The 55,910-nt window shown below is 69.7% G+C and carries 49 protein-coding genes; 15 read left to right on the forward strand and 34 right to left on the reverse strand.

The features are described 5' to 3' along the window. Positions 1-104: 104 nt before the first annotated feature. The gene (locus V5F74_RS11110; protein ID WP_029554916.1) at positions 105-998 is read left to right on the forward strand and encodes a LysR substrate-binding domain-containing protein; all 894 of its coding nucleotides are present in this window, start codon (positions 105-107) and stop codon (positions 996-998) included. Between the two features lie 86 nt (positions 999-1,084). On the opposite strand, the gene V5F74_RS11115 is transcribed toward V5F74_RS11110, so the two are convergent. The 6 genes from V5F74_RS11115 to V5F74_RS11140 are packed head-to-tail and all read right to left on the reverse strand — an operon-like array spanning position 1,085 to position 8,545. After that, entirely contained in the window at positions 1,085-2,881 is a 1,797-nt protein-coding gene (locus tag V5F74_RS11115) for a BatD family protein (RefSeq protein WP_394008037.1), read from the reverse strand. After that, positions 2,878-4,938 (reverse strand): VWA domain-containing protein, encoded by a 2,061-nt coding sequence (locus V5F74_RS11120; protein WP_394008039.1) that lies wholly within the window; start codon positions 4,936-4,938, stop codon positions 2,878-2,880. Before V5F74_RS11120 ends, V5F74_RS11115 begins: the two co-directional genes overlap by 4 nt. Further along, positions 4,938-5,996 carry a vWA domain-containing protein gene (locus tag V5F74_RS11125; RefSeq protein WP_051678690.1) on the reverse strand — a complete coding sequence of 353 codons (1,059 nt, stop codon included), beginning with the start codon at positions 5,994-5,996 and terminating at the stop codon, positions 4,938-4,940. Before V5F74_RS11125 ends, V5F74_RS11120 begins: the two co-directional genes overlap by 1 nt. Continuing rightward, positions 5,993-6,628, reverse strand: coding sequence for a DUF4381 domain-containing protein (locus tag V5F74_RS11130; RefSeq protein ID WP_051678689.1), 636 nt, complete (start codon positions 6,626-6,628; stop codon positions 5,993-5,995). Before V5F74_RS11130 ends, V5F74_RS11125 begins: the two co-directional genes overlap by 4 nt. Next, on the reverse strand, positions 6,625-7,611 hold the full coding sequence (locus tag V5F74_RS11135) for a DUF58 domain-containing protein (protein WP_394008041.1): 987 nt from the start codon (positions 7,609-7,611) through the stop codon (positions 6,625-6,627). Before V5F74_RS11135 ends, V5F74_RS11130 begins: the two co-directional genes overlap by 4 nt. 13 nt (positions 7,612-7,624) lie before the next feature. Continuing rightward, on the reverse strand, positions 7,625-8,545 hold the full coding sequence (locus V5F74_RS11140) for an AAA family ATPase (protein ID WP_051460815.1): 921 nt from the start codon (positions 8,543-8,545) through the stop codon (positions 7,625-7,627). A 488-nt stretch (positions 8,546-9,033) separates the two neighbouring features. On the opposite strand from V5F74_RS11140, the gene V5F74_RS11145 reads away from it, so the two are divergent. From V5F74_RS11145 to V5F74_RS11160, 4 genes are read left to right on the forward strand one after another with little or no spacing between them, the layout of a single operon-like run. Then, positions 9,034-10,287 (forward strand): sarcosine oxidase subunit beta family protein, encoded by a 1,254-nt coding sequence (locus tag V5F74_RS11145; RefSeq protein ID WP_394008043.1) that lies wholly within the window; start codon positions 9,034-9,036, stop codon positions 10,285-10,287. Between the two features lie 9 nt (positions 10,288-10,296). Further along, positions 10,297-10,584, forward strand: a complete 288-nt coding sequence (locus V5F74_RS11150; RefSeq protein ID WP_394008045.1) for a sarcosine oxidase subunit delta — start codon at positions 10,297-10,299, stop codon at positions 10,582-10,584. Then, positions 10,584-13,589: a sarcosine oxidase subunit alpha family protein gene (locus V5F74_RS11155; protein WP_394008047.1), complete on the forward strand. Its 3,006-nt coding sequence runs from the start codon at positions 10,584-10,586 to the stop codon at positions 13,587-13,589. The genes V5F74_RS11150 and V5F74_RS11155 overlap by 1 nt, the downstream gene beginning before the upstream one ends. After that, a complete protein-coding gene (locus tag V5F74_RS11160) occupies positions 13,582-14,139 on the forward strand; it encodes a sarcosine oxidase subunit gamma (RefSeq protein WP_394008049.1) in 558 nt (185 codons plus the stop codon). The genes V5F74_RS11155 and V5F74_RS11160 overlap by 8 nt, the downstream gene beginning before the upstream one ends. Position 14,140: 1 nt before the next feature. Here V5F74_RS11160 and V5F74_RS11165 read toward each other — a convergent pair whose 3' ends face one another. The 4 genes from V5F74_RS11165 to V5F74_RS11180 all read right to left on the reverse strand — a co-directional run bounded on the left by V5F74_RS11165 (position 14,141) and on the right by V5F74_RS11180 (position 17,449). Further along, on the reverse strand, positions 14,141-14,809 hold the full coding sequence (locus V5F74_RS11165; protein ID WP_394008051.1) for a hypothetical protein: 669 nt from the start codon (positions 14,807-14,809) through the stop codon (positions 14,141-14,143). 81 nt (positions 14,810-14,890) lie between these two features. Further along, on the reverse strand, positions 14,891-16,603 hold the full coding sequence (locus tag V5F74_RS11170; RefSeq protein ID WP_394008053.1) for a uracil-xanthine permease family protein: 1,713 nt from the start codon (positions 16,601-16,603) through the stop codon (positions 14,891-14,893). 225 nt (positions 16,604-16,828) lie between these two features. Further along, positions 16,829-17,143, reverse strand: coding sequence for a hypothetical protein (locus tag V5F74_RS11175; RefSeq protein ID WP_394008055.1), 315 nt, complete (start codon positions 17,141-17,143; stop codon positions 16,829-16,831). A gap of 108 nt (positions 17,144-17,251) precedes the next feature. Further along, the gene (locus V5F74_RS11180) at positions 17,252-17,449 is read right to left on the reverse strand and encodes a DUF2735 domain-containing protein (RefSeq protein ID WP_024278178.1); all 198 of its coding nucleotides are present in this window, start codon (positions 17,447-17,449) and stop codon (positions 17,252-17,254) included. Between the two features lie 539 nt (positions 17,450-17,988). On the opposite strand from V5F74_RS11180, the gene V5F74_RS11185 reads away from it, so the two are divergent. Beyond that, a complete protein-coding gene (locus V5F74_RS11185; protein ID WP_024278179.1) occupies positions 17,989-19,023 on the forward strand; it encodes a glutamine synthetase beta-grasp domain-containing protein in 1,035 nt (344 codons plus the stop codon). A 294-nt stretch (positions 19,024-19,317) separates the two neighbouring features. Then, positions 19,318-20,091: a trans-aconitate 2-methyltransferase gene (tam, locus tag V5F74_RS11190; protein ID WP_029554903.1), complete on the forward strand. Its 774-nt coding sequence runs from the start codon at positions 19,318-19,320 to the stop codon at positions 20,089-20,091. 18 nt (positions 20,092-20,109) lie between these two features. Here tam and V5F74_RS11195 read toward each other — a convergent pair whose 3' ends face one another. The 8 genes from V5F74_RS11195 to V5F74_RS11230 form a co-directional block, all read right to left on the reverse strand. Beyond that, positions 20,110-20,901: a MetQ/NlpA family ABC transporter substrate-binding protein gene (locus V5F74_RS11195; protein ID WP_394008058.1), complete on the reverse strand. Its 792-nt coding sequence runs from the start codon at positions 20,899-20,901 to the stop codon at positions 20,110-20,112. 32 nt (positions 20,902-20,933) lie between these two features. Continuing rightward, complete coding sequence (locus tag V5F74_RS11200) at positions 20,934-21,542, reverse strand: methionine ABC transporter permease (RefSeq protein ID WP_245279419.1); 609 nt, start codon at positions 21,540-21,542, stop codon at positions 20,934-20,936. A gap of 70 nt (positions 21,543-21,612) precedes the next feature. Next, the gene (locus V5F74_RS11205; protein ID WP_394008060.1) at positions 21,613-22,743 is read right to left on the reverse strand and encodes a methionine ABC transporter ATP-binding protein; all 1,131 of its coding nucleotides are present in this window, start codon (positions 22,741-22,743) and stop codon (positions 21,613-21,615) included. A gap of 292 nt (positions 22,744-23,035) precedes the next feature. Further along, entirely contained in the window at positions 23,036-23,599 is a 564-nt protein-coding gene (locus V5F74_RS11210; protein WP_394008062.1) for an LmrA/YxaF family transcription factor, read from the reverse strand. Further along, a complete protein-coding gene (locus tag V5F74_RS11215; RefSeq protein WP_029554898.1) occupies positions 23,599-24,063 on the reverse strand; it encodes a nuclear transport factor 2 family protein in 465 nt (154 codons plus the stop codon). Before V5F74_RS11215 ends, V5F74_RS11210 begins: the two co-directional genes overlap by 1 nt. 120 nt (positions 24,064-24,183) lie before the next feature. Continuing rightward, positions 24,184-27,315 (reverse strand): efflux RND transporter permease subunit, encoded by a 3,132-nt coding sequence (locus V5F74_RS11220; protein ID WP_394008064.1) that lies wholly within the window; start codon positions 27,313-27,315, stop codon positions 24,184-24,186. Continuing rightward, positions 27,315-28,559 (reverse strand): efflux RND transporter periplasmic adaptor subunit, encoded by a 1,245-nt coding sequence (locus V5F74_RS11225; protein WP_394008066.1) that lies wholly within the window; start codon positions 28,557-28,559, stop codon positions 27,315-27,317. The genes V5F74_RS11220 and V5F74_RS11225 overlap by 1 nt, the downstream gene beginning before the upstream one ends. A 101-nt stretch (positions 28,560-28,660) precedes the next feature. Beyond that, a complete protein-coding gene (locus V5F74_RS11230) occupies positions 28,661-29,311 on the reverse strand; it encodes a TetR/AcrR family transcriptional regulator (protein WP_394008068.1) in 651 nt (216 codons plus the stop codon). Between the two features lie 196 nt (positions 29,312-29,507). On the opposite strand from V5F74_RS11230, the gene V5F74_RS11235 reads away from it, so the two are divergent. Together V5F74_RS11235 and V5F74_RS11240 are read left to right on the forward strand one after the other, a co-directional pair. Beyond that, complete coding sequence (locus V5F74_RS11235) at positions 29,508-29,990, forward strand: DUF3574 domain-containing protein (protein ID WP_394008070.1); 483 nt, start codon at positions 29,508-29,510, stop codon at positions 29,988-29,990. Between the two features lie 282 nt (positions 29,991-30,272). Beyond that, the gene (locus tag V5F74_RS11240; protein WP_394008072.1) at positions 30,273-30,986 is read left to right on the forward strand and encodes a sulfate transporter family protein; all 714 of its coding nucleotides are present in this window, start codon (positions 30,273-30,275) and stop codon (positions 30,984-30,986) included. A gap of 168 nt (positions 30,987-31,154) precedes the next feature. Here V5F74_RS11240 and V5F74_RS11245 read toward each other — a convergent pair whose 3' ends face one another. Genes V5F74_RS11245 through V5F74_RS11255 form a run of 3 tightly spaced genes read right to left on the reverse strand, consistent with a single transcriptional unit; the run spans position 31,155 to position 34,663 of the window. After that, the gene (locus V5F74_RS11245; RefSeq protein WP_394008073.1) at positions 31,155-32,501 is read right to left on the reverse strand and encodes an ABC1 kinase family protein; all 1,347 of its coding nucleotides are present in this window, start codon (positions 32,499-32,501) and stop codon (positions 31,155-31,157) included. A gap of 31 nt (positions 32,502-32,532) precedes the next feature. Next, positions 32,533-33,030, reverse strand: coding sequence for a DUF6790 family protein (locus V5F74_RS11250; RefSeq protein WP_394008075.1), 498 nt, complete (start codon positions 33,028-33,030; stop codon positions 32,533-32,535). Positions 33,031-33,067: 37 nt separating this feature from the next. Further along, on the reverse strand, positions 33,068-34,663 hold the full coding sequence (locus V5F74_RS11255) for a serine hydrolase (protein ID WP_394008077.1): 1,596 nt from the start codon (positions 34,661-34,663) through the stop codon (positions 33,068-33,070). Positions 34,664-34,806: 143 nt separating this feature from the next. Here V5F74_RS11255 and V5F74_RS11260 point away from each other — a divergent pair, with 143 nt between their 5' ends. Next, positions 34,807-35,661, forward strand: coding sequence for a hypothetical protein (locus tag V5F74_RS11260; RefSeq protein WP_394008079.1), 855 nt, complete (start codon positions 34,807-34,809; stop codon positions 35,659-35,661). 196 nt (positions 35,662-35,857) lie between these two features. Here the strand turns inward: V5F74_RS11260 and V5F74_RS11265 are convergent, their stop codons facing one another. Then, a complete protein-coding gene (locus tag V5F74_RS11265; protein WP_250166322.1) occupies positions 35,858-38,170 on the reverse strand; it encodes a sensor histidine kinase in 2,313 nt (770 codons plus the stop codon). A 404-nt stretch (positions 38,171-38,574) separates the two neighbouring features. On the opposite strand from V5F74_RS11265, the gene aroB reads away from it, so the two are divergent. Beyond that, a complete protein-coding gene (gene aroB, locus V5F74_RS11270; RefSeq protein ID WP_394008082.1) occupies positions 38,575-40,365 on the forward strand; it encodes a 3-dehydroquinate synthase in 1,791 nt (596 codons plus the stop codon). 184 nt (positions 40,366-40,549) lie between these two features. Here aroB and V5F74_RS11275 read toward each other — a convergent pair whose 3' ends face one another. From V5F74_RS11275 to trxA, 3 genes are all read right to left on the reverse strand, one after another. Beyond that, positions 40,550-41,773, reverse strand: a complete 1,224-nt coding sequence (locus tag V5F74_RS11275; RefSeq protein WP_394008083.1) for an NAD(P)/FAD-dependent oxidoreductase — start codon at positions 41,771-41,773, stop codon at positions 40,550-40,552. A 56-nt stretch (positions 41,774-41,829) separates the two neighbouring features. Further along, the gene (locus V5F74_RS11280) at positions 41,830-42,168 is read right to left on the reverse strand and encodes a Rieske 2Fe-2S domain-containing protein (RefSeq protein ID WP_374249940.1); all 339 of its coding nucleotides are present in this window, start codon (positions 42,166-42,168) and stop codon (positions 41,830-41,832) included. 94 nt (positions 42,169-42,262) lie between these two features. Next, positions 42,263-42,736, reverse strand: coding sequence for a thioredoxin (gene trxA / locus V5F74_RS11285; protein WP_394008086.1), 474 nt, complete (start codon positions 42,734-42,736; stop codon positions 42,263-42,265). 183 nt (positions 42,737-42,919) lie between these two features. Here trxA and V5F74_RS11290 point away from each other — a divergent pair, with 183 nt between their 5' ends. After that, positions 42,920-43,219, forward strand: a complete 300-nt coding sequence (locus V5F74_RS11290; protein ID WP_394008088.1) for a putative quinol monooxygenase — start codon at positions 42,920-42,922, stop codon at positions 43,217-43,219. Positions 43,220-43,295: 76 nt separating this feature from the next. Here V5F74_RS11290 and V5F74_RS11295 read toward each other — a convergent pair whose 3' ends face one another. Then, positions 43,296-44,201, reverse strand: a complete 906-nt coding sequence (locus tag V5F74_RS11295) for an AEC family transporter (RefSeq protein ID WP_394008090.1) — start codon at positions 44,199-44,201, stop codon at positions 43,296-43,298. Positions 44,202-44,318: 117 nt separating this feature from the next. Next, positions 44,319-45,497 carry an amidase gene (locus V5F74_RS11300; protein WP_394008091.1) on the reverse strand — a complete coding sequence of 393 codons (1,179 nt, stop codon included), beginning with the start codon at positions 45,495-45,497 and terminating at the stop codon, positions 44,319-44,321. Between the two features lie 182 nt (positions 45,498-45,679). Here V5F74_RS11300 and V5F74_RS11305 point away from each other — a divergent pair, with 182 nt between their 5' ends. Continuing rightward, positions 45,680-46,573 (forward strand): LysR family transcriptional regulator, encoded by an 894-nt coding sequence (locus V5F74_RS11305; RefSeq protein WP_024278203.1) that lies wholly within the window; start codon positions 45,680-45,682, stop codon positions 46,571-46,573. A gap of 189 nt (positions 46,574-46,762) precedes the next feature. Here V5F74_RS11305 and V5F74_RS11310 read toward each other — a convergent pair whose 3' ends face one another. The 7 genes from V5F74_RS11310 to V5F74_RS11340 form a co-directional block, all read right to left on the reverse strand. Beyond that, entirely contained in the window at positions 46,763-47,812 is a 1,050-nt protein-coding gene (locus V5F74_RS11310; RefSeq protein WP_394008093.1) for a phenylacetaldoxime dehydratase family protein, read from the reverse strand. A 90-nt stretch (positions 47,813-47,902) separates the two neighbouring features. Next, positions 47,903-48,649, reverse strand: a complete 747-nt coding sequence (locus V5F74_RS11315) for an ABC transporter ATP-binding protein (RefSeq protein ID WP_394008095.1) — start codon at positions 48,647-48,649, stop codon at positions 47,903-47,905. Then, positions 48,646-49,422, reverse strand: coding sequence for an ABC transporter ATP-binding protein (locus V5F74_RS11320; RefSeq protein ID WP_394008097.1), 777 nt, complete (start codon positions 49,420-49,422; stop codon positions 48,646-48,648). Before V5F74_RS11320 ends, V5F74_RS11315 begins: the two co-directional genes overlap by 4 nt. Further along, complete coding sequence (locus V5F74_RS11325) at positions 49,419-50,612, reverse strand: branched-chain amino acid ABC transporter permease (protein WP_394008099.1); 1,194 nt, start codon at positions 50,610-50,612, stop codon at positions 49,419-49,421. Before V5F74_RS11325 ends, V5F74_RS11320 begins: the two co-directional genes overlap by 4 nt. 7 nt (positions 50,613-50,619) lie before the next feature. Beyond that, on the reverse strand, positions 50,620-51,540 hold the full coding sequence (locus V5F74_RS11330; protein WP_394008101.1) for a branched-chain amino acid ABC transporter permease: 921 nt from the start codon (positions 51,538-51,540) through the stop codon (positions 50,620-50,622). Positions 51,541-51,742: 202 nt separating this feature from the next. Then, positions 51,743-52,936 carry a branched-chain amino acid ABC transporter substrate-binding protein gene (locus tag V5F74_RS11335; protein WP_394008103.1) on the reverse strand — a complete coding sequence of 398 codons (1,194 nt, stop codon included), beginning with the start codon at positions 52,934-52,936 and terminating at the stop codon, positions 51,743-51,745. A 76-nt stretch (positions 52,937-53,012) separates the two neighbouring features. Continuing rightward, entirely contained in the window at positions 53,013-54,071 is a 1,059-nt protein-coding gene (locus V5F74_RS11340; protein ID WP_038192355.1) for a carbon-nitrogen hydrolase family protein, read from the reverse strand. 451 nt (positions 54,072-54,522) lie between these two features. Between V5F74_RS11340 and V5F74_RS11345 the strand changes: the two genes are divergently transcribed. Both V5F74_RS11345 and V5F74_RS11350 read left to right on the forward strand, forming a co-directional pair. Further along, positions 54,523-55,068, forward strand: a complete 546-nt coding sequence (locus tag V5F74_RS11345; protein ID WP_029554874.1) for a sigma-70 family RNA polymerase sigma factor — start codon at positions 54,523-54,525, stop codon at positions 55,066-55,068. Positions 55,069-55,077: 9 nt separating this feature from the next. Further along, positions 55,078-55,713 carry an NrsF family protein gene (locus tag V5F74_RS11350; protein WP_029554873.1) on the forward strand — a complete coding sequence of 212 codons (636 nt, stop codon included), beginning with the start codon at positions 55,078-55,080 and terminating at the stop codon, positions 55,711-55,713. Positions 55,714-55,910 lie beyond the last annotated feature (197 nt).

The raw sequence follows: 55,910 nt of genomic DNA on the forward strand, positions 1-55,910 counted from the left end.
GTGCCCGTTGCCACCGGGCTCGCAGGGAGAAGATTGGGCGAGGTCAGTCGGCTTGGGAAATTCTAATTTCGGCGCTATTGATATCTTTTGTGGTATCAATAGGCATGCGCTTCGATCTCCGCCACGTCCGCTGCTTCGTGATCCTCGCCGAGGAGCTGCATTTCGGCCGCGCCGCCCAGCGCGCCCACATGACCCAGCCGGGCATGAGCCGCCTCATCCGCGATCTGGAGCAGGATGTCGGCGTGCCGCTGTTTGCCCGCACCACCCGCACCGTGGTGCTCACCGAGGCGGGGAAAGCCTTCCTTGCGGAAAGCCGAGAGGCGCTGGCGCGGCTGGAGCGGGCGGTGACCAGCGCGCGGCGCACCGCGGGCGGCGAGGTGGGCGTGCTGCGCATCGGCTACATGGACTTCGCCATCAACGGCCGCCTGCCGGAATTCCTGAACGCCTTCAGCCGCTACCGGCCGGAGATCCGGCTGGAGCTGTCGTTCACCCCGACGCTGCAGCAGCAGGAGGCGCTCCTGGTGGAGCGCATCGACATCGGCTTCATGATCGGGCCGTTCGAGGAGGCGGGCATGGAGAGCTACACCTTCGACGACCATCGCTACGTGGCGCTGCTCCCCATCACCCATCCCCTCTCCAACGTGCGGGTGCTGCGCCTCGCCGACCTTGCCGACCAGCCGTTCGTGCTGGGCTCGGGCGAGAACTGGGGCGCCTTCCGCACCGCCTTCTTCGCCGTCTGCCACCGCGCCGGCTTCACCCCGCGCATCGTGCAGGAGGCGTCGTCCTCCGAAGGCATCTTCGGGCTGGTGGCGGCGGGGGCGGGGGTCTCGGTCTATGCGAGCTGCGTGCGCAACCTGCAGCGGCGCGGCATCGTCATCCGCGATCTCGACGACGTGGCCGACAAGCTCGTCACCTGCGCCGCCTGGGCCACCCCGGTGCGCGCGCCTGCCGTGACGGTCTTCACAGACTACATGCGGCGGGTGTGGGGCGGGACTTGAGCGTTGCCTCCGCTCAAGCGCCGCGCGGGTTTTTGACATGGCTTTCGCTCAAGCGCCGCGCGGGCTTCTGGGGCAGCGCAGCCCCCTCAGCGCGCCTTCGGATAGAGCGGGGCGAGGCCCCGCGCGGTGCGTGCCTTCGTCGGCTTCAGGGCAGCCTTCCGCTCCGCAGTGAAGGCGGAGCGGAAGCCGCGGCCGTCCCAGGTGTCCCCTTCCCCTGCATAAAGGTGGCGGCTGACCTCATGCAGCGCCGCCGCCATGGCCGGGGTGCGGGCTGAGGCTGTGCCCGAATGGCCGGGCCCTGAGGCGCGGTTCCAGTCGAGATAGGCGCGATAGGCGGCCGTGGCGTGGCCGGCCTCGCACGCGGCTTCCACCGCACCGGCGGCGGCCCTTTCATCCGGCGCCATCACCATCGGCCGGCGCACGGCGGGGCGCGTCGGTGTCGGGCGGCCGGGCCTCGCAGGCGGGGCGGCGACGGGCCGCTCCGGCGGCTGGGGAATGGCGCTCGCCCTGCGTCCGGCGCGCCGGCCGGAAAACAGCAGGAAGCTGGCGATGATCACCACCACCAGCGCGATGGCGGCGATGTCGCGCCAGGGCAGGGGGGCGTCGTCGCCCGGTGTCGCCTGCGGCTTGGGCGCGGACTTCGCCGCCGGCGCCGGGGGCGGGGCGAGACCGGCGGGATCGGCCGATCCCGCCACCTGCAGCGTCACCGGCGGCAGCTGGGCGGTCTCGGCACGGTTGGTGGCGATGTTCCACCAGGGCACGGTGACGGCGGGCAGCGTGATCGATCCGGCACGGGTGGGCACGACGGTGATGTGGACTTCGGCGACCGCGCCGGGCGCGCCGCCCACCTGGGCCGCCTCGGGATGCTCCTCGTCGGCATATTGGCGCACGCCGTCCGTCTCCGCCGGCTTCAGCGGCGGCAGCTGGGCGGGGCTGGCACCCTGCACCTCCAGCCGCAGCGTGCGGGTGAGGGCGACACCCACCTTGGCCTTGGCCGGCGGGCTGCTCCAGGTCTCCTTGAGGCGCACCGCGCGGGCCGGCAGGAACCATCCGGTGACGCCGGCCGGGCGGGGCAGGATCGTCACCTCCACCGGATTGGCGAACACCGTGACCTTGCGGCCGGAATCGAAGCCGCCGCCGAGCCACGGCATGGCGGGGCGGCCCAGCGCCCGCGCCTGCTCCTGCGCGCCCGGCGGGGACGTGGGAATGGAGGCGCGCAGGGCCACCGAGGAGATCTGGATGGTGCCGGTGCGCTGCGGCCGCATGATGTAGCGCAGCTCCACCACGCGGTAGCGCTGGCGGCCGTAGATGCGGGAAAAGCGCTTCAGCGTCCCGTCGGGGGTGAAGGTGGCGCCGTCCGCCGCCGGCTGGTCGGCCGACGCCTCCAGGGCGCCCACGCGGTCATACATGCGCACGACCACGGGAATCTCGCTCTGGAGATAGAAGGGCGGTGTGCCCAGCACATCCACGGAGAGGGCGATGGGGCCGTCGTCCGGCGGCTCGGCGGTGGAGCCGGGCGCCACGTTCATCTCGATGGGCGCGCTCGTCTCGCTGCCGAGGGTGAGGGCCGGGATGACGAGATGGCCGGCGCGCTTGGGCGCCAGCGTCAGCACCCACTCGTTCACCTCCACCATGCGGCCGTTCAGGCTCTCCATGCGGCTGCGCTTGCCGCGGTCGAGGATCTCGAAATCCTTGTTGAGGGGGCTGATATTGGGCGGCTCGAGGCTGTCCCGGCCGATGACGCTGAGCACCAGCTCGAAGGTGTCGCCCTGGTCCGCCGGCGGCTTTTCCACCGTGGCCTTGAAGGATGCGGCGAGGGCTGCCGTCGCCCCCAGCGCAAGGGCGAGGGAGATCAGGCCTGTGCGGAGCGCGGCACGGATCATTGCGCGTCTCCCTCGGAGAGGAACACGGGCGCGCCGGTATATTGGGAGCGGATGCGCGCGCGCAGCAGCCCGCCGGGATCGTCCGGCACCTGCCGCAGCGCCTGCTCGCGGCTCTGGTCGTCGTCGCTGAACGCCACGGTCGGCGGCGTCTGGGGCGCGGGCTGGGCCGGCTTGGGCTGGGCGACCTGGGCGGGCGAGGGCGGGGGCGCGGCGAAGGCTGAGTTGGGGTCCTGCTTGCCCGCCTCCTGCCCGTCGCCCTTGTCGTCCGGCATGGGCGGGGGCGGCTCCTTGGGCGTCACCGGCGCGGCGGGTATGCCGCCGGCCATGGCCTCCGGCTGCTCGGACGGAGGCTGCTGGGGATTCTGCAGCGGCGGCTGGGCCGGCGGGGAATCGGGCGGCGGCGCCTGCTGCGCCTGCTCCTGCGGCGGCGGCTCCTGCGGCGGCTGCCGGGGCGGGGGGGGCGGCTGTTGCGCCAGCTCGGGCGGACGGCGCGGCGGCAGCGGCGCAGGCGGGGGGAGCGGGCCCGGCTGCGGGCCGTTCTGCGCCTCCTGCGGCTTGTCCCCGCCGGGCTTCTGGTCCTGCTTCTGCTTCTGGTCGGACTTGGGGTCGGGCTTCTGGTCCTTGTTCTGGTCCTTGTTCTGGTCTTGCCCACCGCCGCCGCCGGCCTGGTTCTGCTTCTGCTTGTCTTCCTCTTGCTTCTTCTTCGCGTCGATCAGCTTCTGCACGAGGTCGCGGTTGAATTTGGCGTCGGCATTGTCGGGGTTTGCGGCCAGCGCCTTGTCGTAGGCGGCCACCGCCTCCTCGAGCTGCCCGGCGCGCGCGAGCGCGTTGCCGCGGTTGTAGTCGCGGCCCGGCAGGCGGGAGAGCGCGGCGGAGGCGCCTGAATAGTCGCCGGCCTTGTAGAGCGCATCGGCCTTCCAGGCGGGGTCTTCGAACTTCTGCGCGGCGGCGGAATAGTCGCCCCGGGCGTAGTTCGCCGCGCCCTGCTGGTCGGGCCGCCACCACAGGTCGGCCCAGCTCTGCGGCAGGTTCTGCGACACGGTCTCCTGGATCGTCTGCGCCTCCGCCCGCTGCGGCGTCGCGAGGCCGCCGAGGGCCGTGACGGCGAGGACGGCGATCCAGCCGCGCCGGAACGCGAGGGGGGCGAGCAGCAGAGCGAGCAGCAGCACGTAAGGCCCCATGTCCGCCCACACGTCGGCGGTGAAGCCTTCGCTGTCGGTGACGGCGCCGTTCGATGTCGCCACCGGGGGCAGGGCCGCGGCGATGTCGCGGTCATCGGCGGTGAGCGGCGTATAGGCCCCCTGTCCGGCGGTGGCGATGGCCTTCAGGGCGGCGGTGTCCACCGCCGGCGCGCCGTTGGCGCCATCCGCGCCGACGCCGATCACGTTGACCTTGTAGCCCTCCGCCGCGGCCGCCTTCGCCGCCGCCTGGGTCTTGCCCGGCTCGTCGCCCGGCCCGTCGGTGACGAGCAGGATGCGCCCGCTGGCCGCCCCGGCCCCCTTCAGCAGGTCGACGGCCATGGCGATGGCGGCCTGCGGGCGGTTGGCATTGCCGCGCATGAGGCTGGTGGAGAGGTCCGGCAGCATCTGCGCCACCACGTGCGCGTCCTCGGTCAGCGGCGCGGCGGCGAAGGGGATGTCGGAATAGAGCACCAGCGCCACCTCGCTGCCGCGCATCTGCTGCAGCACGTCGGCGATCTTGTAGCGGGCGGCGACGAGGCGCGAGGGGCTGGCGTCGGGCGCGTTCATGGTCGGCGAGAGGTTGACCGCGATCACCAGCGGATCGAGCCGGCCCGTCACCGGCTGCGGCAGCTTCTGCCAGGTGGGGCCGGCCATGGCGAAGGCGGCGGCGACCCAGCCGGCGAACAGCAGCACGGCCGGCCATTGGCCCGAGGCGCGCCGTCCCGGCAGGGCGAGGTGAGCGAGGAGGTGCGGGTCCACCTCGCGCGCCCAGTCGTTGCGGCCCTCGCGCAGGCGGTGGTGGAGCAGGCCCGCGAGGATCGCCGCGGGCAGCAGCGCCAGGAGCCATTCCGGCCGCAGGAAGTGGAAGCTCGCCATCAGCGCGCCTCCGCAACCGGCAGCGCCGGGGCATCGGCCGCCGGGCCGTCCTGCGGCGCGGGCGCTTCGGCCGCGCGGCGGGCCGGCAGCCGAAGCAGCACGGCGGCGGCGAACAGGAAGCTCGCGACCAGCGCGGCGCCGAGCGGCCAGAAGAACAGGGTGAGGGCCGGCCGCACATATTGCGGATCGCCGGCCACCGGCTCCAGCTTGTCGATCTCGGCATAGATGCCGGCCAGGGCCTGCTGGTCGCGGGCGCGGAAATACTTGCCGCCGGTGAGGCCGGAAATGGCCTTGAGCGCGCCCTCGTCGAGGTCCGAGGACGGGTTCATGGGCGCGCCGGGGATGAACTCCCCGGCATCGGAGCCGACACCGATGGTGTGGATGCGCAGGTGCTCCTTGGCGGCGATGGCCGCGGCCTGGAGCGGATCGAGCACGCCTGACGTGTTGGCGCCATCGGTCAGCAGCACCACCACCCGCTCCTTCTCCGGCCCGTCGCGCAGGGTCTTCACCGCGAGGCCGATGGCGTCGCCGATGGAGGTGTTGCGCCCGGTCATGCCGATGGTGGCCTGCGCGAGCAGTTCGCGCACCGCCCGGCGGTCGAGGGTGAGGGGCGCCTGCACATAGGCGCGGGTGCTGAACAGGATGAGGCCCACCCGGTCGCCGGCGCGGCGGGCGATGAAGTCGTCCGCCACCTTCTTGACCACCTGCAGCCGGTCCATCGGCTGGTTGAGGGCGAGGTCGCGCTGCGCCATGGAGGCGGAGAGATCGATGACCAGCATGATCTCTCGCCCCTCCACCGGAACCTCCACCGGCCGGCCCACATAGATGGGCTGGGCGGCGGCGATCACGAGCAGGGTCCAGATGAAGGCGAGCGCGGCGAGGCGCGTCTTGCGCCACGCCGGCCGGCCCGGCGTCACCAGCCCGGCGCGGGCGAGGGCGGCGAAGAAGGGCAGGCGCAGCGCGCCGGCCTTCTGCTCGCGGGCGCGGGGTATCGCGAAGTAAGCGAGGAGGGGGACCGGCAGCAGCGCCAGCATCCAGGGCCAGGCGAGCGTGATCATCGGCGCGCCCGGATATGGCGCCGCACCGCGTCGGCGAGGGTGGCGGGGGTGATGCTGCCGGCGGCGACCTGCTCCGCCGTCTGCGCCGGCATGTAGGGGGCGCGGGCGAGGAAGGCGGCTTCACGCGGGGCGAAGGGCGCACGGCCGGTGACGAGCAGGCGGGCCCAGGCCTCGCCGGTGAGCGTCGCCTTCGCCTCGCCGGACTCGGCACGCACCAGCCGGCGCAGCACGTCCGAGGCGGCGACCGCGACGGCGTGGGTATCGTCCGGTTCGGCGCGGCCGACCTCGGCATCGAACATCTTCAGGGCCTTGTAGGCGAGCGTCTGCCGCCAGCGCCATTCGCGCACGGCGAGGATGATGAGCACCAGAACCACCAGCCCGGCCAGCACGTACCAGCCCGGCGCCAGCGGAAAGAGGGGCACGTCCGGGGGCAGATGGATGTCGCGCAGCGCCGCCAGCGGGTCCTCGGCCGATCCCGGCACGGGCGGGGCGGGCGGCGCTCCGTTGAGGAAATCCGGCGTCTGGAAATTGGGCGGTGTCGCCGCCGGAGCACCGCCGGGCGCAATGAGCTGGGTGGGGCCGGCGGCGGCCCCCGGCGTGGTGGTTGCGGGCGGGACGGCAGGGGTGGTCATCGCGCCGCCGTCCGTCCTGCGCCAGGGGCGATCGCCCCGGCTGCGCCGGCGCGCGCCGAGACGGCCGCCTGCCGCATCCGCTCGGGGTTGAGGACTTCCGCCGGGTCGCAGCCGGTCTCGAGGTCCATCAGGGTGAGACCGCGCTCGCGGCAGAGGCGCTCCAGCGCGCCGCGTCGATCGGCGAAGCGCCGGGCATAGCCCTCCCGGGCCGACGCGCGGCTGTCGTCGAGGCGGGCGACGGCCACTCCGTCGGTGACGGGGAAGACGCCGCCGGAGGGCATCTGCGTCTCCAGCCGGTCATAGACGAACAGGCAGGTGACGTGCCCGTCCAGCGCGATGCGCCCGAGCTCGCGGGCGGCGTGCTCGTCGAGGTCGGCGAAATCCGAGACGAGGAAGATCAGCGTGCCGGGCTTCACCAGCGGACGCAGCCGGGGCAGCGCTTCGCCCAGCGTCGGTTCGGAGCCGGGCGGGCCGAGGCGCTCGGCCGTGGCGTCGGCGATGGAGCGCACGAAGGCGAGGATGCGCCGGCGGGTGCGTTCGGCGCGCAGCGCGATGATGCCGGAGGGGGAGAGCACCAGCCCGCCCACCCGGTCGCCGCCGCCGATGCCGATCCACGCCAGCACCGCCGCCGCCTTGGCCGCCAGCACCGACTTGAAGCAGTCACGGGTGCCGAAGCGCATGGAGGCGCGCGCATCCACCAGCACCAGCACCGGGCGCTCGCGTTCCTCCTGGAACAGCTTGGTGTGCGTCTTGCCGGTGCGGGCCGTGACCCGCCAGTCGATGGTGCGCACGTCGTCGCCCGGATGGTAGACGCGCACCTCGTCGAACTCCATGCCGCGGCCGCGGAAGGAGGAGCTGTGGCCCCCGTAGAGCTGGCTGCTGACGCGCTTGCCGCCCGAGAAGCCGCCCTGCACGCGCGGACGCGCTGCCACCAGGTCGGCGAGGCGGGCAACGACGCCCCGGAGCGGATCGCGCTCGGCCATGGCGTGTGTCGCCTCAGCCCACCGGCACGCGGGCGAGCAGCAGGTCGATGAAGTCGTCGCTGGTCACGCCGTCGGCCTCGGCCTCGAAGGTCATCAGCACGCGATGGCGCAGCACGGGCTTGGCGATGGCCTGCACGTCCTCGGGAATCACATAGTCCCGCTTGCGCCGCCAGGCATGGGCGCGGGCGCAGCGGTCGAGGGCGATGGTGCCGCGCGGGCTGGCGCCGAAGCCGACGAGGCCCTGGAGATCCGCTCCGTAAAGTTCGGGACGGCGCGTCGCCTGTACCAGCTGGAGCAGATATTCCTCTACCTGCTCCGCCATGTGCACGGCCAGCACCTCGCGCCGGGCGGCGAACACCACTTCCTGCGGCAAGGGCGCGCCGAAATCCGGCGACTCGCCCCGGGCCTCGCCGCGCACGAGGCGCAGGATCTGGCGCTCGGCGTCGAGATCAGGGAAATCGATGCGCACATGCAGCAGGAAGCGGTCGAGCTGCGCCTCGGGCAGGGGATAGGTGCCTTCCTGCTCGATGGGGTTCTGGGTCGCCATCACCATGAAGAGCGGCGGCAGGCGGCGGGTGGTGCGCCCCACCGTCACCTGACGCTCCGCCATGGCTTCCAAGAGCGCCGACTGCACCTTGGCGGGCGCGCGGTTGATCTCGTCCGCCAGGATGAAATTGTGGAACACCGGCCCTTCCTGGAACTGGAAGCTGCCGTCTTCCGGCCGGTAGATGTCGGTGCCGGTGAGGTCGGAGGGCAGAAGGTCCGGCGTGAACTGGATGCGCTGGTCGGTGAGGTCGATGGCATGGGCCAGCGCCTTGATGGCCTTGGTCTTGGCAAGGCCCGGCGCGCCTTCCACCAGAAGATGGCCGTCGGCGAGCACGGCGATCAGCAGCAGTTCCACGAAGGCCGGCTGACCGAGGATGCAGGCATTCATATAGACCGAGAGGTCGTCGAAGGCGCGGGCGAGGCTGCTGCGGTCGATGACCGGCGGGCGCGGGCGGGCAGACGAGGCGGCGGGCGGCTCCCGGCGTGCGGCATCGAGGAAGGACGCGTCTCGGCTCGTGCTCATCTCTTGCTCGCGCTCGACTCTCGGGTTCGGCCACGGGGCCCGTCGGCGCCATGGCGGGGCGGCTGCTCCCCCTGCACCACCGCCGGGAGAGCGCCTCATCGGCTCCTTATAGCGTCGCGGCTTCCGCGTCACACCTTATCTTGCGTTCATTTTTGAGGGATGGCGCCATTTTCTGCCCGGCCGCGCCGGTGCCGGAGGGGCATACGGCGCAGCGGCAGACGGAGGGGCAGACGGGCGTCTGTGTCGCTTTCATTCCAGTTTGCCGTCGCATTTCCACGAGAGCCGGGCACCGGGCAGGCGCATTGTCGCGGTCGAACAGGGGACACCCCCGGTTTCTCCATTCAGAGACCCCCATGCGCCGCTTCTCCCTTCCTACCCTCCTCGCCGAGGCGCTGAATGCCCACAAGGGCTGGAGCCGCCAGTGGCGCAACCCGACGCCCAAGCCGGCCTACGATGTCCTCATCATCGGCGGCGGCAGCCACGGCCTCGGCGCCGCCTACTACCTCGCCAAGGAGCATGGCATCCGCAACATCGCGGTGCTGGAGAAGGGCTGGATCGGCGGCGGCAATTCCGGCCGCAACACCACCATCATCCGCTCCAACTACCTCTATGACGAAAGCGCCGCCCTCTACGAGCACGCGGTGAAGCTGTGGGAAGGGCTCTCGCAGGAGCTGAACTACAACGTCATGTTCTCCCAGCGCGGCGTGCTGATGCTGGCCCACAACCAGCACGACGTGCAGAGCTTCAAGCGCCACGTCTATTCCAACCGCCTCAACGGCATCGACAACGAGTGGCTGACGCGGGAACAGACGAAGGAATTCTGCCCGCAGCTGAACATCTCGCCGGACATCCGCTATCCCGTGCTCGGCGGTGCCCTCCAGCGGCGGGGCGGCACGGCGCGGCACGATGCGGTGGTGTGGGGCTATGCCCGCGGCGCAGACGCGCTCGGTGTCGACATCATCCAGAACTGCGAGGTCACGGCCATCCATCGCGGGCCGGACGGCGCCGTGACCGGGGTGGAGACCACGCGCGGGCCGATCGGCGCGAAGAAGATCGGCGTCTCGGCGGCGGGGCACACCTCCATGGTCATGGCCATGGCCGGGGTGCGGATGCCGCTGGAGAGCTTTCCCCTTCAGGCGCTGGTCTCCGAGCCGGTGAAGCCGTGCTTTCCCTGCGTGCTCATGTCCAACGCGGTGCACGCCTACATCTCCCAGTCCGACAAGGGCGAGCTGGTGATCGGCGCGGGCACGGACCAGTACGTCTCCTACAGCCAGCAGGGCGGTCTCCACATCACCACCCACACGCTGGACGCCATCTGCGAGCTGTTCCCCCAGTTCACGCGCATGAAGATGCTGCGCAACTGGGGCGGCATCGTCGACGTGACTCCGGATCGCTCGCCCATCATCGGCAAGACGCCGGTGAAGGGTCTCTATGTGAATTGCGGCTGGGGCACGGGCGGCTTCAAGGCGACGCCGGGCTCGGCCCATGTGTTCGCCCACACCATCGCTCGCGACGAGCCCCACCCCGTCAACGCCCCCTTCACCCTCGACCGCTTCCGCACCGGCCGCCTCATCGACGAGGCGGCGGCGGCGGCGGTGGCGCATTGAGATCAGGCCATGCTGCTCGTTCCCTGTCCCTATTGCGGGCCGCGCCCCGAGGTGGAATTCCGCTGCGGCGGCGAGGCGCACATCGTCCGCCCGGCTGATCCCGATGCCCTCGATGACGCCGCCTGGGCCGAATACCTCTTCGCCCGCACCAGCCCGAAGGGCGTCCATGCCGAGCGCTGGCTGCACGCCCACGGCTGCGGCCGCTGGTTCAACGCGCTGCGCAACACGGTGAGCGACGCCTTCATCACCACCTACGAGATGGGCCAGCCGCGCCCCGATATCGCGGGAGATCGCTGATGGCCCAGGATTTCCGTCTTCCCGGCCGGGGCCGCATCGACCGCAAGAAGCCCATTGCCTTCACCTTCAACGGCCGCACCGTCGGGGGCTATGAAGGGGATACGCTCGCCTCGGCGCTGCTCGCCAGCGGCATCCGGCTGATGGGCCGCTCCTTCAAGTATCATCGCCCGCGCGGCGTGCTGACCCATGGCGCGGACGAGCCCAACGCCCTGTTCCAGGTGGATCGCGGCACCGGCCGGGCCGATCCCAACAACCGCGCCACTGTGGTGGAGGCGGTCGCCGGCCTGACGGTCTCCTCGCAGAACCACTGGCCCTCGCTGGAGCATGACATCGGGCAGGTGAACGACCTCGTCGCCCCGGTGCTGACGGCGGGCTTCTACTACAAGACCTTCATGTGGCCGCGGTCCTTCTGGGACAAATTCTACGAGCCGGCCATCCGTGCCGCCGCCGGCCTCGGCGTCGCGCCGGACGCGCCGGATGCGGACCGCTACGTCCATCGCAACACCCATTGCGACGTGCTGGTCGTCGGCGCGGGCCCGGCCGGCCTCGCTGCCGCGCTGGCGGCGTCGGAGGCGGGCAAGCGGGTGATCCTCGCCGACGAGCAGGCGGAGATGGGCGGTAGCCTCCTCGCCGATCTCACTTCCACCATCGACGGCAAGACCGCCTCGGCCTTCGTCGCCGAGGCGCTGAAGACGCTGGCGGCGCGGGCAAATGTGACGCTGCTCAGCCGCACCACGGCCTTCGGCTATTACAACCACAACCACGTCGTCCTCACCGAGCGTGTCACCGACCATCTCGCCGCCCCTGACCCGAAGCTGCCGCGCGAGCGGCTGTGGCAGGTGCGGGCAAAAGAGGTGGTGCTCGCCACCGGCGCCCACGAGCGTCCGCTCGGCTTCGCCGACAACGACCGGCCGGGCATCATGCTGGCCGAGAGCGTGCGCACCTATGTCAACCGCTACGGCGTCGCGCCCGGCCGGCGCATCGTCTTCGCCACCAACGGCGCCTCCGCCTATCGCGCGGCGGCGGATGCGAAGGCGGTGGGGCTGGACGTGACCCTCGTGGACCTGCGCCCCGAGGCCGAGATCGGCCCCGAGCGGGCACTCCTTTCCGGCATCGAGCTCCTCGCCGGCCATACGGTGGTCGGCTCCACCGGCGGCAAGTCGGTGACGGGGCTGATCGTGGCGCCGCTTTCGGGCGGGCGCGTCGGCGCGCGGCGGACGCTGGCCTGCGATTGCGTCGGCATGTCCGGCGGCTGGACGCCGGCAGTGCATCTCTTCTCCCAGTCGCGCGGCAAACTCACCTTCCGCACCGAGATCGACGCCTTCGTGCCGGGCACTTCGGTGCAGGCGGAGCGCTCGGCCGGCGCGTGCAAGGGCACCTATGACCTCGCGAGCATCCTCCCCGAAGGCTGGGCGGCCGGCGCGGATGCGGCCGGCGCGCCGTCAACCCGCGCCTTCGCTGCAACGCCGGCCACGCCCACCGGCTTCAAGGCGGCGCGCGTGCTGCCCACCGATGCCGACCCGAAGAAGGTGCGCGCCTTCCTCGACTTCCAGAACGACGTGACCGCCAAGGACATCGGCCTTGCGGTGCGCGAGGGGTTCGAGAGCGTCGAGCATGTGAAGCGCTACACCACCAACGGCATGGCCACCGACCAGGGCAAGACCTCCAACATGGCCGCCCTTGGCCTCGTCTCGGAGATCCTGGCCAAGGACATTCCGCAGGTGGGCACCACCACTTTCCGGCCGCCCTACACGCCCGTCACATTCGGCGCCATCGTCGGCACGGCGCGGGGTGAGACCTTCGACCCCATTCGCACCGCGCCGGTGCACGACTGGGCGGTGAAGCAGGGCGCCAAGTTCGAGAACGTCGCCCTGTGGCGCCGCGCCTGGTACTTCCCCAAGGCGGGGGAGGACATGCACGCGGCGGTGGCCCGCGAATGCCGGGCGGTGCGCGAGAGCGTCGGCCTGCTCGATGCCTCCACCCTCGGCAAGATCGAGGTGGTGGGGCCGGATGCGGCCGAGTTCATGAACCGCATGTATCCCAACGGCTGGACCAAGCTGGAGCCGGGCAAGTGCCGCTACGGCCTGATGCTGAAGGAAGACGGCTTCATCTTCGATGACGGCATCGTCGCCCGCATGGCAACCGACCGCTTCCACGTCACCACCTCCACCGGCGGCGCGCCGCGGGTGATGGCGCACATGGAGGATTATCTCCAGACCGAGTGGCCGGACCTCGACGTGTTCCTCACCTCCATCACCGAGGAATGGGGCGTCATCGCCGTGCAGGGGCCGCGGGCGCGGGAGGTGATCGCCCCCTTCGTGACCGGCATCGACCTGTCGCCCCAGGCCTTCCCCCAGATGACGGTGCGCGAGGGGGAGATTCTCGGCGTGCCGACGCGGCTCATGCGCGTGTCCTTCACCGGCGAACTGGGCTTCGAGATCAACGTGCCGGCGGATTTCACGCAAGTCGTGTGGGAGGCGCTGTTCGGCTACGGCCAGCGCTTCGGCATCACACCATACGGCACCGAGGCCATGCATGTGCTGCGCGCGGAACGCGGCTTCATCATTGTCGGGCAGGAGACAGACGGCACGGTGACGCCGGATGATGTCGGCCTCTCCGGCATGGTCTCCAAGGCGAAGAAGGATTTCGTCGGCAAGCGCTCGCTCGCCCGGCTGGACATGGCGCGGGCGGATCGCAAGCAGCTGGTCGGCCTGCTCTCGTCGGACGGGCGGACGGTGCTGGAGGAGGGGGCGCAGATCGTCGCCGATACCAGGCAGGCCCTGCCCATGACCATGCTGGGGCATGTCACCTCGTCCTATCTCAGCCCCACCCTCAACCATCCCATCGCGCTGGCGGTGGTCTCCGGCGGTCGGGCGCGGATGGGCGAGACGCTCTTTGTGACGACACCGGCCGGTTTCACGGCGGTGAAGGTGGTGGCCCCGGTGTTCCTCGATCCCGAGTGCAAAAGGGTGGAAGGTCTTGTGGAAGGAGGCGTTCATGCCTGAGCCTGTTGCCATCCACGCGCGGCGCGCGCCCATCCTCGCCCCTTCCGCGTCCGGCTTCGTGCGGGTGCTGCCGCCCGCCGACCGCTTCGTGCTGCAGATGAAGGCGCCACGCGGCGCCGATCTGCCGGCAAGCGCCGGTGGCTTCGATCTCTCCGGCCCGCTCAATTCCGCGCGCGGTACGCCGGAGCGCTTCGCCGCCCGCCTCGGGCCGGGGGAATGGCTGCTCGTCTGTCCCGCAGGGGAGGGGGCTGCCGCCGGGCCGGCAATCGCCAGCGATCTCGCCGGCCGCTTCTTTTCGCTGGTGGCGGTGGGGCACCGCAATGCGGCGTTCCTGTTGAGCGGTCCGCATGCGGCGGACATTCTCAACGCCGGGATCGCGCTCGACCTCTCGGATGCCGCATTCCCGCCCGGCTCGGCCACGCGCACGCTGCTCGGCAAGGCCGAGGTGGTGGTGGTGCGGGTGGGTGACGCGTTCCGGCTGGAGTGCTGGCGCTCGTTTGCGCCCTATGTCCATGCCTTCCTTCAGGAGGCGGCGCGGGAATTCGGCTGAGCTACTTCTTCAACTCGCGGATCTCGGCGGGGTGCTGGTTGATGGTGGTGCCGGTGGCGTCGGGGATGAATTCCAGCGGCACCGCCAGCATCTTGCTGCAGGCCGCGACCGTCCAGGTCTCGCGCCATGGCCCGCTCTCGGGCGCCGTCTTGTCGCCGGGCGTGAGGCCGAAGCCGTCGAACGCGGTGTCGGCCACCTCCATGTCCTTGCAGTCGGCCACCTTGGTGCCGGCGCCGATGAAGGCATAGGTGAGCGCATCGCGCTGGAGCACGATGTTGGCGCGGGTGTGGCCCGGCAGCGTCACGAGGAAGCGCACGCCCGAAGGCTCGGCCCGGAACAGGATGTTGATGGTGCGCTCCGTGCCGCAGCCCTTGATGGGATAATGTCCCCACCACGCGCCGGACTTGGGCAGGCCCTTTGCGTCGAAGGACACTTCCTGCTGCAGCGTCACCGAGACATCGCCATCCGAGAGGTTGGTGCAGGCGGGCAGGGAGACCGGGGGCACCTTCTTCCACGCCGCGGCCAGCGCGGCCCGGTAGGCGTCCGAATAGAGATAGCTCTGGAATTTCTTCGAATCGGTCGCCCCCGGCGCTGTCGCCGCCATGGTGACGCCCGCCGGGACAAGGAATCCTAATGCCAGGGTGACAAGGGTCGCCCCGACAGCGCGCATGTCCGGCATCATCCTGCCCCCGAAAGATAGTGCGACCAACCGCGTCAGGCATACCACCCGCAGTTGCTGCCCGCCATCCGCCTACTGGTCCACCTCGCAGCGCAGTTCCTGCCGGCCATCCGGCAGCGTGCGGCGGTGGGTGCGGTCGGCGAGGCGCTGGATGAGGTGGAAGGTGATGCCGTTGAGCATGGCCTCCTCGTCCACACCGGCATCGAAGCTCGGCACCGGCCCCGGCTGGAGCGCGCCGCCGGTCCAGGCGAAGGCCACGTCCAGCACGAACTCGTCGAATCGCGTCGTCACCTCCACCGGCCCATCCACGAGGGAGGGGGCGGCGGTGGCGAATTCCTCGGCGATCTGGGCGATGCGCCCCACCTCCTCGGTGCGGGCGCCATCGGCGGCGGCACTGTCCATGAGGAACTGGCGCAGCACCGCATGGCCCGCCGACGGCGTCCAGACGAGGTGGCGGCTCTTCACTGCCCCGATGCGGAACAAGGCATTGAGGCCGAGCGCGGTGAACAGGCCCAGCACCAGCGACGAGGTGAGCAGTTCCTGCGCCGAGGCGGAGAGCGCCCGGGCGTAGAAATCCGGAATCTCGTCGAAGGAGATGCCGACGAGAAAGCCGAGGCCCACCACGATGGTGCGCCGCGCATCCAGCATCCTTTGGCCGAGGATGGAAATGCCCGACAGCACGATGAAGGCGGAGGCGAACAGCAAGGCGGCCCCGAGCACCGGCCGGGGAATGGCCATCACCACCACGGACGAGCCGGGAATGAAGGCGAGGGCGATCCAGCCGAGGCCGACGCCCAGCCCCACCCGCCGGGCCTTCACCTCGGTGGCGACCGACAGGCCGACGCTGGCGGAATAGGTGTTGAGGCCCATGGTGCCGATGAGGCCCGCGAACAGCGTGCCGAGGCCGTCGGCCATCACGCCGGCCTCGATGTTGGCATAGTCCGGGCGGCGCCAGTTCGGATCATTGGCGCGCTGGCTCGCCACCATGTCGCCGAAGCTGCGCAGGATGCAGGCGAGGGCGCCCGCGAGGAAGCCGGGCAGCAGCCCGACGCTGAAGCTCGGTACCGCCAGCGGCCAGCGGATCGGCTCCAGCAGGGGCGCGACCGCCACGGGCGGCCGCGGCGCGCCGAGGCCGAAACCAAGGCCCACATGCACCAGCGTGCCGGCGGCCAGCCCCGCCAGCACCGCCATGGCGCGCAGCGGCGGGCTGCCCCAGGCGGCGAGGGCGACCATCACCGCGAGGCCGGCCAATGCGCCGCCGGTACCGGTGAGGGTCACCTGCGCCATCGACGGGCTGTAGCCCACCATCAGCTTGATGGCGACGACGCCGAGGATGATGCCGATGAGCATCACCACCAGCCCGACGATCTCGATGGGCAGGAAGGGGCGGACCCGATGCATCACGCGGCTGAACAGCACCTGCGCGAGGCCGGCCGCGATGGTCATGCCTGCCACCGCGCCCAGCCCGCCGGCGCGGGCGGCATAGAGGGCGGCGGGCAGATAGGCGGCGGTGAAGACCGCGGGCAGGAGATAGCCGCAGCCGATGCGGGGCAGGAAAAGGACAGGCCGGCCCCAGCACTGGAAGAGGGTCGCGACCCCCATGGCCAGCATGGCGAGGTCGATATAGCGCCGCTGCATTTCGGCATCGACGCCGGCCGCCTGCGCCACCAGCAGCGGAAACACCAGCGTCACCGCCATCAGGCCCATGTGCTGCGCCACCGAGCCGACGAGCACGGCCAACGGCGGATGGGACTCGTGATCGTATCGCAGCCTGCCCGTTCCCACGCGCCCCTCCCGAACCCGGCCGCTTGGCGGCTCTTTGTCTGCTCTGCCGAGACCCCGCTCAGGGCGGCCCGCGCGACTCATCTCGCATGGCGCGTGACGGCATGAGGCGATCCGGCGGAAACCGGCCGGGTGAACCTAAAGGGTTTGGGAAAAAGGGGAAAGCGCTCCAGAGGCTTGTCCCGCGTGCTGCACGCGGGACCGTTGCCGGCAGAGCGCGCGGCGCGGCTACAGCGCCACGTAGATGAACTTGTCGGCCTTCAGGGTGGGGTAGTTGGCGCGGAGCGCGGTGGCGATCTTGCCGATCAGGTCCTTGTCGCCCGCAGCCGAGGGGCCGACGAAATCGGTGCCGGCCATCCAGGTCTCGAAGAAGCCGTGCAGGCCCTCGTCATAATCCGCGCCGGTGGGATTGGCGGATTTGTCGGCGAGGGAGGCGATGCCGTCCCTGCTCACTTCCAGACGCCAGTCGCGATCATCCACCACGGAGCCGATGAGGGCCGCAAGCTCCGCGTTCGTCCAGTCTGTGTTGAGGTCGAGGGCCATTGTCGCAAGTCCTACCCGATGAGGTCTCGGGGAGGACGTCACGCAAGAAGCGGTCCATCGCTGACGCGGGATGGCCGGCGCGCAGGGCGCCGACCCAAGCCTGATGGTTCAGCGGCGGTTGGGGAGATCGGCGGCCTTCACCGCCTCTTCGTGATACCAGCTGCTTCCGATCACGGCCTGCGCGGCTCCCACGGCAGCGATCTCGGCAGCCCATTTCGCCTCTTTGGAGGGCATGCCGTTCTTCGCGTCATTCTTCACCGGGAAGACATAGATTTTCGCGGTCTCGCGCTCGTGGTTCGCAGTCATCACTCCGGTCTCCTGTCCGATGAGCCTCCTGGGCGCCATCACTTGGGAACTTCATAACATGATTTGCATCCTGCATATACATCAAGGCCGGTATATTTTAGTTTAGTGCCTATTTTTTAGGCGGATATAAATTGACGTCACTTATCTCTTTTATTTGCGCGTTTGCTGCATGGCCCGCGCGCGTCTTTCGCAGTGCAGCGGAATGCCTTGTTCCAAGCGTGGGAGCCGCGCTTTTGTTCCCGGGCGATGGCGAATGTTCCTGGCGCCGCGTTGCGCACGGGGGTAGCTGCACAGCGGGTGTGCGGGGCGCCTAAGGGTTCGGCCTAATCCTGATGCAGTAATGGGCAGCTGACGTTGCGGCGGCGGTTAAAAAGCCGTTGTCCGGCTATGGGCTCGCTGCTGGCACGCGGATTGCTAGATATGCGCCGGCCCCCGCGGCCGGTGGACCCTTCACGGCCGGACGCTGCAAAGAGTTCCTGAATCAAAGAGTTCGAGAAGCAAAGTCCCGAATTTCACGTCATCGGCTCAGAGAGACTGCAATGCCAAAGTTTAAGCTCGAGTATATCTGGCTCGACGGCTACACCCCGGTTCCCAATCTCCGGGGCAAGACCCAGATCAAGGAATATGACGTGTTCCCGAGCCTCGAGGAGCTGCCGCTCTGGGGCTTCGACGGTTCGTCGACCCAGCAGGCCGAAGGCCGCAGCTCGGATTGCGTGCTGAAGCCGGTCGCCGTCTATCCCGACCCGGCCCGCACCAACGGCGCCCTGGTGATGTGCGAAGTGATGATGCCGGACGGCGTCACCCCGCACCCGACCAACAAGCGCGCCACCATCCTCGATGATGCCGGCGCCTGGTTCGGCTTCGAGCAGGAATACTTCTTCTACAAGAACGGCCGCCCGCTCGGCTTCCCCGAGGCCGGCTATCCCGCGCCGCAGGGCCCCTATTACACGGGCGTCGGCTTCAAGAACGTGGGCGACGTCGCCCGCCAGATCGTCGAGGAGCACCTCGACCTCTGCCTCGCCGCCGGCATCAACCACGAGGGAATCAACGCGGAAGTCGCGAAGGGCCAGTGGGAATTCCAGATCTTCGGCAAGGGCTCCAAGAAGGCCGCTGACGAAGTGTGGATGGCCCGCTACCTGCTCCTGCGTCTCACCGAGAAGTACGGCGTGGACATCGAGTTCCACTGCAAGCCGCTCGGCGATACCGACTGGAACGGCTCGGGCATGCACGCCAACTTCTCCACCTCCTACATGCGTGAAGTGGGTGGCAAGGCGTATTTCGAGAAGCTGATGGCGGCGTTCGAGGCCAACCTCGACGACCACATCGCCGTCTACGGCCCGGACAACCACATGCGCCTCACCGGCAAGCATGAGACCGCGCCGTGGAACAAGTTCTCCTACGGCGTTGCGGACCGTGGCGCGTCCATCCGCGTCCCGCACTCCTTCGTCAAGAACGACTACAAGGGCTATCTCGAGGATCGCCGCCCGAACTCCATGGGCGACCCCTACCAGATCGCCTCCCAGATCCTGAAGACCATCTCTTCGGTTTCCACCGACGTCTCGGCTGCGGCCTGACGCCTTCGCCACGGCGCCCTCCGCGCGCCGTGGCGTTTTTTTGTGGCCGTGACGACCTGTTCGTTCCGCCGACTGCCGCGCGCGCTTCTTCTCGCGCCCTTCCTCCGGCCTTTGCCGTCGAGCCCGCGCCATTCGCGCCCGATTTTCCGTCCGATCTCCGGCAAGCACCGTCCCCTGGGAATGAGAACCTGCGCCGCGCCGGTCGCCCTCCGCGGCGAAGCTGGTATAAGCGGGGGACACCCCTTGCGGCGCCGCGCCGTGGCGCCGCCGACCCCCTCGCGCCCGGAGCCGCCGATGCCCGCCGACTGGAACGCCAGCCAATATCTGAAGTTTGAGGATCAGCGCACCCGCCCGGCGCGCGATCTTCTCGCGGCGGTGCCGCTTCAGAGCGCGGCGTTCGTGGTGGATCTTGGCTGCGGCCCCGGCAATTCCACCGAAATCCTGGCGCAGCGCTTTCCCGGCGCAGAGTTGCTCGGGCTCGACACCTCGCCGGCCATGCTGGAGGCCGCCCGCGCCCGCCTGCCCGGCGTAACCTTCGCGCTCGGCGACGCCTCAACCTTCACGTTGCCGAAGCCGGCGGACCTCATCTACGCCAATGCCGTGCTGCAATGGGTGCCGGACCACGCCACCCTCCTGCCGCGCCTCATGTCGCTGCTGGCGCCCGGCGGGGTGCTGGCGGTGCAGATGCCGGACAATCTGGAGGAGCCGTCCCACGTCGCCATGCGCGAGACCGCCATGGCCGGACCGTGGGCGGACACGCTCCACGCCGCCACCCGTGCCCGCACCGTGCTGCCGGAGCCCGGCGCCTATTACGACATGCTGAAGCCCCACGCGGGCGCAGTGGACGTGTGGCACACCATCTACAACCACCCGCTCGACGGCATCCCGGCCATCGTGGAATGGGTGAAGGGCACGGGCCTTCGGCCCTTCATCGATCCGCTGGAGGGGGACGAGCGCACGCAATTCCTGGAGGAATACGCCGCCCGCCTCGCCGATTCCTACCTGCCGCGGGTGGATGGCAAGGTGCTCCTCGCCTTCCCCCGCTTCTTCATCGTGGCGGTGAAGTAAAGCTTCACCGCCAACCACTCACCAGCTCGGCAGAACCGCGCCCTTGAAGGTTTCGAGGATGAAGGTGCGCGTCTCCGGCGACTGGTAGGTGTCGACGAAGGTTTTCACCCACGGCTTGTCCTTGTCCTGCGCACGCACGGCGATGACGTTCACGTAGGGCCCCTTGGGGTCCTCGCGCAGGATGGGGTCCTTCACCGGATCGAGGCCGGCCTCCTTGGCATAGTTGGTGTTGATGCCCGCCGCCGCGAGGTCGGGGAGGGAGCGCGGCAGTTGCGCCGCGTCGATCTCGACGAACTTCAGCTTCTTGGGGTTTTCCACCACGTCGATCACCGAAGCCTTCACGCCCACGCCGGGCTTCAGCTTGATGAGGCCCTTGTCGGCGAGCAGCAGCAGCACGCGGCCGCCATTGGTGGGATCGTTCGGGATGCCGATGGACGATCCGGCCGGGATGTCCTCGAACTTCTTGTACTTGGTGGAATAGATGCCGATCGGGAAGTTCACCGTGCTGCCCACGGAAACGATCTTGTAGCCGCGATCGGCGATCTGGTTGTCGAGATAGGGTTGGTGCTGGAAGGAATTGGCCTCGATGTCGCCGGACGACAAGGCGGCATTGGGCACCACATAGTCGGAGAACTCGATCACCTTGATGTCGAGCCCCTTCTTGGCCGCCTCTTCCTTCACCTTCTCCAGGATCTGGGCATGGGGGCCGGGGGTGACGCCGACCTTGATGGTCTCGGCGGCGGCGGAGAACGCGACGAGGGAAATGCCGGCGGCGAGCGCCAGAGCGAGGGCCTTCATGGAAACCTCCATCTGAACTTGTAAGGGTCTGCGCGCGCCGGGGCTCAGCCGCGGCTGCGCTTGTCGAGGCGGCGGGCGAGGCGGTCGCCGAGGGTCTGTACCGCCTGCACGAGAAGGATGAGCACGAGCACCACCGCCGCCATCACCTCGGGCATGAAGCGCTGGTAGCCGAAGCGGATGCCGAGGTCGCCGAGGCCGCCGCCGCCCACCGCGCCCACCATGGCCGAGTAGCCGAGCAGCGACACCGCCGCGAGGGTGAGGGCCAGCGTGATGGCGGGGAGCGCTTCCGGCAGCAGCACCTTGGCGACGATCTGGATGGGGCTCGCCCCCATGGCCCGCGCGGCCTCCACCAGCCCCTGGTCCACCTCGCGGATGGCGGCTTCGATGAGACGGGCGATGAAAGGCGCCGCCGCCACCGTCAACGGCACGATGGCCGCGCTGGTGCCGATGGAGGTGCCCGCCACGAGGCGGGTGAAGGGGATGATGGCGACCACGAGGATGATGAAGGGCGTCGAGCGCGCCGCATTCACCACGAGGCCGAGGGACTGGTTGAGCCACGGCGCCGCGAACAGCTCGCCCGACCGGCTGGTGGCGAGGAACACGCCGAGCGGCAGGCCGATGAGGGTGCCGAGCGCGCCGGAGACGGCCACCATGTAGAGCGTCTGTTGGGTGGCGTCGATGATGAGGTCGACGATGGTGGGCGGCAGCAGGCCGAAGGTGATGTCAAACATAGCCGAGAACCTCCGCCGTCAGATTGAGCCGTTCCACGGCATTGATGACGGCGCTGAGCGTGGGCGCGTCGCCCGGCACCGAGACCACGATGACGCCGAAGGGCGTGCCGGCGATCTCGTCCACCTGGGCCTGGATGATGTTCACGTCCACCGAGAGCAGGCGCGACACCCGCGACAGCACCGGGTCCTGCGCGTGCTCGCCGGTGAAGACGATGCGCAGCACCGCCTGGTCGCGGCCCTCGCGCGGCTCGGCGGAAAGCTGCTCTGCGACGCGGCGCGGCAGGCTCTTCGCGGTCAGCGCGGCGAGGAAGGAGCGGGTGGTGGGGTGGCGCGGGCGGGCGAACACCTCATAGGTGGCGCCGTCCTCCACGATGCGGCCGCCGTCGATCACCGCCACCTTGTCGGCCACCGCTTTGATGACCGCCATCTCGTGGGTGATGAGCAGCACGGTGAGGTTCAGTTCCGCATTCACCCGGCGCAGCAAAGCGAGGATCTGCTCGGTGGTCTCGGGATCGAGGGCCGAGGTCGCCTCGTCGGAGAGCAGCACGCGGGGGCGGGTGGCGAGCGCGCGGGCGATGCCGACGCGCTGCTTCTGGCCGCCGGAGAGTTCGGCCGGGTAGCGGTCGCGCTTGTCGGACAGGCCGACGAGATCGAGCAGCGGCTCCACCCGCGCCTTGATTTCGGTGCGCGGCACGCCGGCGATCTCCAGCGGCAGGGCCACATTGTCAAAGGCGGTGCGGCGCGCCAGCAGGTTGAAGTGCTGGAAGATCATGCCGATGGAGCGCCGCTCCTTGCGCAGCGCGGCCTCGTCGAGGGCGCCGATGTCCACGTCATCCACCAGCACGCGCCCGCCGGAGGGCTTCTCCAGCCCGTTGACGAGGCGGATGAGGGTGGACTTGCCCGCCCCCGACCGGCCGATGACGCCGAGGATGGCGCCCTCCGGCACGTCCAGCGTGATGTCGGAGAGGGCATGCACCGCCGCGTGGCCGCTCCGGGCGGGATACGTCTTCGCCACCCGCTCGAAGCGGATGATGGAGCGCGCGGGCGCGTGGATGGCGGCAGGGGCGGCAGACGGGTCTGGAAGGGTAGGCACGGCGGCCGCCAAAGTCAGGGGGGCGTTCATGAAAGGCTCCGGCATTGCCGGCTGTTCGTCAATCCGGTCTTTCGTCCGGCGCGGAGACGCGGCGGGAGGGAGCGGAGGACGGGGGAACAGGCGGCTCGGGAAGGGATGGGTGTCGGCGCAACCGGGACAGGGCCACGCTCTGCGCGGCATTCGGCGGTTTCACGCCGCTCCAGCGGCTGTCAGCGACACATCATCATAGGAGGGCCCATCCGTTCCGGGGCGAACATGGCGGCAATATCGTTCGTTTTATCGAACGCGTCAAGTCTGAATAAAGTTGATTATATTTATTGAATTATAGTCCGTCCAGCAGCCGCCGGCCCAGCCGCTCCAGCGCCCGGCCGAACACGGCGGGATCGTCCAGCGCCCGGGCCAGCACCAGCGCGCCCTGGATGGCGAGCACCGCCTCCTCCGCCCGGTCGTCCGCTTCAGCGGAGGGGAAGCCCGCGCGGGTGAGGGCGGCGGCGAGCGCATCGCGCCAGCGGGCGAAATAGGAGGCGACCGCTGCGCCGAACCGGTCCCGCACCTCGCCCAGCGCGAACACGCCCACGAGGCACACCCGGCGGCCCGAGCGGAAATAGGCATCGGTGCGCGCCAGCATGTCCCGCACGGCGGCGGCTGCATCGTCCTGCTCGCGCAGGGGGGCGTAGACGTTGGCCTCGAACCAGCCGTCGATCTCGGCCAGCACGGCGGCCGCCATCTCCTCCTTCCCGCCGGGGAAGAAGTGATAGAGGCTGCCCTTGCCGAGCCCGGTGCGGGCGGTGATGTGGGCGAGGCTCGCCCCCTCGTATCCGTGCTCGCGGAACACCTCGCCCAGCAGGGGCAGGATGTCCGCGCGCTCGGCCACCGTTCGTGCCATCACATCCCCAGTTCGGTGAGGCCCGGATGGTCCGCCGGACGCGGGCCGAGGGGCCAGTGGAAGCGGCGGTCGCTCTCGGCGATCGCCACGTCGTTGATGGAAGCCTCGCGCCGGCGCATCAGGCCCTCGGCGTCGAACTCCCACTGCTCGTTGCCATAGGAGCGGTACCACGCGCCATCGGCATCGTGCCACTCATACTGGAAGCGCACCGCGATGCGGTTGTCGTTCAGCCCCCACAGCTCCTTGATGAGGCGATAGTCCAGCTCCCGCCGCCACTTGGCGGTGAGGAAGGTGACGATCTCCGGCCGGCCGGTGAGGAAGTCCGAGCGGTTCCGCCAGCGGCTGTCGGGCGTGTAGGCGAGGGAGACGCGCTCGGGGTCGCGGGTGTTCCAGGCATCCTCCGCCATGCGCACCTTCTGCGTGGCGGTCTCGACGGTGAAGGGCGGAAGCGGCGGGCGGGCCATGGGTGTCTCCTGTACCAATCAGTCAATACTTTACCAAATGGTACAGATTGCGGCGCGAGTCAAGCGGCCCTCCCGTCCGGGTGGAGGGGAGGGCCGCTGGCTTGGGGGATGAAAGGCCGGCTACTCGCCTGCCGGATGGTGCAGGGCCGGAGGCAGATCGTGGCCATCCGGCTCGTCCTTGGCGCCGATGAAGCGACCGAAGATGCGGCCGAGGATGTGGCTCAAATCGTCCATCACCGTGAACACCGCCGGCACGAACACCAGCGACAGCACGGTGGAGGTGATGAGGCCGCCGATGACCGCGATGGCCATGGGCGCGCGGAAGGCGCCGCCTTCGCCCAGCGCCATGGCCGAGGGCACCATGCCCGCCACCATGGCGATGGTGGTCATCACGATGGGCTGCGCCCGCTTGCGGCCGGCCTCGATGAGGGCGGTGAAGCGGTCCACGCCCTGGTGCATGGACTCGATGGCGAAATCCACCAGCAGGATGGCGTTCTTCGTCACGATGCCCATCAGCATCAGGAAGCCGATGACCACCGGCATGGATACCGAATTGCCGGTGATGAGCAGCGCGATGAAGGCGCCGCCCACGCTCAGCGGCAGCGAGACGAGGATGGTGATGGGCTGCAGCAGATCGTGGAACAGCAGCACCAGCACCGCCAGCACCAGCATCAGGCCCGCCGCCATGGCCATGGCGAAGCCGGAGAACACCTCCGCCATGATCTCGGCGTCGCCGGCCTCCTTCAGCGTCACGCCGGCGGGCAGGTTCTGCGCCGCGGGCAGGGCCTTCACCTTGGCGAGTGCGTCGCCCAAAGGCGTGTCGCCCACGAGGTCCGCCTCCACCGCCACGCGCCGCGCGCGGTCGTAGCGGTCCAGCGCCGTGGGGCCCTTGCCGAACTGGACGTCTGCCACGGCGGAGAGCGGCACCGCGCCGCCGGTGGCGGTTGGCACCTTCAGCGCGTCGAACGTGGAGAGCCGCGTGCGGGCGTTCTCGGCGAGCTGGACGCGGATGTCGATCTGCCGGTCCTTGGCGGAGAACTTGGCGAGGTTGGCGGAGATGTCGCCGATGGTGGCAATGCGCACCGTCTCGGCGATGGTGTCCACCGAGACGCCCAGCTCCGCCGCCTCGTCCAGCTTGGGCACGATGCGGATCTCCGGCCGGTCCAGGGCGGCGGAGGAGACCACGTTGGCAAGTTCCGGTACGTCGGCGCGCACCGCCTTCTCCACCGCCACGGCGGCATCCGCGACGGACGCGCCATCGCTGCCGGAGAGGATCACCTGGAAGCCGCGCTGGGTGTTCTGCCCGTTCTGGCTCCAGGAGACGCGCAGGTCCGGCATGGCGGCCAGCGTCTTCGAGAACTGGGTCTCGAAGGTCTTCTGGTCGATCTTGCGCTCGCTCCGCGGCTTCAGGTTGATGACGACCTGCGCCTTGCGCACCTCGCCGGAGGTGAGGGCGAGGCCGCCGGAGCCGCCGGAGCCGGCGGTGGCGTAGACGCTCTTCACCTCGGGCAGGCTGAGGGCCGAGCGGGCGATCTCGTCCGACACCTTCTGCGTCTCCGCGAGCGTGCTGCCGGGCGGCAGCTCCACCGAGAGGAGGGCGCGGGAGATGTCGTTGGTGGGCAGGAAGCCGGAGGGCAGCAGCGTGGACAGCCAGATGGAGCCGGCGAAGATGGCGATGCCCATGCCGATGGTGGCGAAGCGGTGCTTCACCGACCAGGAGAGCAGGCGCACGTAGCCGCGCATCACGAGGCTGTCCCGGCCCTCGCGGTGGCCGGTGTCCTTCAGGAAATAGGCCGCCACCAGGGGCGTGATGAGCCGCGCCACGGCCAGCGAGAACAGCACGGCGATGGCCACCGTCAGGCCGAACTGCTTGAAGTACTGGCCCGCGATGCCGCCCATGAAGGACACGGGCGCGAACACGGCGGCGATGGTGAGGGTGGTTGCCACCACCGCGAGGCCGATCTCGTCCGCCGCCTCGATGGCCGCGCGATAGGGAGATTTCCCCATGCGCATGTGGCGGACGATGTTCTCGATCTCCACGATGGCGTCGTCCACCAGAATGCCGGTGACGAGCGTGATGGCCAGCAGGCTCACCGCGTTCAGCGAGAAGCCCAGCATGTCCATGACCCAGAAGGTGGGCAGGATGGACAGGGGGATTGCGAGCGCGGTGATGAGCGTCGCGCGGATGTCGCGCAGGAACAGGAACACCACGATGACCGCGAGGATGGCACCCTCGATCAGCGTGTGCATGGCGCTCTGGTAGTCCGACTTGGTGAAGCGGACCGTGGTGTCGATCTCGGTGATGGTGACGTCGGGATGGGCGGCGCGCAGCTTGGCGAGTTCCTCGGTCACGCGGTCATAGACCGTCACGTCCGAGAAGCCCTTGGCGCGGTAGACGCCGAAGGCCACAACGCTCTTGCCGTCGAGCCGCGCGAAAACGCGCTGCTCGGCCGCGCCGTCCACCACGGTGCCCAGCTCCCCGAGCCGCACCGAGCGGCCGTTGGAGAGCACGATGCGGGTATCGGCCAGCGCCTCCACCGAGGACGCGCCGGCGAGCGTGCGGATGGGCTGTTCCTGCGTGCCCACCTCGCCGCGGCCGCCGGAGACGTCGAGATTGGTGGCGCGCAGTTGCCGGCTGACCTCGGCGGCGGTGATGCCGAGCGACATCAGCCGGTCGGGATTGAGGGAGATGCGGATCTCGCGGTCCACGCCGCCCTGCCGCTTCACCTGCGCCACGCCGCGCACGCCCTGCAAGGCGCGGGCGAGGGTGTCGTCGATGAACCAGCTCACCTGCTCCGTCGTCATGTTGGGCGCGGAGACCGCGTAGGTGACGATGGGCAGGCCTTCGATGTCGATGCGCTGGATCTGCGGCTCGTCGATGGAGCGGGGCAGGTCCATGCGGATCTTGGTGATGGCGTCGCGCGTGTCGTTCACGGCGCGGTCCACCAGCGTCTCCAGGTGGAACTCCACCAGCGTGACGCTCGCCCCCTCGCTGATGGAGGAGGTGATGTGCTTGACGCCGGAGATGCCGGCGATGGCGTTCTCCACCTTCTTCGTCACCTGCGTCTCCAGCTCGCTCGGCGCGGCGCCGGACTGGGTGACGGTGACCATGACGATGGGCAGGTCGATGTTCGGCATCTGCGTCACCGGGAGTTCCCGGAAATGCACGATGCCGAGCGCCGTCAGGATGAAGAAGAAGACGAGCGCGGGGACGGGCTTGCGGATCGCCCAGGCGGAAACATTGAGGGCCATCAGCGCGCCTCGCCCAGGGAGACGGGCGCCGTCACCGGCGTCACCCGGTCGCCGTCACGCAGGAAGCTGCCGGCTCGCGCCACCACGTCCGCGTCGGCGGAGAGCCCCTCGGTGACGAGGATGCGGCCTTCCTTCTTCAGGCCGGGCGTGATGCGCTGGATGCCGACGATGCCGTCGGTGACGGTGAGCACATAGGCGCCCTCCGCGTCGAACATCACGGCGGACTGGGGCAGGCTGAGGCCCTTCACCTCGCCGAGCGCGATCACCGCGCGGCCGTAGGCACCGGACTTCAGGCGCGGGTCGTCGGGCAGCGCGATCTTCACCTTGCCGAGGCGCGAGGCGCGGTCCACCTCGGCAGAGACGAGGCGGACCTTGCCGCCGATGGGCTCATCGAAGCCGGCCGGCACCACCTGCACGGAAAGCCCGTCCTTCATGCGCGGCATGGCGCCTTCCGGCACGTCGGCGTCGAGGTCCATGGCGCCGTCCTCGGCGATGCGGAACAGCGGCGCGGCGCGGGTGGAGAGGGCGATGGCGCCGAGCTTCGCCTCACGCGACAGCACGAGGCCGGCAGCGGGGGCGCGCACATCGGTGCGCTTCAGCTTCACCTCGATCTCGTCGCGCTGCGCCTTCACGAACACCGCTTCCGCCTGGGCGGCAATCAGCGTCTCGCGGGCGGCGGCGACCTGGGCGGTGGCGACCTTGGCCGCGCGCTCGCGCTGCTCCAGCTGCTCCTGGGAGGAGGTGCCGGTCTTGCTGAGCTGGCGCGTGCGCTCCACGGCGGAGGTGGCTTCGGTCTCCTGCGCGATGGCCTGATCGAGCGCCGCCTGCTGCTGGGCGATGGCGGCGCGGGCCTTGGCGGCGGAGGCGGTATTCTGGGCGAGCTGGGTCTCCAGCACGTCGCGCGAGAGGCGCGCCAGCACCTGGCCCTTCTGGACCCGGTCGCCGGCCTCCACCAGGATCTCCATGAGGCGATAGCCCTCGATCTCCGGCCCCACCTCGATCTCTTCGCGCGGCTTGATGGAGCCGGTCACGAGCAGCGTGTCGGTCAGGGTATCGGGCCGGGGCTTCACCACCGTCACCGAAAGCGCCGACGCGCGGGCCGCGTCGGCCGCCTTCGCGGGCTCGGCCGCAGTCGCGTGGGGCGCGGCAAGGGCGCCGGCGGCGAGGACAAAGCAGGCCGATACGGCAAGGCGGGACGCCGCGGAGCGGGCGGGACGGAGCGCCGGACGGACGGACGCGGACATGGCGGAAAGAACCTCGTTCCGGATGGGCGCGGGAACGTGCGGTTCAACCGCGGCATTCCCGTGACGTAAGGGGGCGAAGATGCAGTTCTCGATGGTGCGTGTCATTCCGGCACCGCTTTCGGTTGGGCCGGGGCCAGCATCCGGCGCACCATCGCCTCGATGGCGGGCATCCGCTCCTCCAGTTTCCATTCGGGATGGAGCTGGTGATGCAGCAGCACGCCGTCGCCGATGAGCTGGATCACGATGGCGACGCTCTCGATGTCGAGCGCGGGGTCGATCTCGCCCTGCTTCACGGCGGCCGCAAGCGCATCGGCCAGCAGGGTGCCGGTTTCGGCCTCGCAGGCGTCGATGGTCTTGCGCAGGTCGGCATTGCGGATCGCCTCGGCCATGATCTCCGGGCCGAGCCGGGCCGAGGCCATGTGATCCTCGGTCAGCAGCAGGGCGAGGCAGGACGACAGGGCGCCCAGCACGGACGGCGCCCTGGTGATCATGTCGAACATGCCGAGCCGTTCGGCCCGCTCGCTCTCGACGATGGCGGCGATGAGGGATTCCTTGGAGGGGAAATAGCGGTAGAGCGCCCCCGGGCTCATGTCCGCCTCGGCGCAGATCTTCTGCATGGAGGCGCCATGGAAGCCGTCGCGGCCGAAGCAGGCCTTGGCGGCATCAAGGATGCGCTTGCGCTGCTCCTGCCGGTGGTCGGGGCGCGGGGCGGCGGCTTCGCGCAGCGCGGTCTCTGGGATGGGGCGTGACATCAGAGCGGATCGGCACCTTGGAACATGAGCGAGAGCGAATGTTCGTTCGCAATACTGCGGGCACGATTGCGGCGCAAGAGTGAACGTTCGTTCTCGGTCCGAGCGAGGACCGCTCCCGCGCGCACGGCGGCGGGTGCTTGCGGCCGGGCGCGGGGCCGCCAATGCTCAGGCTTCCTTAGCGGAGCCCTGATTCCCGATGCCGCTTCCGACGCCCTTCTCCGCCATCAGACGCGAAGCATGGCGATGCGCCGCGCTGCTGCTCGCCGGCCTCCTCCTGTCCACCGGCCTCCCGCCTGCCCCCGCTCGCGCGGAGGAGGCCTCCCCCGCGACGCTCAAGCCGGGCATCAGCGTGGTGATGATCGAAACCAAGCTGCTCTTCGGCCTCGCCAGCGCCGACGGCAGCGGGGTGAGCGAGCAGGAATGGGAGAGCTTCCTCACCACCGAGGTGACGCCCCGCTTCCCGGATGGACTTACCGTGATCGCGGCCTATGGGCAGGTGAAGGGCGAGGCCCACGGCACGGCGCAGGTGGTGCGCGAGGGCATGCGCCTCGTGCTCATCTATCACCCGGACACGCCGGAGGCGGCCGCCAAGCTCGCCGAAATCCGCAAGCTCTATTCCGAACGCTTCCACCAGTGGGGCGTGCTGCAGGTGACGAACGCGGTGCGCGTCACGCTGTGACCACTTCGGATCGTCGGCGATCCGTTGCCGGCGCTTTCAACCCTCACCACCGTCATGGCCGGGCTTGTCCCGGCCATCCACGTGGCTCGGCCGGGAACGGCTTTTCGAGGACTATTCTGTCGGCCCGACGTGGATACCCGGGACAAGCCCGGGCATGACGAGCGCGCTGTCTGGGGCGACCCTGCTTTTGGAACGCGTTTCAGACGATACGCACTTGAGCCCCAGCGCCCCACACCCTACCTCTCGCCTGCGCCTGAAGGTCCGCGCTCACCGGGAACGATCATGCTCGCCGCCGCCATTCTCGCCTTGCGACAGACCTTCTCGCCGCTGCTGCGCGGCGTGCTGCTGAAATCCATGGGGCTGGCGCTGGCGCTGCTCATCGCCCTCGCCGTGGGACTGGAGGCGGCGCTCACCCACTTCGTCCACATCGCGTCCTATCCGTGGATCGAGACCACGCTGGCGGTGATCGCAGGGCTGGGGCTGGTGTTCGGGATCGTCTATCTGATGCCGGCGGTGTCATCGCTGGTGGCGGGCCTCTTCCTCGACGAGGTGGCCGAGCGGGTGGAGACCACGACCTATCCCAACGATCCGTCCGGCCAGCCGCAGCCTTTCCTGCGCGCGCTGTTCTACTCGGTGCGCTTCTTCGGGCTGGTGCTGCTGGTGAATCTCGCGGCGCTGCTCCTGCTGCTGGTGCCTGGGGTGAACGTCATCATCTTCTACGTGGCCAACGCCTATCTCATCAGCCGGGAATATTTCGAGCTGGCCGCCATGCGCTATCGAACGCCGGAAGAGGCACGGGCGCTCAGGCGGGCGAACGGGGTGACGGTGTTCGTCGCCGGCCTGCTCATCGCGCCGATCCTTTTCGTGCCGATCCTCAACCTGATCCTGCCGGTGTTCGGCACCGCCTTCATGGTCCACCTCCACCGCCGCCTCGCCCCGCTGCCGGCCGCGCGGGCGGGGGATGGTGCGCTGGTGATCGAGGGGCGGCCGGTCTAGCGGCTCTGTACCCCGGCCGAGCGGAGGGAGAGCCGGGGTCCAGCGCGAAGGTACGCCGAAGGCGGCTCAAGCGGGGATGCGGCAGGCGTTGCCGGCTTCGCCGCCTTTTCCCCTGGGTCCCGGATCGGCGCTCCACCTTCGGTGTCGCTGGTCCGGGACGCGATAGGCCTAGAGCCCCGCCACCCTCAACGCCTCCGCCTGCCGCGCGGCGACGCCCTCGGCGGAGAAATCGGCGATGGCATCCTCGAACAGGCGGTGGAAGTTCAATTCCGCCTTCAGATGCAGGAAGACGCCGCCGAGGCCGATGGCGGCGCGGTCCATGAACACGAATTCCCGCGGCACCGTCACCGGCCCGAGCTGCTTCAGCGCGGTGTGGACGGTGAAGGCCTCCTTGCGGCCATAGGCGGCGGGAGACACACCATCCGCGATGGTGCGCACCCGGTCGTCCATGAGCGGGCCGTAGATGAAGCGCGCCCAGATGTTCAGGACATCGATCAGCTCGCGCTTCAGCCCCTTGAAGCCCCACGTCTCGTAGGCATGCACCACCCGCGCGTCGTCGCCCGCCATCAGCCCGCGATAGAGGTCCACCACGCCCGCCACGAAGGCCGGCGGGAAGATGCGGATGCAGCCGTAATCGAGCAGGTTGATGCCGGCCGGACGGCCCTCCACCGAGAAGACGGTGTAGTTGCCCAGGTGGGGATCGCCATGGATTACGCCGAAGCGCGAGAAGGGCTGCCACCACGCGGCGAACATGGCTTCGGCCAGCGCATTGCGCTCGGCCAGCGGATGGTCGGTGAAGCCGAGGATCTTTTCCCCGTCCAGCCAGTCCATGGTGAGGAGCCGGCCGGTGGAGAGATCGGCATGGGTGCCGGGCACGCGGACCTTGGGCTCGTCCTTCAGGATGTGGGCATAGAGCGCGGCGTGCTTGGCCTCGCGCCGATAGTCCAGCTCCTCGCGCACCCGTTCGCCGATCTCGCGGGCGATCTCGCGGGTGTCGATGGCGCCGTCCATGCGGCGGTGGATGGAGAAGAGCACGTCGAGCTGGGAGAGGTCCGCCTCAACGGCGGCCTGCATGTCCGGATACTGGAGCTTGCAGGCGACGCGCGCGCCCTCCAGCGTCACCGCCTTGTGTACCTGCCCGAGGGAGGCGGCGGCGGAGGGGGCGTGCTCGAAGCTCGCGAATTTCTGCTCCCAGTCGCGGCCCAGCTCCGCCATCATGCGCCGGCGCACGAAGGCCCAGCCCATGGGCGGGGCATCGCTCTGCAGCTTCTGCAATTCGGCGGCATATTCGGGGGGCAGCACGTCCGGAATGGTGGCCATGAGCTGGGCCACCTTCATCAGCGGCCCTTTCAGGCCGCCGAGGGCGGAGGCGAGGGCGGCTGCGTTGTTGCCGTCGCGGTCGAGCCCCATGAGGCGGGCGCCGGCGATGCGCGCGGCGACCCCGCCCACATTGGCGCCCACCCGGGCATAGCGCGCGGCCCGCGCGGAGAAGCGGTTTCTTTCCTCGTCCACCATGCCCGTCCAGGCGCTCCAGCTCTATCCCGTCCTACGGGCGCGAAGCCCGGTCGGATCGGTAGGTGAGGGCGAGGAGGATGACGAGCAAAAGCGGCGTGAGCAGGTCCGTATAGAGAATGGGGCCGGCATTGCCTGCGGCCAAATTGCCGGTCCTGCCGATCTCGATGATGTGGTTGATGCCCGCCCCGCCGAGGAAGCCGGCCATCATCACCGCCACGGCGGCGCGGAAGCCCCAGTCGCGCCAGAAGGCGGCGATGATACCGGCGAGACCGATGCCGAGATTGGCGAGGCCCACCTCGGTCTGGAACGGGCTCGTCGCCCAGCCGATGGCGGCGGCGGCCTGCGCCGGGAACACGATATGCCCCAGCGCACCCCACAGCCCCATGAGGCCCACGGGGAAGAGATTGATGTATCGCAGGAGCGCCCGCGCGAGATCGAGGGGCCGGCGCGGCGCAGGCTGGCGGGCGAAGGAGAGCGCCGTCAGCAGGACGACCGCCGCATAGGCGATGAGCGGAACCCAGAAGACCATGGCGCTCTCCCTGTCAGCCCGTCACTTGTGGGCGCACTCACTTGCGGGCAAAGGTGCCGAGCCCGTTGTCGTTGAAGATCTCCACGCTCATCCGCCCGTCGGCGAATTTCACCTGCGAGATGGTGCCCGGCGGGAACGTCTCCTCGCCCACGGGGCGGAAGGTGAAGATGTCGCCGCTCCAGTGGGCGAGGGGGTAGCGGCGGGGCAGGGGGCCGATGATGAGCACGAGGCCGCCCGCCTCCTCCGCCACCGTGGCGTCGCCGAAATAGGCGTTGGCATAGGTGCCGGTATAATTCGCCAGCGGCTTGGCCGGCTCCGGCTTCTGCGGCGGCGCCTTGCCCACGAGGTCGCCGGCCGGCTTGTACATGGGCATGATGAGAGGCTGGTAGGCGGCGTACCAGTCCCGCGTCAGCCCGCCGAACTGCACGAAGTCCATGAAGCTCATGGCCAGCGCCTCGGGGGCGCCGGTGGGCTGGGCATTGGTGAGCACGACGATGCCGAGCTTCTCCGAGGGCAGCAGCACGAAGTTCGTCGCCGCGCCGAGGATGAAGGCGCCGGAATGGTCCAGCGTCACCCGCCCGGCCGGGGAGACGCCGACGCCAAAGCCGTAGCCATAGGTGCCGGGGCGGGCATCCACCGCATAAGCGGGGGAGGAGATGGTCTCGCCCCGCATGGCCGGCAGCAGCGCGGCTGCGGGAACGATCTCCTTGCCCTCGAATGTGCCGTTGCCGAGCACGAAGGCGAGCCACTTCCCCATGTCCCGCGCGGACGAGGACACCCCGCCCGCCGGCGCCTGGGCATCGGGATCGCGCTGATATTTCGGCACGAAGCTGCCGTCCGCCTTCCCGTCCGCCCGCACATGGGGGATGGCGCGGTTGGGACGGGCCATGAAATCGGCGAAGCGGGAGGAGGTCGCCGCCATGCCAAGGGGCTTGTAGAGCACCGCCTGCGAGAGGTCCGCCCACTCCTTCCCCGCTGCGGTGGCGACGCCCTCGGCGGCGGCGGTGAGGCCGAAATTGGTATAGAAATAGCTCGCGCGGAACGGCGCCAGCGGCAGCAGCCTCAGGCGCTCCAGCACCTGCCGGCGGTCGAAGCCGATGCTCTCCAGCTCGTCGCCCGCATGGTCCGGCAGGCCGGAGCGGTGGCTGTAGAGATCGGCGAGGGTGACGTGGTCACTCACCCACGGGTCGCTCAGTGCGAACCACGGCAGCAGGGTGCGCACCGGCATGTCCCACTTCACCCGGCCTTTGCCCACCTCATGCGCCACCACGCCCGCGCCCACCGCCTTGGACAGGGAGGCGAGCTGGAACACGGTGTCCGCCTCGACCGGCGCCGCCTCGCCCGCCTTGCGCACGCCATAGCCCTTGAGGGCCAGCACCTTGCCGTCCTGCACCACCACCACGGCGAGGCCGGGCACGCCGGAGCGCGCCATCATCTCCTGCGCCAGAGAGTCGATCTCCTTCACCGCCCGCCCGATCTGGCCGGGCGGGATGGAGACGCCCGAGGTCTGGGGCGGCGGCTTCGACCCGTCGATGGGGTCGTGGGCGAAGGCGGGGAGGGGCGCCGCGGCCAGGAGGGCGGCGAGGAGGGGGCGGGTGAGCAAGAGACGGGCGAGGCTGAGCGGGGTCATCATGGGGCGGCCTCCGGTGGCGGGCATCGTGCCGTGCACCCGCAGCCGACAGGCTTAACGGCTCCGCGCGGTCGCGTGCAAGGGCAGGTGCCGTTGCGGCGCCACGGGACGGGGGCTAGCGTGGCGCGGCTGCTGGGGGGATCGTCATGCTGGAGGGGCTTCGTCCGGTCACCTGTCGCCTCACGCCGGATGCGCGCCGGCAGATGGCGGCGCTGGTCGCGACGTGTTCGCAGGCCGAGGACGGCGGTCCTGCTTTGCTGATCGTCTCCCTCGGTCTCGTTCCGCTCGACAGCGGCTCGGCGGTCGAGACCGTCCAAATCGTCGTTGAGCCGGCCTCGCGGTCCGCGGAATTGCGCGCCCTCGCCGGGATGCTGGATGGCCTCCTCATCCTCTTCATCACCGACGACGGGGACCACGCGGCGCTCGATGGCCGCATCATCGACCATGCCGAGGGCGACGGCTTCTTCCTGCGCGATCCCGTGAGCGGCGCGGACAACCGCTTCCGCGCCCTCGGCGGCTCGGATTGGCCGCGCTGGGTAGCACGCGGGGCGCGGCTGGGGGCGCTCGGCCCCGAGATCCGCTGGCCCGGCATGGTGCCGCTTCAGGCGATGTGGGACGAGGGATACGACGCGCTGCTGATCGGCGACCGGGCAACGGGCGCGCCTGCAGTGACGCTCTCGGACGCGGCGGTGGCCGCTCTCTCCGCCTGCCGCGATGTGGTCGCTGATACCCCGCTCTCCGGGCATGTGCGGCTTGATCCCGGCGCCACCTTCTGGCTGGACGGCAGCCCGTGTCGCGAGGTGGCGGCGGTGTTCCTGCGGCCGGGCGATCCCACGCCCGCCGGGCCGTCTCTGAAGGCGGGCGGTCTGTCGCTGGTGCTGTCGGACGTGCCGCCGGGGCGCTGGGCCGATGGCGTGATCGATTATGCGGCCGGCCTCGGCTTCTGCCTCAGGATCACAGCAGGGCCGTTCGGGCAGGCGGCGGGGAATGACAACGGGTGATGTCCCTTCGCTGCCGTCATGGCCGGGCTTGTCCCGGCCATCCACGTGGTTGGGCCGGGAACAGCTTTCAACGGTTGCGCCGTCGGCCCGATGTGGATGCCCGGAACCCGCGTGTTCGCGGGTTCCGTTCTCGGGAGCGGAAGTCGGCAACAGCCGACTTCCGGGACAAGCCCGGGCATGACGAGAGCGGGAGCCCTCACATCACCGCCGCGAGCCGCGGCGTCTCGTTGGAGTTCGCCGCCCGTCCGTCCACCGGCAGGCGGACGAAGACGGTGGTGCCGGAGCCTTCGATGGAGCGGATGCGCATGGCGCCGCCGTGCAGTTCCACCAGCGACTTGGCGATGGCGAGCCCCAGCCCGGACCCCTTGTGGGTCTTGGTGAACTGGCTCTCCACCTGCTCGAACGGCCGGCCGATGCGGGCGAGCGCGCCCTTGGCGATGCCGATGCCGGTGTCCTCGATGGCGATCACCGCCGCCGCCCCGTTCACCCGCGCCTTCACCGCGATGCGGCCGCCCTCGGGGGTGAACTTCACGGCGTTGGAGAGGAGGTTGAGCAAAATCTGCTTCAGCGCGCGGCGGTCGCCCTTGATGACGAGGTTGTCGGCGGCCTCCATGGTCATGGCCACGCCCTTCTCGTCGCCGTTCACCGCCGTGACGCGCATGGCGTCCGCGATGATCTCGCCGAGGGCCACGTTCTCCACCTCAAGCTGCATGCGGCCCGCCTCGATCTTCGACATGTCGAGGATGTCGTTGATGACGTCGAGGAGGTAGGTGCCAGAGCCCTTGATGTCGGAGCAGTATTCCGCGTACTTCGCCGAGCCGAGCGGGCCGAACATGCCGCTCTCCATGATCTCCGAGAAGCCGATGATGGCGTTGAGCGGCGTGCGCAGCTCGTGGGACATGTTGGCGAGGAATTCGCTCTTGGCGCGGTTGGCGTCCTCGGCCTTGTTGCGCTCTTCCGAATATTTCTCGGCAAGTTCCGCGAGCTGCTGGGCCTGATGCTCCAGCGTCTGCTGGGATTTGCGCAGGTCGGCGACCAGCGCCATCAGGCGCTTCTCATTGTCCATGAGGCGCTCTTCGTGGCGCTTCATGGTGGTGATGTCGGTCCCCACCGAGACGTAGCCGCCATCCTTGGTGCGGCGCTCGGCGATCTTGAGCCAGCGGCCGTTGGAGAGCTGCGCCTCGAACGCGCGGGAGCCTTCCTCCGGCTTGTCTTCCGGCTTCAGCGGCGTGCGCGTCACCGGGTGGCGGCCGACCGAGGCGATGGTGTCGAAGGAGGTGCCGGCGACGATGGTCTCGTCCGGCAGCTCGTGCAGCGACTGGAACTTGGAATTGCACAGCACGAGGCGGTTCTGGCTGTCCCACAGCACGAACGCCTCGGAAATGCTCTCGATGGCGTCTCTGAGGCGCATGTCGGCGGTGACGGTGCGTTCCGCCATGCGCTGCGCCTCGGTGACATCCATGGCGATGCCGATGAGGTGGGGGCCGTCCTCGCCCGCCTGCTGCACCACTTCGGCGCGCATGCGCAGCCACACGAAGTCGCCCTTGGCGGTGCGCATGCGGAACACCCGGTCCACCGGCGTGCCGGGCCGCTCGGCGAGTTCCTGCGCCAGCTCGTAGAGGTCGCCGTCGTCGGGATGCACGAGGCGGGAGATCTCACCGAAGGAGACCAGTTCGTCCCGGTGCTCCAGCCCGAGGATCTCGAACATGGTGTCGGACCAGTACATGCGCCCGCGGGCCATGTCCCAGTCCCACATGCCGCAGCGGCCGCGGTTCAGCGCCGTGTCGATGCGGCGGCGCACCGTCTCGTAGATCACGTCCGCCTCACGGGCCCGGCTCGCCTGCCAGTGGAAGGAGAAGCCGAGGATGAGCAGCACCGCGCCGGTGGTGGTGAACAGCGTCACCGTGAGCGTGGTGGTGTCCGACCACGCGGCGAGCGCCTTCTCGGTGGGCTGGAGATAGACGATCTGGCCCAGCGGCGCCTGGAGATTGCGCACGGTGGCGAGCGCGGTCCCGGTGCCGTAGGGCACTTCGAGCACGCCCGCCCGCTCGGCGAAGATCACGAGGGGCTGGGAGGGATCGAGAATGTCGGAGAGATTGGCCGGAGCCTCGCCAGTCGGGGCGGCGGCGATGATGTGGCCTTGCCCGTCGGTGACGAACACCCGCCGTCCGGCCTCGGTGGCGCGGGGGGGCAGGCTCTCGGCGAGGGCGCCGGGCACCTTGGCGAGCGCATTGCCCGCGCGCAGCGTCAGCGCATCGGCGGTGGCGAGGGCGAGGAGGGCGATGTCGTCCTTGGCGTTGTTCAGCTCGGCGACGCGATGGGCGTGCACCTGCACGACCGCGCCGACGCCGATGACGCCGAGGAAGGTGACAATGAGGGCCGGGACGATCCGGCGCAGGACCGGCTCCGCATCCAGCAGGCGCTGGTAGGCAGGGCGCGCGATCGACCTTGCCAGGCCTCGCATGGCTTGGTCGCGCGCGCCTACGCTCGCAGCGTTGGCGCGTGCCATCGCCGGTCTCCTCCGGGTCTCCGGGGGCACCGGACGGCCTAAGTCCCACGCCCCCACGTCCTCGATCTGGAGGGACGTGCCGCATCTCTCCGAATCAAGGCCATTGGAATCGAATCGGGGGGCTGTTGTCTAGAGTCCGCGTGAGTCAAGAGGCACAAAACTACGGCCACGCCTCGGTTTGTGAAGGGGCAAAGCCTTGCGGCGGTAGGCCGGGAGGGCGATTGGGGCGTTGCCCCTGGCAGGGCTGTCGGCTGGGGAGGAATGGGGCCTGCGGACGCCGGGGCTGGGGACAGCCCTGATTGCCCGCTCGCGCGGCGGATGCTAGAGCCGCAGGCTCGGCAAGGGTGGAAATCCTTGAGGCCCGATCCCCCATCCGTCCTGAGCGCGCTGAACGAGGCCCACCGGTGCAGACGCAGAAGTTCCCCGAGCCCCGCACCGGCGAGACCGAGACGACGGGGCCGATCTCCTCCCCCGAGATGCTGAAGCGGCTGGGGCGACGCTCCATCGTGCTTGTGGGGATGCCGGGCGCCGGCAAGTCCTCCGTGGGGCGGCGCCTTGCGAAAAGGCTGGGGCTCACCTTCGTCGATGCCGACGAGGAGATCGAGCGCGCCGCCTGCATGAGCATTCCGGAAATCTTCGCCCGCCACGGCGAGGCCGAGTTCCGCGAGGGCGAAAAGCGCGTGGTCGCGCGCCTGCTGCAATCCGGCCCCTGCGTGCTCGCCACCGGCGGCGGCGCCTTCATGAATGCGGATACCCGCGCGGCGGTGGGACGTCACGGCGTCTCGGTCTGGCTGCGGGCCGATCTCAACACTCTCTTGCGGCGCGTGAAGAAGCGCACCGACCGCCCCCTCCTCGCCCAGGGCGACCCGGCGCAGAAGCTCGCCGCGCTCGACGCCCAGCGGGCCGACACCTACGCCCTCGCCGACGTGACCGTGGACAGCCGCGACGTGGTCCACGAGCTGGTGGTGGAAGAGGTGATCGGCGCCGTCCACGCCCATCTCGTCGCGCATCCCGAAAGCATTGCCATGGCGCCCCTCTCCTCCGCCACCGCCATCTCCGCCGAGGCGGAAGGCCTCCCCATGGGTGAGATCACCCGCAGCACCGTGCGCGTGGACGTGGCCGGCAAGCCCTATGACATCTATATCGGCCCTGGCCTCCTGGCCGAGGCCGGCACCCATGTGACGGCCCTGCGCAAGGGCGCGCGCGTGGCCATCGTCACCGACGAGAACGTGGTGGCCGCCGGCCATCTCGCCACCGTTGCCGCCTCGCTGGACGCGGCGGGTATCCCCCACACCGCCATCATCGTGCCGCCCGGCGAGAAGACCAAGGGCTGGCCGGGGCTGGAGCAGGTGGTGGAAGGGATGATCGCAGCCCGCATCGAGCGCCGCGACCTCGTGCTGGCGCTGGGCGGCGGCGTGGTGGGCGACCTCGCGGGCTTCGCCGCTTCGGTGCTGCGCCGGGGCGTGGACGTGGTGCAGGCGCCGACGACGCTGCTCTCCCAGGTGGATTCCTCCGTGGGCGGCAAGACCGGCATCAACTCGCCCCAGGGCAAGAACCTCATCGGTGCCTTCCACCAGCCTGTGCTGGTGCTTGCCGACACCGCCGCGCTGAACACCTTGCCCGTGCGCGAGGTGAAGGCCGGCTATGCCGAGGTGGTGAAATACGGCCTGCTCGGCGACTACGCGCTGTTCGAGACCCTCGAGCGGGACTGGCCGGGCGTGATCGGCGGCGGGCAGGAGCGGATCACCGCCGTGGCCGCGAGCTGCATGGCCAAGGCCGCCATCGTCGCCCGCGACGAGAAGGAGACCGGCGACCGGGCGCTGCTGAACCTCGGCCACACCTTCGGCCACGCTTTGGAGGCCGGCGCCGGCTATTCCCAGCGCCTGCTCCACGGCGAGGGCGTCGCCATCGGCATGGCGCTGGCCTTTGCCTTCTCGGCGAAGCTCGGCCTGTGCTCCGGGCAGGACGTGACGCGGGTGGTACGGCATCTGGAGGCCGTGGGCCTGCCGACGAAGATCTCCGACGTGCCCGGCGAACTGCCCGACACGGACGGGCTGATGACCCTCATCGCCCAGGACAAGAAGGTGAGCCGCGGCGCGCTGACCTTCATCCTCGTGCGCGGCATCGGCGAAGCCTTCATCGCCAAGGACGTGAACCCGGACGAGGTCCGCGCCTTCCTCGCGGAGATGCGGTGAGGGGCGTCTTTCCTGTGAACTGCGGCTCTTACAGCATGGGTGTCATGCCCGGGCTTGTCCCGGGCATCCACGTCGGGCCGCAGGCACGATGCCCGAAGAGATGTCCCCGGCCAGCCCACGTGGATGGCCGGGACAAGCCCGGCCATGACGGCGCTACGGGCACGAATACCGGCCCATCGCTCCCTCACTTCGTCGCCGGTGGCGCCTGCAAGACCGGTGCGGCGGCGGCGAACATGGCCTCCTTCGTCGCGGGCAGCGGCGGGTAGATGCGGCTGCAATTGATGGTCTGCTTCACCGTCTTGGCGGCGGCACCCGACGCGACCAGCGTGCCGCGATCCCAGCCGGAGGTGTAGACCGCGCCCTCGGGGCCGAGGTCCATCACCGTCACATAGTCCGGTGCGGAGAAGGCGACGCGGTCCTGCGGCCGACCGGCGAGGTCGCACACCGCGTTGTGGCCGGCGAGGCGGCCCATGGGGCGGGCGTGCTGGCAGGACATGACGGTGACGTGGCCGAGACCGTCCGCCGCCGCCACCGCGCAATCCCCCGCCGCATAAATATCTGTGACGCCTTCCACCTTGAGAAAGGCATTCACCGCCACCCGCCCCAGCCGGTCGAGTGGCACGCCGAGCTGTCCGGCAAGCGGGCTCGCATGGGCACCGGTGGTGAAGACGACCGTGCGGGCGGGGATGGAAGTGCCGTCCGCGAGCCGCACGCCGTCCGCCTCCACGGCCGCGATGCCGGAATGGTCGCGCGCCTCCACGCCGGACGCCGCGAGGGCGGTGCGGACCGTGGCCGCGCCCGCACCCATGGCTGCGCCGATTTCGTGGCGATCCACGAGAACGACGCGCACCGGCGCGTCATCCCCCAATACGCTGCGCAGCCGGCCCGGCAGCTCGCAGGCGATCTCCACCCCAGCCAGCCCGCCGCCGATGACCACGGCGGTTCCTGCCGCCGCATCGCGCGGGCCGGCGGCGAGGCTGGCAAGGTGCGCCGCGAGCCGCTCGGCGCCCGCATAGCTGTCCACATCGAAGGTGGGCTGCGCGCGGGGAATGTCCGGCATCCTCAGCGCGCTGCCGGCGGCGAGGATCAGCCGGTCATAGGCGAGCGGCCCGGCCCCGGTGGCGAGGCGCCGCGCGGCGGGATCGATGGCCGTCACGGCGGCCTCGATGCGCCTCACGCCCATGGGCGCGAGCAGATCGTCCAGCGGCAGGCGGATGGCGGCGAGGTCGTTCTCGTAGCAGCGCACGCGGATGGTGTGGAACGCCTCCGGCGCCACGAGGGCGATCTCCAGCGCGCCGGGATCGATGCCGAACAGCTCCCGCGCCCGCGCTGCCGCAGCGGCGGCCCACAGGCCGGCGAAGCCGCCTCCGATCACGACGATGCGCTGTGTTCCCGCGTTCTGTGTCATTGCCGGAGCCTCCCGGCCCCAGCATAGGACAGGCGCGAAGAGCCGGCGACCGGCGATCAGGCCGGCGTCCGGGCGGGCTTCACCGGGCCGACATCCACCTGGATCTCGTCGCCCTCGATCTTGATCTCATAGGGGTGCAGCGCATTGCGCACGAGGTGGGTGGAGCATTTGCCGGTGGCGCAGTCGAAGCCCCACATGTGATGCGTGCACATGAGGGTCTTGCCGTCGAAGGTGGCTTCCGTCAGCGGCATGTCGGCATGCGGGCAGCGGCCGCGATAGGCCTTGATCTCCCCGCCCGCCGGCCACACCAGCAGCACGCTCTTCTTGCCGACCTGGAAAAGGCCCATCGCGCCCTCGGCGAGGGCATCCTTGTTGCAGATGACAGTGAAGGCCATGGCGCGTGCATCCTGTCCGGTGAAGCTTCGGCAGGCCGCAACGCAAGATCAGGGCCAGCCCGGACCCCTTCCAATTGTCGGAAATCCGACGCGTCTATTTCGCCTCCCCGGCGCGGGAAAGCGCGTCATAGAGCCAGCGCCTGAGGTCGCCCGCGAACATGGCGCCGGCCGCCCGCGCCACCTCATGGCGGTTGGCGATGAAGCTCAGGGTCGGGATGGAGCTGATGCGGAAATAATCGGCCAGCTCCCGCTCCTTGTCCGTATCCACCTTGGCGAAGCGCACATGGGGCTCGAACTCGGCGGCCAGCGCCTCGAACACCGGCGCCATGGTCTTGCAGGGGCCGCACCAGTCCGCCCAGAAGTCGATGACGAGGGGCAGATCGCTTTCGGATGTGTGGGCGGTGAAGCTTTCGGCAGTGAGCGTCATGGGCTTGCCGGTGAAGAGCGGCCCGCCACAGGCCGGGCAGGAAAGCGCGCGGGCGTCCGTACCGGCCGGCACGGGCGTCACCGTGTGGCAGGCGGGGCAGGCGATGGTCCGCAGGCGGGTGGCGGTGTCGGCTTCGGTCATCACGGCTCCTCGGGGCGCGGGCGTGGGGAATGGCCGAGCAAGAACGGGGCCGGGGGAGGGGTGCGTCCCGCCGCCCATGCGCTATGGTGGCGCCGGCCGCGCCGGGCGGCCGAGATCGAGACCGCGTTTCCTGTCCGCGAACCGGTACCCACTTCGCGGGGAAACGCTTTAGGGAACTGAGACATGAGCGCAGCACCCCTCACCGTCATCGCCATCATCACCGCGAAGGAGGGGCAGGAGAGCGCCCTGCGCGCGCTTCAGGAAAAGCTGGTGGTGGAGACGCACAAGGAAGATGGCTGTCTGCGCTACGAGCTGAACCAGTCGCTGGACGACGGGCACATCCTCATCTTCGTCGAGACCTGGGAGACGGAGGCCAAGTGGCGCGCCCATATCGACGGCGCGGCGCTGGCCAATTTCGCTGCGGCCGGCGGAGGGGAGCTGATCGCCGACAAGGTGATCCACCGAATGGCGAAGGTTGCCTGAGAAGGTGGCCTGACGAAAACGCGCCCGCCGGCTGAAACGCTGGACTGCCAAGGCTTCGCAGTCGGTGCCCCGCCGCTCATGGGTGGATGACGAGGCCCCACCACATCCACGCCGTGAGCATGGAGAGCGGCACGCCGATGCCGATGACCAGCGCCACGAGGTCCGGCTCCAGATCGTGATCCAGCGCGATGATGCTGGCGCCCAGCATGGGCGGCATGGCCATTTCCAGCATCGCCACCTGCGCGATCGGATCGCCGGTCCGTCCAAGCGCCGCATACATCAGGAAGATGGCCAGCGGCGCCAGCAGCAGCCGATAGCCGAGCCCCACCGCCAGCGCCCCGACCCGGCCGGAAAAGCGATCCAGCCGAAGGGCAAAGCCCACGGCCGCGAGGGCGATGGGGGTGAGCGTCTGGGCCAGCGCCTCGACCAGATGGTCGAGCCACTCCGGGCGCGGCAGATCGTTGGTGGCGAAGGCGATGAGGATGGCCCAGAAGGGCGGGAAGGTGGCGATCCGCTTCGCCACCGCCCGCCAGTCGAAATGCCCCGCGCTCGCCACGGCGGCGATGGCGAGGCCCAGCGTGGACAACGCGAGGTAGGAGCCGAACAGGTCGATGACGATGCCGAGCCCCAGCCACTGGCTGCCGGCGAAGGCCGCGATCATGGGCAGTCCGACGAAGGAGGTGTTGCCCCAGCCGCCCACCAGCAGCAGTGCGCCGGCCCGCCGGTGCGACCAGCCGAAGGCGCGGCACAGGGGCACGATGACGAGGATGGCGAGGAGGGCGCCCATCCACGGCGTGGCCGCGGCCAGCCACCAGCTGTCATCCATCTTCAGGTGATGGACGCTCCGCAGGGCGGTGGCCGGCAGCGCGACATTGATCACCCAGCCGCCGAAGGCCTTCGTGGCGGTGTCGGGCAGCCGGCCGGACCAGCGCAGCAGGACGCCGATCAGGAGGCAGGTGACGATCAAGGAAATCTCGTGCATCCCGATGCCCCTCCCCCCGGGGCGGCGCCGCCAATCCCCGGGACAATGGCTTGGGCTTCACCGCAAGGGAATAGGCGGGGCAGTGCTATCCGCAGACGGACGCTCTGCCCGAGCCCATCATCGAGCGCGAGCGACGGCGACGGCCAAGGCGAGCAGCATCTCGTCCTTCCCGCGCGGCGCCATGGCGGAGAGCCCGAGCGGGCAGCCCTCCAGCGTCGCGAGCGGCAGCGAGATCTGCGGCGTCCCGGCATGGCCGGAGAGGCACAGAAGCTCGATGGCGCGGGCGCGGAACGCCTCCAGATCGGCCAAGGGCGTGCCGCGCAGGGGCGCGATGCCGGGCGCCGTGGGCAGAAGGAGGATGCCGTCCTCTCCCAGCAGCGCATCGATCCGGGCGCGCACCTGCGCCCGCAAGGCGCGCGCCTCGGCCACTTCTGCGGGATCGAGGGTGGCGGCGGCGGCGAAGCGCTCCTTGACGCCCGGGCCGAAGTCCGGCTGCGCCGCGCGCACCCAGTCGGCATGCGCCGCCCAGGCATCGGCCGATTGCAGGATGCGGAAGACGTTGCGCCAGTGGGGCAGGGCGCCATGGGCCACGTCCACGGCCTCCGCCGGGCCATAAAGCGCCGTCATGCGTGCGAGGGCCGGCGCCAGCGCGGCCGTCACCTTCGGCCCGGCGGCCTCGAACAGGTCGCGGGCCAGCAGCAGACGCGGCGCGGGGGGCACCACGGGGTCGCCCAGCAGCACGGCGCCGATCTTCTCGAAGGTCTGCGCATCGCGCGCGAACCAGCCCACCGTGTCGTAGGAGGGCGCCAGCGGCACGGCGCCGGCGATGGGAATGCGCCCGTGGGTCGGCCGCAGGCCGAACAGGCCGCAATAGCTCGCGGGCAGCCGCACCGAGCCGCCGGTGTCGGAGCCGATGGCGAAATCCACCAGCCCGCCGGCCGTCGCCGCCGCGGAGCCGGAGGAGGAGCCGCCGGGAATGCGCTCCGGCGCAGCGGGGTTGATGGGCGTGCCGTAATGGTGGTTCTCGCCGTTGAGGCTCCAGGCCATCTCGTCCGTATGGGTCTTGCCCACGAGGCGCGCGCCGGCACCGAGCAGCATGTCCACGACAGGCGCATTCTCGGCCGGCACCCCATGGCTCGCCAGCCAGGCCGGGCTCCCGGCCGCGGTGGGCACGCCGGCCACATGGAACAGGTCCTTCAGCGCGAAGGTGAGGCCTTCGAGCGGCCCCGTGCTTGTGGGGGCAAGCTCGAAATGGCCATGGGAGACGAAGGCGTCGAGCGTGTCATTCACCGGCATGAGCGATCCGTGGGGCGGCGGGTGGCGAGAGGGCAGGGTGAGGCGACAAGGCTTATCCGATCCGCGCGCCCGTGTCTCCGCGTGCTCCAGTGTCTTCGCGTGCCGACACCTGCAACCGGGGCGGGGTTGGGCGGGGCGCCTGCTGCTGCTATCACCGGGCGGGCGCCCGAGGATCTTCAGCCATGTTCAACTGGAACGACCTGATCTTCTTCCTCGAACTGGCGCGGCAGGGCCGGCTGATGCCGGCGGCGCGGCGGCTGAAGGTGGACCACACGACGGTTTCCCGCCGCATCAGCGAGCTGGAAAAGGATCTCTCCCTCAAGCTGTTCGACCGCAAGCCCGACGGCTTCGTGCTGACCGAGCCGGGCCATCGCCTGTTCGCGGTAGCCGAGCGCATCGAGCAGGAGGCGGTGGGGGTAGAGGAAACGCTGCAGGCGGCCCCCAGCGCGCCGCGCGGGCATGTGCGCGTCGCCTCCATGGAGGGCATCGGCGCTTTCTACCTCGCGGAGCGCTTCGCCGAGCTGGCGGAGAAGGAGCCGGGGCTGGTGGTGGAACTCGTCACCGAGCGCCACCTCATCAATCTCACCAAGCGCGAGGCGGATATCTCCATCTCCTTCGTGCCGCCGCAGGGCCAGCGCCTCGCCGTGCGCCGCCTCGGCGCCTTCCGCCTCGCGCTCTATGCGGCGCCGGACTATGTGCGGCGCTTCGGCATGCCGAGGACGCGGGCGGAGCTGCCGGCCCACACCTTCGTGGACTATGTGGAGGATCTCGTCGCCATCCAGCCGGTGCATTGGCTGCTGGACGTGCTGGAGCCGCTGAAGGTGTCGTTCCGCTCCACCTCCATGCACGCCCAGCAGAATGCGGTGGCGCGCGGCGCCGGAATCGGCCTCCTGCCGCTGTTCTCCGCCAAGAGCAATCCGCGCCTCATTCCCATCCTCACCGACGAGGTGGTGGTGATGCGCGACATCTATGTGAGCGTCCACGAGGATCTGGAATTCATGGGCCGCTTCCGCGCCGTGCTCCAGCACCTCGCCGAGGTGGTGCAGCGGGACGCGGCCTATCTGACGGAGTTCTGAGCCGATCGGCGGCCGCCGGGCGCCCGAACAGCCGTCATCCCCCGGCTTGTCCGGGGGATCCACGGAACGGCCGGGCCGGCGCTTCGCAGTTTGCGGTGGACATGCGGCCCGGTGGATGCCCCGGACAAGCCGGGGCATGACGGCTTCAGGCAGGGCGCGTCGGCTATGACGGCGCCCGCGCAAGCGCCTCTACACCCGCTCCCCCGGCAAAAATCCCAGCAGCCCCGTGCCCGGCGCGCAGTTCACATACTCGAACTGGTGCGTGTCGTCCCCGGGCAGCACGAACACCTCGTGCCAGGTGCGCAGCTGGTTGGCCTTGCCGTATTTGCGATAGCGGGCCATGGCGGCGGAGAAGATGGCTTCGTGGGTGGGGTGGTGCTCCGCCCAGTTCTCGAGATGGCCGAGGGAGAGGAAATAGCCCAGCGCATGGGTCTCCAGCACCGGCACGCCGGCCGCGTCGCAGGTCTGCTGGAAGCGCAGGGAGGCGCAGCCGGAGGCTTCGCCATTCTCCTTCAGGAAGTCCATGCCCTTCATCAGCGGCTCGCGCAGCTCGCGCATGTAGTTCTCCGCCTGCTCGGGATCGCAGCGGCCCCAGAAGGCGGCCGAGCGGATGACCGCGAAATTGTGCGGAATGGCGAGCCGCCAGCGGGCGCCCTTCGTCTCACGCTCCACCGGAACGAGGGCGGCAACGGGGCTTTCCAGCGTGTCGGCGGCGGCGAGCGGAATGCGGTCGCGCATGGCGCCGTAATAGCCGCACCACGGCGTGGGATAGAGCGCCACATCCGGCGCGGCGGAGAGGCCGCCGGCATAGTCCTGCCAGTAGATGCTCTCCTGCCGCTCCACCGGCACGGTCATGCTCTCGCGGAAATAGCCCGTGGCCTCGGTGAGGCGGGCGGCGTCCTCCCACCAGCCGGCGACGACCGGGTCGGCGAGGAAGCGGTCGCGCTTCGCCTCGTCCAACCAGTAGGCGGCAACAATGTGGGTGTAGAGCCCGTTCTGGTCCACGAAGGCAGCATGGTCGCTGACGGTCGGGCCGTCCGGCAGGGCCAGCACCTTTTCGATCCAGCCGAAGAAGGGCGAGGCCTGGACCTCCTCCGCGCTCTTGCCCTGCACGCCGTGGAAGGCGACGCAGAGCGCGCGGCAATTGTTGGCAAAGGCGGTGGACCAGCGCTGCACCACCGGCTCGAAGCCCTTGGGCTTGCGCAGGGGATGGACGCGGTCATAGACGGGCATGGCCATGGGTCGTTTTCCTCTTTTGCCATCGGCCTCGGTCTTCGACCGATGCCAAGTGGACCCGCTCATGCGCCGCGCGGGCTATTGGTGAGTTCGTCAGTGAACGCCGAAATAGGCCTTGTGCAGCTCCCCATCGGCGGCGAGCGCCGCGCTGGTGCCGGAGGCGACGACGCGGCCCTGGGCCAGCACGTAGCCGTCATCCGCCACATCCAGCGTCTGCCGCACGTTCTGCTCCACAAGGAGGATGGTGTAGCCCTCCTCCTTCAGCTGCCGCACGATGCGGAACACCTCCGAGACGAACAGCGGCGACAGGCCGAGGGACGGTTCGTCGAACACGATCAGCTCCGGGTCGGTCATTAGCCCGCGGGCGATGGAGAGCATGGAGCGCTCGCCGCCGGAGAGGGTGCCGGCGAGCTGGTTGCGCCGCTCCTTCAGCCGCGGGAAGGTCTCGAACATGCGCTCCATGCGCGCGGCAAGGCGGTGGCGGTCCTTCTCCAGAAGGCCGCCGACTTTCAGGTTTTCCAGCACGGTCATGCGTGGCAGCACGCGGTTGCCCTCCGGCACGGTGGCGATGCCGAGCGCGGCGATGCGGTGGGTGGCGAGATTGGTGATGGTGTCGCCGCCGAACGCCACCGATCCGCGCCGCACCGGGGTCAGCCCCAGGATGGAGCGGATGAGGGTGGACTTGCCCGCCCCGTTGGCGCCGAGGATGCAGGTGATGCGGCCGGGCTTTGCCTCGATGGAGACGTCGTGCAGCACGTCCGCCCGGTCATAGCCTGTGGTGACGCTGGAGACGGAGAGGCGGCGGGAGGCTTCGGGACGGGGAGTTTCGGTCCGGCTCATTGGGCGCCTCCGAGATAGGCGGTCTGCACTTCGCGATCGGCGATGAGGGCGTCGAACGGCCCCTCGAAGATCTTCTTGCCGAAGTTGAGCACGATGCAGCGGTCCGAGATGCGGCGGATCACGTCCATCTCATGCTCCACGAGGACGATGGCGAGGTCCGGCATTTCCTCCCGGAAGGCGAGGAGGTCATCCATCAGCGCCCGCGTCTCCTCATGGGTCATGCCGGCGGAGGGCTCGTCCAGCAAGAGGAGGCGCGGGGCGCCGACCAAAGCCCGGCAGATCTCGATGCGCCGCCGGTCGATCATGGTGAAGCTGCCGGCCGGCTTGAACAGGTTCGCCGCGATCTGCGGGTTGAAGCGGCGGGTGAGGGCGGTCGCCCGTTCCACCAGCTCGGACAGCTGGCGACGGAAGCGGCCGCGCAGCACGAGGGCGGAGAGGAGGCTGAGGTCGAGCCGCCCCAGCGCCCCCAGCGCGATGTTGTCGAACACCGTCTGGTCCAGCATCAGGCGCGAGCGCTGGAAGGTGCGGGCGACGCCGGCCCGGCCGATCTCCTGCGCCGAGCGGGCGAAGAGGTCCTGCTCGGCAAGCTGCACCGCCCCGGCCGAGGGCTTGTAGAGGCCGGTGAGCACATTGAAGAAGGTGGTCTTGCCCGAGCCGTTCGGCCCGACGAGGCCGATGGTCTCGCCCTTGCCGACGCGGATGTCGAGGGCGTCCAGCGCCGTCAGGCCGCCGAAGCGCATGGTGAGGCCGGAGCAGGCGAGCAGCGGGCTCATCGGGAACCTCCCTTCACGAGCGCGGAGAAGTCGCGGACCGCGCGCGGCATGAGGCCGGACGGGCGGAAGCGCAGGATGGCGATGACCAGCAGGGCGAAGATGACGAGGCGGAATTCCTGGATCGCCTGCAATTTCTCCGGGATGACGAGGATGACCACCGCCGCCACCACGGCGCCCCAGAGATTACCGAGCCCGCCTAGCACGAGGATGGACAGCATGATGAGGCTGTCGCCGAAATTGGCGCTGTTGGGGTTCACGAAGCCGTTCATCATGCCGTAGAGCGCGCCGGCGACGCCGATCATGGCGTTGCCGAGCAGGAAGGCGGTGGCCTTCCAGCGGGCGATGGAGAGGCCGAACACGCTCGCCGCCACCTCGTCCGAGCGCACCGCGTCCAGCGCCACGCCGACGAACGAGGTCTCCAGCCGCCGCACCAGGAAGAAGGCGAGGCCGAACAGGGCGCAGGAGGCGAGCGCATAGGGCAGATAGAAGGAGACGTCGTAGGGCTCGATCTCGGTCATCCGGCTGAAGTCGAGGCCGAACAAAGAGAAGGATTTCACCTTCATGCCCTGCGGGCCACCCAGCACGTCGTTCACCTCCAGAAACGCGCGCAGCAGCAGGCCGAACGCGATGGTGACGAGCGCCGCATAATGGCCCCGCGTGCGCAGCACCGGCAGCAGAAGCACCAGCCCCAGCACCGCCGCGGCGAGGCCGGCGATGAGCAGGACGAGAAGGTGCGGGATGCCCGTATTCCCCAAGAGAGCCGCCACATAGGCGCCCACCGCGAAGAAGGCGGCGCCGGCGAAATTGGGCACGCCGGCGAAGGCCATCTGCAAGGTGAGGCCTGCGGCAGCGGTGGCGAAGAGGGCGACGGTGGCCATCATCAGCAGCGTGTAATGCTCCTCGCGCAGCGCGGCGGCGATGGCGAGGATGCTCACGGCGGCGGTGAGGTTCACCGTGCCCGGATGGGCGCGGCAGAGGCCGACGATGCGTCGGCCCACGGGCACCTTCTCCGCCAGCGCGAACACCGCGACGAAGGCGGCGAGCAGCGCGATCACCTGGCCCTGCTGTTCGGCATGGAGCAGGAAGCCGCCGCCGGCGAACAGGAGGGCCACGGTGGCAGCCACGGCGAGGCGCGCGCGGCCGCCGGTGCGGGCCGTATCAGCGGGAAGGGAGGGGGCAAGGTCCGCCATGCTCATCTCACACCCGCTCGCTGGATTTCTCGGCGATGAGGCCGGTGGGGAACAGGCCGATCAGGGCGATGATGACGGCGAACGCCACCACGTCCTTGTAGGCGCTGGTGAAGGGCAGCACGACGGTGACGAGGGTCTGCACGCCCGCGAACAGGAAGCCGCCGATGATCGGCCCGATGAGGCTGCCGAGGCCGCCCACCACCGCGCAGGCAAAGCCGATGATGCCCAGCATGACGCCCATGTTGAAGTTGATCTCCCGGTAGTAGAGCCCGAGCATCAGCCCCGCGAGGCCGGCGAGCATCGATCCCAGCGCGAAGGTACCGAGCACGGTGCGGTTGAAGCTGACCCCCGCGAGCTGCGCCACCTCCTCGTCCTGCGCCACCGCGCGGATGGAAAGGCCGAGGCGGGTGCGGGTGATGACGAGGTGGGTCGCCAGCACCACCGCGAGGCCGGCGAGGAGGATGATGACGCTGTCGATCCCCACGCTGAAGGATCCCGCCTTCAGCACGCCGTCCGGCAGCAGGGCCGGGAAGGGCTTGGGATTGCCGCCGTTGGGCACGCCGAGGCGGATGGCCTCGCGCAGCACGGTGCCGGCCATGAGGGTGGCGAGCAGCACGTTGACGCCCGGCGCGTTCTTCAGCGGCAGCACCAGAAGCCGGCCGATGATGACGCCGGAGAGCGCGCCCGCCCCGAGCGCCGCGATAAGCCCCACCGCCAGCGCCAGCGGGCCGGAGAGGGTGGCGAGCGCGGCCATCAGCCCCGCTGCCCCGAAGGCGGAGAAGGCGCCCACCGTCACCACGTCGCCGTGGGAGAATTTGATCACGTCCAGCACGCCGAAGAACAGCGAGAAGCCGACCGCGACGATGGCGTAGATGGTGCCGAGCATCAGCCCGTTGAACAGGTATTGGGCGAGAAGTCCGGGATCCATGGCGGGTCTCTCAAGGGGAGCACAGGCCGGCGCGCTGCAAGAAGGGCGCCGGGGGCGAAGGGGGGCTGTCATGCCCCGGCTCGTCCGGGGCATCCACTTGGCCGCGGGTTCGCTGCTCGAAAGCCAGGCGTCGGTCGTGGCGCTGCGGTGGATCCCCCGGACAAGCCGGGGGATGACGGGCTGAGGGGCCAGAGCCGGCCCCTCAGTTGCTCGCTGCCTTCCCCGGCAGCTTCTTGCTGCCCGTCGCATAGGCACTGTCGGGCCAGTAGACCCACTTGCCGTCCTGCGAGACATAGACGTTGGCGGAGACGATGTTCTGCCGGTGGTCGTCGAAATTGATCTCGCCGACCAGCGCCTTGTAGCCCTTGGTGGTGTTGAGGATGTCGCGCACCTTCTTGCGGTCCGGACCGGCCTTCTCGATGGCGTCCATGATGAGATTGGCGGCGGAGAAGGCGAACGGGCCGTAGGCGTCCGGGTCCTCGCGATAGCCGGCCTTGGCATAGGCGTCCATGAAGGCCTTGCCGTCAGCATACTTGGTCAGCGGCGCGCCGTTGTGGAACGAGACGGTGCCCTCGGCTGCCGGGCCGGCGCCCTCGATGAAGCCGGCGCTCATGATGCCGGACACGCCGGCCAGCTGCGCCGGGATGCCGAGCCGGTCCATCTGCGAGCGCACGCGCACGCCCAGCGGCGTGAGGCCGCCGATGAACACCACGTCCGGCTTCAGCTCCTTCACCTTGGTGAGTTCGGCGGTGAAGTCCTGCTGGTCCGGCGGCACCGGGAAGGTGGCGAGGATCTCGCCGCCCTGGGGCTTCAGATTTTCGGCGAAATACTTGTTCTGGCCCTTGCCGTAGTCTGTGGTGTCGTGGATGACCACAAAGGTCTTGAAGCCCTGCTTGGTGAGGAACTCCGCGGCCATCTTGCCTTCGTTGATCATCGTGCCGTTGACGCGGTGGATTTCCTTGTAGTCGTTGCCGTAGGTGATCTCCGGCAGCACCGCGCCCCACACCACCACCGGCAGGCCGAAGCGGTTGTAGGTGTCCACCGTGGCGATGGCCACCGCCGAGCAGTAATGGGTGATGCCGGCGATGATGGACTTGTCGGAGGCCGCCTTGGTGGCCACCTGAACGCCCACGTTCGGCTTGCACTCGTCATCGAACGGCACCAGCTCATAGGTGTATTTGGCGTCGGGCTTGGCGTTGTGCAGGTCCACGGCCAGCGACGCGGAATTGCGGCCGCCGAGGCCGGTGGCGGAATTGCCGCCGGTGAGCGGGCCGATGAAGGCGATCTTCACCGTGTCGCGGGCCAGCGCGGGCGCCGTCGCCAGCGACAGCGCGGCGAGCGCCGCGCCGGCGACGTTGAGCAGTTTTCGGCGGGCAAACATTTGATCCGTTGCCATGTGATGATCCTCTGGAAGGGTTTGTTCTGGTGAGGCCGTGCGGCGCCGGTCGTTGCCGGCCCCGGTCGAGGAAAATTCAGGCCGCGCCGTCGGCGAAGAGCATGTCCGCCGTGGGGTCGAGCGCCCCGTCGTCGGCGGCGCGGGCGATGGCCGCGCCCTCGGAGAAATAGGCCGGCTCGCGGGCGGAACGGTCCACCTCCAGGTGGAACACGTCGAAGCGGTTGTAATAGCCCACCACGTCATGGAACTGCTTGGGCTCCACGCAGCGGGCAGTATCGATCTCGGCGTAGAGGATGCCCTCGTGCTCGCCCAGCACCTCGCCCACCACCTGCGAGGTGGGATCGAGCACCATGGAGATGCCGCGCGGGGACTTGTCCATCACCTCCAGGCTCGCCTTCCCCATGCTGCCCATGGCCTCGCGCATGGCGGCATCGACGAAGCCGGAGGCGACGATGTTGAACACCTTCGCCTCGAAGGCATGAGCGCCGGCGCGGATCTCGATGGCGCGCTTCAGGTCGTAGGCGCCATCCTCCTCGGGCGGACGGGTCGGCCAGATCGGCGGATAGGAGGAGATGTGCACCTGCTCCCCCTGCGCCATCAGGGCATAGCGCGCGAGGGGATTGGTGTTCTCTCCGCAGATCAGCATGCCGACCCGGCCGATCTCGGTGGCGGTGACGCGCAGGCCGCGCGCGTCGCCGTTCGCCCACACCAGCTTCTCGTAGAAGGTGGGGACGAGCTTCCGGTGGTGGTTGAGGATCGCGCCGTCCGGCCCGATCAGCACGTTGGAATTCCAGATGCAGCCGACGCTGGCGTCGGTGCCCTCGGTGAAGCCGAGGGAGACGTGGACGCCGTGCCGGCGCGCCGCCATGCGGATGGTGCGGATGGCACCGTCCGAGAGCTTCTGCGCCTCAGCAACCAGCGCGCGGAAGAAGCCGTGATTGTAGATGGGCGCTTGCAGCGCCGCCCACACCGGGAAGCCCGGCAGGAAGGATTCCGGGAACACCACCAGCGCGGCGCCGTTGGCGGCGGCCTCGGCGATGAGGTCGCAGGCCTTCTCGGCGGTCTTGTCCGCATCGAGGAAGACGGACGAGGCGTGGCAGGCGGCGGCCTTGAAGCGGGGATATTGGACGGTCATCGGGCTCTTCTGCCAGTGGGGCGGCGGTGGGTACGCCGGCTCATGATGGCGTGGTGTCCCGTGTGCGGAAGGGCGCAAATGTGCAGGGGCACTTGCGCATATTCCTATGCGGCAGGTGTGGGCGCGGTTCCGGGGCCGGTGCCGGGGGCGCTTTGCCTCGACAGGGCGCAATTGCCCGGCTGCGCGCCGCCTCTGGATGAGGCGCGGTGCGCAAAGGATGGCCTTCGGGCCGACCATCGCCCTCTTTGCGCACCGCGCCTTGCACGATTTCCGATGGCGCGGCGAAGTTCGGGGGCGGCCAATATCCGGGTGGCGCGGCCAAGCGCCCCGCCTTCGCCCATTGCCTTGCGGGACGCGGCGAAGAATGATCCTTGCGAAAAATGAGCGCGTCGCCGGTTCGGGCTGTAACGTTCGGGTGGGCGCGTGCGAACTGACCCTCGGGAACGTGTAGATGGACGACCGCGAACTGCGGTGGGCGCAATTGATGCGGAGCGCGCTTGCCGGCGATGGCGCGGCCTATGAGCACTTGCTCCGTGAGCTGGCGCCCGCGCTGCGCATGGTGGTCCAGCGCCGCCTTGTCCGCCTTGGCGCGCCCACGGCGGAGACGGAGGACATTGTGCAGGAGACGCTGCTGGCGGTGCACCTGAAGCGGCACACCTGGCGCGCCGAGGACCCCCTCGGGCCCTGGCTTTGGACCATCGCCCGCAACAAGATGGTGGACCATCTGCGTCGGCGGGGGCGGCGGGTGGAGGTCCCGGTGGAGGATTTCGCCGAATTTCTCCCGGCGCCGGAGGAGCGGCCCGACACCGGGGCCATGGAGGTGGAACAGCACCTGGCCCTGCTGCCGCAGAAGCAGCAGGCGGTGCTGCGCTCGGTGGCGGTGGAGGGCGCCTCCGTCGCCGAGACGGCGGAGCGGATGCGCATGACGCCCGGCGCGGTGCGCGTGGCGCTGCATCGCGCCTTTGCGAGCCTTTCGGCCCGCCTGAGGGAGGAGTGAAGGAACGACGTGAAGACCGATGACCTCATACGCGCCCTCGCCGCCGACGCGCGGCCGGTGCGCAGCTTCAGGAGCACGCTGGCGCTGGCGCTTGTCGTCGGCGTCGTGGCGGCGGCGTGCGTGTTCGCCCTGCGTCTTTCGCCGCGGCCGCATCTTCTGACCCAGCTGGTGGAATGGCGCCTCGCCTTCAAGTTCGCGGTGACGCTCACGCTCGCCGCATCGGCGGTGGTGCTGGCGCTGCGCCTGTCGCAGCCCGGCGCGCCGGTGGGACGGGCAGCGCGGGCCCTGCTGGTGCCGGCCCTCCTGCTTGCGGCGGGTGTCGCGTCCGAGCTGGTGACGACGCCCGCGAGCCAGTGGCGGCACGAACTCGTCGGCCGTTACGCCATCTATTGCACGACGCTCATTCCCATGATCGCCGCCCCGGCATTGGGCGCGCTCCTCCTCGCCCTGCGGCGCGGCGCCCCCACCCACCCGACGCTGGCCGGCGCCGCCGCGGGCCTCGCTGCGGGCGGCATCGGCGCCGCCCTCTACGCCCTCCATTGCGTGGACGATTCCCCGCTGTTCGTCCTCGCCTGGTACAGCATCGCGGTGGCGGTGGTGACGGCGGTGGGCGCGCTCGTGGGTAGCCGATTGCTGCGCTGGTAGGGCAGGGGCTTCGGTTCCCGCGCCGCCGTTGCCGCGGGTTGCGAACGGGCGGCTCTTCGGCGGCCGGCGCCGCCGCCCGTCACTGTTGCCCTTTGGTCGCTTGCCGGCTCCGTCTTCCGCCTGCCGTTCCGTCACCGCCTAGACCGCGCCACGGCGCTTAGCTACCCCTAATTGCAACTCTGGTCAGGGAGAGTTGC

This window comes from Xanthobacter aminoxidans (genome assembly GCF_043193615.1).
GTDB lineage: Bacteria > Pseudomonadota > Alphaproteobacteria > Rhizobiales > Xanthobacteraceae > Xanthobacter > Xanthobacter aminoxidans.

What these genes read in the sequence shown, in the direction of transcription:
- V5F74_RS11110 (WP_029554916.1), top strand. Translation starts at nt 105, where the DNA reads ATGCGCTTCGATCTCCGCCACGTCCGCTGCTTCGTGATCCTCGCCGAG.
- V5F74_RS11115 (WP_394008037.1), bottom strand. Translation starts at nt 2,881, where the DNA reads ATGATCCGTGCCGCGCTCCGCACAGGCCTGATCTCCCTCGCCCTTGCG.
- V5F74_RS11120 (WP_394008039.1), bottom strand. Translation starts at nt 4,938, where the DNA reads ATGGCGAGCTTCCACTTCCTGCGGCCGGAATGGCTCCTGGCGCTGCTG.
- V5F74_RS11125 (WP_051678690.1), bottom strand. Translation starts at nt 5,996, where the DNA reads ATGATCACGCTCGCCTGGCCCTGGATGCTGGCGCTGCTGCCGGTCCCC.
- V5F74_RS11130 (WP_051678689.1), bottom strand. Translation starts at nt 6,628, where the DNA reads ATGACCACCCCTGCCGTCCCGCCCGCAACCACCACGCCGGGGGCCGCC.
- V5F74_RS11135 (WP_394008041.1), bottom strand. Translation starts at nt 7,611, where the DNA reads ATGGCCGAGCGCGATCCGCTCCGGGGCGTCGTTGCCCGCCTCGCCGAC.
- V5F74_RS11140 (WP_051460815.1), bottom strand. Translation starts at nt 8,545, where the DNA reads ATGAATGCCTGCATCCTCGGTCAGCCGGCCTTCGTGGAACTGCTGCTG.
- V5F74_RS11145 (WP_394008043.1), top strand. Translation starts at nt 9,034, where the DNA reads ATGCGCCGCTTCTCCCTTCCTACCCTCCTCGCCGAGGCGCTGAATGCC.
- V5F74_RS11150 (WP_394008045.1), top strand. Translation starts at nt 10,297, where the DNA reads ATGCTGCTCGTTCCCTGTCCCTATTGCGGGCCGCGCCCCGAGGTGGAA.
- V5F74_RS11155 (WP_394008047.1), top strand. Translation starts at nt 10,584, where the DNA reads ATGGCCCAGGATTTCCGTCTTCCCGGCCGGGGCCGCATCGACCGCAAG.
- V5F74_RS11160 (WP_394008049.1), top strand. Translation starts at nt 13,582, where the DNA reads ATGCCTGAGCCTGTTGCCATCCACGCGCGGCGCGCGCCCATCCTCGCC.
- V5F74_RS11165 (WP_394008051.1), bottom strand. Translation starts at nt 14,809, where the DNA reads ATGCGCGCTGTCGGGGCGACCCTTGTCACCCTGGCATTAGGATTCCTT.
- V5F74_RS11175 (WP_394008055.1), bottom strand. Translation starts at nt 17,143, where the DNA reads ATGGCCCTCGACCTCAACACAGACTGGACGAACGCGGAGCTTGCGGCC.
- V5F74_RS11180 (WP_024278178.1), bottom strand. Translation starts at nt 17,449, where the DNA reads ATGACTGCGAACCACGAGCGCGAGACCGCGAAAATCTATGTCTTCCCG.
- V5F74_RS11185 (WP_024278179.1), top strand. Translation starts at nt 17,989, where the DNA reads ATGCCAAAGTTTAAGCTCGAGTATATCTGGCTCGACGGCTACACCCCG.
- tam (WP_029554903.1), top strand. Translation starts at nt 19,318, where the DNA reads ATGCCCGCCGACTGGAACGCCAGCCAATATCTGAAGTTTGAGGATCAG.
- V5F74_RS11195 (WP_394008058.1), bottom strand. Translation starts at nt 20,901, where the DNA reads ATGGAGGTTTCCATGAAGGCCCTCGCTCTGGCGCTCGCCGCCGGCATT.
- V5F74_RS11200 (WP_245279419.1), bottom strand. Translation starts at nt 21,542, where the DNA reads ATGGTGGCCGTCTCCGGCGCGCTCGGCACCCTCATCGGCCTGCCGCTC.
- V5F74_RS11205 (WP_394008060.1), bottom strand. Translation starts at nt 22,743, where the DNA reads ATGAACGCCCCCCTGACTTTGGCGGCCGCCGTGCCTACCCTTCCAGAC.
- V5F74_RS11210 (WP_394008062.1), bottom strand. Translation starts at nt 23,599, where the DNA reads ATGGCACGAACGGTGGCCGAGCGCGCGGACATCCTGCCCCTGCTGGGC.
- V5F74_RS11215 (WP_029554898.1), bottom strand. Translation starts at nt 24,063, where the DNA reads ATGGCCCGCCCGCCGCTTCCGCCCTTCACCGTCGAGACCGCCACGCAG.
- V5F74_RS11220 (WP_394008064.1), bottom strand. Translation starts at nt 27,315, where the DNA reads ATGGCCCTCAATGTTTCCGCCTGGGCGATCCGCAAGCCCGTCCCCGCG.
- V5F74_RS11225 (WP_394008066.1), bottom strand. Translation starts at nt 28,559, where the DNA reads ATGTCCGCGTCCGTCCGTCCGGCGCTCCGTCCCGCCCGCTCCGCGGCG.
- V5F74_RS11230 (WP_394008068.1), bottom strand. Translation starts at nt 29,311, where the DNA reads ATGTCACGCCCCATCCCAGAGACCGCGCTGCGCGAAGCCGCCGCCCCG.
- V5F74_RS11235 (WP_394008070.1), top strand. Translation starts at nt 29,508, where the DNA reads ATGCCGCTTCCGACGCCCTTCTCCGCCATCAGACGCGAAGCATGGCGA.
- V5F74_RS11240 (WP_394008072.1), top strand. Translation starts at nt 30,273, where the DNA reads ATGCTCGCCGCCGCCATTCTCGCCTTGCGACAGACCTTCTCGCCGCTG.
- V5F74_RS11245 (WP_394008073.1), bottom strand. Translation starts at nt 32,501, where the DNA reads ATGGTGGACGAGGAAAGAAACCGCTTCTCCGCGCGGGCCGCGCGCTAT.
- V5F74_RS11250 (WP_394008075.1), bottom strand. Translation starts at nt 33,030, where the DNA reads ATGGTCTTCTGGGTTCCGCTCATCGCCTATGCGGCGGTCGTCCTGCTG.
- V5F74_RS11255 (WP_394008077.1), bottom strand. Translation starts at nt 34,663, where the DNA reads ATGATGACCCCGCTCAGCCTCGCCCGTCTCTTGCTCACCCGCCCCCTC.
- V5F74_RS11260 (WP_394008079.1), top strand. Translation starts at nt 34,807, where the DNA reads ATGCTGGAGGGGCTTCGTCCGGTCACCTGTCGCCTCACGCCGGATGCG.
- V5F74_RS11265 (WP_250166322.1), bottom strand. Translation starts at nt 38,170, where the DNA reads ATGGCACGCGCCAACGCTGCGAGCGTAGGCGCGCGCGACCAAGCCATG.
- V5F74_RS11275 (WP_394008083.1), bottom strand. Translation starts at nt 41,773, where the DNA reads ATGACACAGAACGCGGGAACACAGCGCATCGTCGTGATCGGAGGCGGC.
- V5F74_RS11280 (WP_374249940.1), bottom strand. Translation starts at nt 42,168, where the DNA reads ATGGCCTTCACTGTCATCTGCAACAAGGATGCCCTCGCCGAGGGCGCG.
- trxA (WP_394008086.1), bottom strand. Translation starts at nt 42,736, where the DNA reads ATGACCGAAGCCGACACCGCCACCCGCCTGCGGACCATCGCCTGCCCC.
- V5F74_RS11290 (WP_394008088.1), top strand. Translation starts at nt 42,920, where the DNA reads ATGAGCGCAGCACCCCTCACCGTCATCGCCATCATCACCGCGAAGGAG.
- V5F74_RS11295 (WP_394008090.1), bottom strand. Translation starts at nt 44,201, where the DNA reads ATGCACGAGATTTCCTTGATCGTCACCTGCCTCCTGATCGGCGTCCTG.
- V5F74_RS11300 (WP_394008091.1), bottom strand. Translation starts at nt 45,497, where the DNA reads ATGCCGGTGAATGACACGCTCGACGCCTTCGTCTCCCATGGCCATTTC.
- V5F74_RS11305 (WP_024278203.1), top strand. Translation starts at nt 45,680, where the DNA reads ATGTTCAACTGGAACGACCTGATCTTCTTCCTCGAACTGGCGCGGCAG.
- V5F74_RS11310 (WP_394008093.1), bottom strand. Translation starts at nt 47,812, where the DNA reads ATGGCCATGCCCGTCTATGACCGCGTCCATCCCCTGCGCAAGCCCAAG.
- V5F74_RS11315 (WP_394008095.1), bottom strand. Translation starts at nt 48,649, where the DNA reads ATGAGCCGGACCGAAACTCCCCGTCCCGAAGCCTCCCGCCGCCTCTCC.
- V5F74_RS11320 (WP_394008097.1), bottom strand. Translation starts at nt 49,422, where the DNA reads ATGAGCCCGCTGCTCGCCTGCTCCGGCCTCACCATGCGCTTCGGCGGC.
- V5F74_RS11325 (WP_394008099.1), bottom strand. Translation starts at nt 50,612, where the DNA reads ATGGCGGACCTTGCCCCCTCCCTTCCCGCTGATACGGCCCGCACCGGC.
- V5F74_RS11330 (WP_394008101.1), bottom strand. Translation starts at nt 51,540, where the DNA reads ATGGATCCCGGACTTCTCGCCCAATACCTGTTCAACGGGCTGATGCTC.
- V5F74_RS11335 (WP_394008103.1), bottom strand. Translation starts at nt 52,936, where the DNA reads ATGGCAACGGATCAAATGTTTGCCCGCCGAAAACTGCTCAACGTCGCC.
- V5F74_RS11340 (WP_038192355.1), bottom strand. Translation starts at nt 54,071, where the DNA reads ATGACCGTCCAATATCCCCGCTTCAAGGCCGCCGCCTGCCACGCCTCG.
- V5F74_RS11345 (WP_029554874.1), top strand. Translation starts at nt 54,523, where the DNA reads ATGGACGACCGCGAACTGCGGTGGGCGCAATTGATGCGGAGCGCGCTT.